This window comes from Streptomyces sp. NPDC031132, assembly GCF_055570595.1.
Map to the genome: position 1 here is coordinate 67717 of NZ_JBVIGX010000015.1, position 55728 is coordinate 123444.

Below are 55728 nucleotides of genomic sequence, written 5' to 3' on the forward strand. Positions count from 1 at the left end.
GCGGAAGGGGCGCCGCCGGTTTTCTTTCAAAACACTTTGGAGGCTTTTTTGGCTTGAAGTGGGAACACACACCCCTCGCGGGTCGCACCGGAACGGCCCGCCCCCGGCCGGTGGGCCGGCCGCAGCCGTGGAGCGGTACGGGATCCGCCCGTCCCCGCGCCGGCCGTGTGACGGCCGGCGGAAGGGTCCGCTCCGGATCCGCGGGTGCCCAGGGCGTTTCGGGGTAAACGCCGAGGTGACCCACCTCACGCCGGGTCGGGGTCCTCCAGCATGGAGGCGCGCAGGTGCGCGAGGAGGCGGGTCAGCAGGCGCGAGACCTGCATCTGCGAGATGCCGAGCGCGGCGCCCATCTGCGCCTGGGTCAGCTCCTCGCCGAAGCGCATCTGCAGCATGCGGCGCTCCCGGTCGGTGAGCTGTTCGAGCAGCGGCGCGAGGGTCTGGATGTCCTCGACGCGCTCCAGGGCCGGTTCCTCCTCGCCCATGACGTCGGCGAGGGTGTGACCGTCGGCCGAGCCGTCGCCGCGCTCCGCGTGCGCGGTGTGCGGGGCGTCCAGGGAGCCGCTGGTGTGGCCGTTGGCGGCGACGAGACCCTCTATGACCTCCTCCTCCGAGAGGCCGAGGTGGTCGGCGAGGTCCGCGACGGTGGGCGAGCGGTCGAGCGTGGTGGTCAGCTGCTCCTTCGCCTTGGCGATGTCGATGCGCAGCTCCTGGAGCCGGCGCGGGACGCGGACGGCCCAGGACGTGTCACGGAAGTGGCGCTTGATCTCACCTGTGATGTACGGCATGGCGAGGGTCGCGAACTCGTTCTCGCGGGCCGGGTCGAACCGGTCGATCGCCTTGATCAGGCCGATGGTGCCGACCTGGACGATGTCCTCGATGTCGCCTCCGTCACCCCGGCCGCGGAAGCGGCGGACGGCGTACTGGACGAGTGAGGCGTTCATCTCTATGAGCGCGTTGCGGACGTACTGGTGCTCCGGGGTGCCCTCGGACAGTTCGTGCAGCCGCCGGAAGAACACCCTCGAGAGCTCCCTCGCATCGGCGGGGGCAACCTCCCTTGGCTCCTCGATCCGCGGCAGGTCCGCGATCCGGGCGGCCTGAATGCCGCGGCGCGGACGGGGGACGACTGTGACGGTTTCGGAAGTGGAGGACGGGGCAGGGGCGGGCATGGGGTTCGCTCCTTGGGCTTGTCGGCTTGCGGCGCGGGACCTTGACTGCCGTAGATGGTGGTCTCTTTCAGCTTATACGTCAAGAATTGCCGGAAATGAAGCCGTCCGCTTACTCGCGCGCGCACGCGAGGCGCATCCGCGTGCGCGCGCGGCCGGCGGGTCGGATTCCAGGGCCCTGCGCCTCTGGGGCGGTCCGGTTTCAGGTGATGCGGAACCCGGTCACCGCACGGTCCCGGTGGAAGGTCAGCCGGTCCCAGGTGGGGAAGGCGAGGTCGGTGACGGCGAGCAGCCGGCCGGTGCCGTCGTGCAGGGTGCGGCGTACGGTCAGGCCGCAGCCCGCGGCGGCGGCCGGCGGGTGGCTGCTGCGGGTCATGGTGAGGGTCTCGGCGACGCGGCCCCGCTCGGCGGCCCGCTCGAGCCACCGGTGCAGCGGTTCGAGGTCCTCGTCGCGGGCGCCCGAGCGGTCGCGGTAGCGGGCCAGTTCGGGACTCTCGGCGATCACGCGCGGGCAGAGGTACGTGACGGCGTGCCGGAGCGCCTCCCCCGACGGGCCGCGCTCGCGGCGGTGGTGGACCAGGGTGCGCTCCCCACCGCTCATGCCGAGCAGCGCGGCGAGCGAGGGCGGCACGGTGACCAGGGTGAGCCAGCTCTGGGCGGGCGCGACAGCGGGCGATGCGGGCACGGGCACGACGGCAGGGGCGGCACTTGGTACGGCGGCCGGGGCGAGCACCGTGCGGCGTGGGGCCGCCGGGGCCTCAACGGTCGAACGGGTGCCGCGGCGTTCGGTGACGACGAGGCCGTCGTCGCGCAGGTGCTGGAGCGCTGCCCGGACGGTCTGTCGGTTCACCTGGTAGCGGGCGGCCAGGGTGCGTTCGGAGGGCAGTCTGCCGCCGGGGGTCGCGGCGCACTCGAGCTCGCGCCGCAGCGCTGCGGCGATCCGCTGATACTTGGGCATGGCGGCGGCCGGGCCGCCGCCCCGCGAAGGGGAGGGCATGGCTTCTCCTCTGACGGGTGGTCAAGGACTGCGCGGTCTGCCCGACCAACCTAGCATTGGTCTATACCTTTCGGTGAGAGGGACTCCGGGAACCCGGCCCACCTTGGCCGGATCCCGACGGCCCGACACCCCTGGGGCCTGTCTTTCGGATCATGCCGGGCTCGTGGGGCCGGCCTGATCCAAAAGACAGGCCCTAGCCGCGCAGCGGGTTCGGGAGCGGGATGTAGCGCGCGTCCGCGCCGTCGGCGCGGGTCCAGCGCAGCAGCAGGTTCGTCTTGGCCGGGAGGGACGGGGCCGAGAGCAGCTCCGCGATCTCGGGAAGGCCGCGTTCGGCGTCGTAGCGCAGGAACTCCTCGCGCACCGCCGGCCACACCGCGGCGGCCGCGCCCGGGTGCTGCTCGGCGAGGGCCCCCGCGACCTCGGTCAGGTGGTTGACCACCAGGCAGTAGACCAGCCGCTGCCACGCGGCTTCGCGCTCCACGTCCGCCAGCAGCTTCACCCCCTCCGCGTCCCGGAACAGGGCCTGCACCGGCACGCCCTGGGCGTCGACCGCGACGAGGGTGTTCTGCAGGTGCGCCTCCAGTACGACGCCGTGCCGGGCGAACAAGTCGAGCACGGGCGGCACGACATGGCGCAGATACGCCCGCCACCAGCCGGCCGGATCGCTCGTCGCGGCCAGCGGGCTGCCGGCGAATCCCTCGGCGAGCGCGGCGGACGCCAACGGCGTGGCCCCCGGTTCCACTTGCGCGTGCAGGCCGTCGCGCACCAGGACCGCGAGTTCCTCGAAGGCGAAGGACGCGGTCCGGTAGCCGCGGTCGGCGAGCCAGACCGCGTTCGATCCGGAGCTGCGCAGCTCGGCGAAACCGGCCTCGACCGCGGCGTCCGTACGCCGCAGTTTCAGCAGGTCGTGCCGCCACAGCCGGCGCACGTCGTTGGTGATCCGGACGTCGAGGCTGAACTTCACGAAGAGGTCCCGCTCCCCGTTCCCCCCGCCGGGTACGTACAACGTCCGGATCGAGGCGGTCGGCCAGGCCGGGAGCCGCCCCGGGCCGAGCCGCAGCAGCCGCCCGTCGGCGAAGGCCTCGCGTACCGCGGCCGAGCAGCCGACCAGGTCCAGCTGCCACGGATGCGCGGGCAGCAGCCGGTACCCGGCCGGCGGGCGCGGGCCGTCGAGCAGCCCGGCCAGCGAGTCGATCGCACCGGCCGCGGCCGGCCCGCCCTCCTCGGCCACCTGGTCCTCGCGCAGCCCCAGGAAGACCAGCGGGAACCGGGCGTACGCCTCCGGCGCGTACGGCAGCCAGCTCGCGGCGGGCGCGCCGCCCCGGGCCTTGGGGGCCGGGTGGTACGGGTGTCCCATGACGAGGGACTGCTCGGAGAGCACGTACGGGTCCTGCGGGAGCGCGGCCGCGGCGCGGGCGGCCAGCAGCGCGGCGACGGCCTCGCGGCTGTCGGCGATCTCGACCGGGAGCTCGTCGTTCGCCGCGCCCGTGTACCGGTGCAGCTCGTCGGCGGTCAGTTTGACCAGCTCGGTGTGGTTGAGCGGATGCCAGCCGTCCGCCGTGCGCAGTTCGGGGCGTACCGGCCGGCGCCCGCCCCGCACCCGCAGCAGCCGCCCGCTGCCGCGCAGCCGGTGTACGTGCCCGGAGCGGGCATGCTCCTTCGTGGCTGTGAACTCCTCGGCGGGATCGGCCGCTTCCCGCAGCAGGCAGTTCAGCAGGGGGGTGCCGGCGTACGCGTCGGCAGCGGTGTTGAGGTCCACGGATTCCATTCGGTCCATCCAATGCGCCGGGAGTTCGCGGGGCGTACCCCCGGCCGTGATCTTCAGTATCCGCGATGATGAAGTGATCATCACGTCACCCGTGAGAGGAACAGGGCCCTGGACCCCAGCATGAACCTTCCCGCCTCCCCTGCCGAAGAGGCCGTGTCCGCGGAACTGGCCGAGGTGCGCCCCGCGCTCGGTTCCGCCTACGACGCCGCGCTCGGCGGCGCCCGGGCCGCCGTACTGACCCGGCTGTGGCGGGCGCTGGCCTTCGAACCGCTGCCGTGGGTGGAACGCCGGGAACGCGGGCCCGGCGGGCTGACGCTCCTGCTGTCCGGGGGCAGACGGCTGGAGGGGCCGCTCCCGGACCCGTACGCGACCGACCCGTACGTGTCCGAGGTGCTGCTCGACGGCACCCCGTACCGGCAGGCAGGGCAGCTGGTGGCGGCGCTGCGGGTGCCGCACGCAGACCCCTTCGCCGCCGAGCTGGACGACAGCACGGCCTCGCTCGCGCTGTCCCGGGCCGGACAGCCGGCCGCGGAGGAAGGGGTCCCGCAGGCCGGCTGGGCGTGGGAGCAGCGGGTGGTCGACGGGCATCCGTACCACCCCAACTGCCGCTCCCGCCCCGGATTCACGGTGGCCGAGCAACTGGCGTACGCGCCGGAGCACCGGCCGGTGGTCGAGCTCGGGCTGGCCGCCGTACGGGCCGAGGAATGCCTGGTCACGGGCGCCTGGCCGGCCGAGCTGCGGGAGGGCGGCCGGCTCCTGCTGCCGGTGCACCCGTGGCAGGCGGAACACGTCCTGAAACAGACGGGCCGGGGGGCGGGGGCGCTGCGCCCCGGCTTCGCGGCGCATCCTCTGATGGCCCTGCGCACCCTCGCTCCCGTGGCGGGCGGTGCACACGTGAAGACGGCGCTGAGCACCCGGCTGACCTCCTCCGTACGGGACATCTCGGAGTACTCCATCGAGACGGCGGCCGCGGTGTCCGCGTTCGCGCAGGCCCTGTCGGAGCGGCTCGACGGGAGGCTGCACATCACCCGGACCCTGGGCGCGGCGACCGCGCACAGCCCGGACCTGGCCGCGGTGCTGCGCGAGCCGCCCGAGGTGTACGCGGACGCCGCGGCGGGCGAGTGGGTCGCGCCGGTGGCGGCCCTGGCCCTGTCGCCGTTCGCGCGCTCGGCGTCCTGGCGGGCCGAGTTCGCCCGGCTCGCGCTGTCGGTGTGCCTGCGGGTGCTGGACCTGGGGGTGGCGCTGGAGGCACACGGCCAGAACCTCCTCGTCGTCCTGTCCCCGGCCGGGGCCCCGCTGCGGCTGGTGTACCGCGATCTCGCCGACATCCGGATCAGCCCGGACCGGCTCGTCCGGCACGGGCTGCCGGTGCCTCCGCTGTCGGGCCGGCTGATCACCGACGACGTGACCCTGCTGCGGCGCAAACTGTTCGGTTCCCTGCTGACCGGGACCCTGGGGGCCACGACGGGCTCCACGGCGGCCTTCGGCGAGGCGCTGGCCGAGGCAGCCGGCCTCCCGGCCACCGCCGACACCGACGCCCTGCTGACCGCGCCGCTGCCGACCAAGGCCCTGACGCTGATGCGGCTGAGCCCCGGAATCCCGGGCGACCAGTGGGCGGAGCTGGACAATCCGCTGGCCGGCGCCGACCGGCGGGGGCGGCGGGGGCGGCGGGGGCGGCGGGGCTAGTGTCACAGGGCATGAAGGAGACCTCGGACCTGAACTCCGTGCGGGCGTCCTACGACGCCGTCGCCGTCGACTACGCCCGGCTCCTCGGCTCGGAGCTGGCCGGGAAGCCGCTGGACCGGGCCATGCTGGCGGCCTTCGCCGAGTGCGTGCGCGGCGAGGAGGGCGGCGGGGCCCGGGCGGTCGCGGACCTGGGCTGCGGTCCGGGGCGCGTGACGGCCCATCTGGACGGGCTCGGCGTACGGACGTTCGGCGTGGACCTCTCCCCGGCGATGGTGGCGGTGGCCCGGCGCACGTATCCGGGTCTGCGCTTCGAGGTGGGCTCGATGGCGGCGCTGGACGTCGCGGACGGGGTGCTCGGCGGGGTCCTGGCGTGGTACTCGACGGTGCACACCCCGCCGGGGGAACTGCCCTCGCTGTTCGCGGAGTTCGCCCGGGTGCTCGCGCCGGGCGGTCATCTGCTGATCGCGTTCAAGGCGGGTGACGAGAAGATCCGGCTGGAGCACGCGTACGGGCACCCCGTCGAGCTGGACGTGTACCGGACCCCGCCGGAGCTGATCGCCGGCCTGCTCGCCGGGGCGGGCCTGCAGGAGGTGGCCCGCCTGGTCCGGCAGCCCGCGGGCCAGGAGAAATCCCCCCAGGGCTTCCTCCTGGCCCGCAAGCAGGGCCGGGCCGCCTCTTCCGGATCTTGCCTGACCCGCGCCGACTAGGGCGCGTACCGAGTCGTGGTCATCGGGTGGTCCTGGTGAGGTCTTTGATCCAGATCATCGAGGCGTGCAGGTGGAGACTGGCGAGGTAGCTGTCGGGAGTCTTGTCGTACCGGGTGTCTCACCGGCCCGGTTGCGGCCTCCTGGTACGTCACGCTCTGGGACGGGTGCGGCGCGTGGAGCCGACGTGAGCCGACCGGTGCATGATGTCCGGGCGGGGACTCATGGGACATGGCCCGGCACCCGGCTCAGGTTCCGGGGAGGATACGGCGCGTTTCGTAGGCCCACATCGCGATCTCGACCCGGTTGCGGGCGCCGAGTTTGGCCATCAGGCTGGCCAGATGCGTCTTCACCGTGCTGAGGCTGATGTGCAGTGCATCGGCGATCTCGGTGTTGGTCAGCCCGCCGGCGACGGCGAGGAGCACCTGCTCCTCGCGGGCGGTGACGGGGGAGACCGGCTGGGCCACGGGCCGGCCGGCGGGCAGGTCCGCGAACGCCTGGAGCAGACGGACGGTGACGCTGGGCGCAATGAGCGCCTCACCACCGGACGCCGACCGTACGGCCTGGGCCAGAAGGTCCGGTCCCGTGTCCTTGAGGAGGAATCCGCGGGCGCCGGCACGCAGCGCGCCGTAGACGTACTCGTCGAGGTCGAACGTGGTGATGACGACCACGGCCAGCGGATCGGCGACGCCCGGGCCGGCGACCAGCCGGGTGGCCTCGAGCCCGTCGAGTACGGGCATGCGGATGTCGAACAGACAGACGTCGGGGCGCAGTTCGCGGGCCAGACGCACCGCCTCCCGCCCGTCGGCGGCCTCGCCGACCACCTCGATGCCGGGCTGGGCGTTCAGTATGATCCGCAACCCGGTGCGAATGATCGTCTGGTCGTCAGCGACGAGGACCCGAATGGACACCGCTCTCGCTCCTCGCTCTCGGCAGTTCGGCGTCGACATGCCAGCCCCGGTCGGTACCCGGGCCGGCTCGTAGTGTGCCGCCGAGCAGCGTCGCGCGCTCGCGCAATCCGGTAAGTCCGTATCCGTCGCGACCCCGGCCGGTGCGCCGGCCGTTGTCGCGCACGCTCACCCGCACCGTGTGCCGTTCCGCGGCGACCCGGACGACGACCTCGGTCGCGTCGACCGCATGGCGCAGCGCGTTGGTCACCGACTCCTGCACGATCCGGTAGACGGCCGCGTCCACGGCCGGGGGCAGCGCGTCCAGCTCGCCGTCGAGCCCCAGGTCGACCCTGAGGCGACCACCCGGGGTGCGCACCAGGCGCTCCAGATCCGCGACTCCGGCAGGGGGCGCCAGCTCGGCGCCGGCCCCGCGGTCGCGCAGTGCGGCGACCATGGCGCGCATTTCCTCCAGTGTGCGCGCCCCTTCCTCCTCGACCCCCTCCAGCGCCTCGACGGCGGCGGACGGGTCGGTGCCCGCGAGCACCCGGCCCGCCTGGGCGATGATCACCATGGCCGACACGTGGTGGGCCACCGTGTCGTGCAGTTCCCGGGCGAGCTGCTCGCGCTCGCGGGAGCGCACCTGCTCCAACTGCCGCTCGCGAGCGGTCACCCGGAACCGCACCGCAGCCCCGACCACGCCGGGCAGCAGCCCGAAGACGAAGCCCACGACCATTTCGACGACCGAGGTCTCGGCCGTGACGGCACACAGCGCGCACGCCGCGACGATCACCGCGCCGCCCAGCACGATCTCCCGTCCCGATCCCCACCGGGGCAGCGCGTACACCAGCACGAGCACGACCGCCGCGGTGGACAGGCCCACGGGCCCGCGCGGTGCGGCGACGAGCGAGGCCACCTGAAGCAGGATCACCGAGCCGAACGCCAGCGTGGCCATCGCCAGCGGGCGGGTCCGGCGCCACAGGGGCAGCAGGCACAGCCATACGGCGAACACCGTCGCCACCGGACGCCACACGACGTTCTCGCGCAGGGTGGCCTCCAGCACCACACCGGCAAGGCCCGCGGCGAGCAGCGCCCAATCCCGCCGCACCCGGGCGGGCGCGTCGGGCGGCCGGGGTTCGGTCCACAGGGTTCGCAAGTCGTTTCGGAGCACGGTTCCCAGCCTAGGGACCGCGGCGTGCCGCGCATCGGCCGAAAGGACGGGTCGTCACTCCGCCCCGGGGCCGACGAATCCGCGGCCCGCGGGCCGATGCCGCGGAGCGCCGTGGCGACGAACCTCGGCATCGTCGGCCGTACAAGGACGGCCGAGGACGTGGTTGGAGGACCCGATGCTCTCGAAAGCCCTGTTGCGCCTGGGCGCAGGCGCCGCCCGCCATCCCTGGCGGGTGATCGCGGCATGGCTGATCGCCGCCACGCTCGTCGTCCTCGCCGCCGTCGCCTTCGGCGGGCGGACCGCGGACTCGATGACCGCTCCGGGACTGGACTCCCGACGGGCCGCGGAACTGATCGAGCGGGCAGGCACCGGCCAGGAGGGGATGACCGCCCAAGTGGTCGTCACCCCCCTCGACGACGGTGCGACGTTCTTCGACCACGATGGCGCGCGCACCGCTCTCACGCGGCTGCAGACCGAGGTGAAGCGGCTGCCGCACGTGCTCGGCACGAGCGACCCGGCGGGGGCGCTCGACGCGGGCGGGGACACCGCCGTGCGCGGCGGCCTCGTCTCGGCCGACGGGCGGATCGCGGTCGTCCGGGTGCAGTACCCCGACCAGAGCCGGCTGTCGGCCGAAGACCTCGACGCCCTCGTCGATCTCGGCGACCGGCTGCGTGCCGAACTGCCCCTGCGCATCGAGATGGGCGGGAACCTCTTCTACGCGTTCTCCGACCCCGACGGCGGCGCGAGCGAGCTGATCGGCCTCCTCGCCGCGGCCGCGATCCTGTTCCTGGCGTTCGGTTCGCTCGTCGCCGCCGCGCTGCCGATCGGCATGGCCGTCTTCGGGCTGACCGTCGGGGTCGCCACGATGACGGTACTGGCGGGGGTGACGGACGTCCCGACCTTCGCACCGGTCCTGGGCAGCATGGTCGGGCTCGGAGTGGGCATCGACTACGCACTGTTCGTGCTCGCCAGGCACCGGGAGTACCTCGCGCGCGGGCTCGATCCCCGCGAGGCGGCGGGGCGAGCGGTGGCCACGGCGGGGAGGCCCGTGGTCTTCGCCGGCGGCACCGTCGTCGTGTCGATCCTCGGCCTGGCGGTCGCGAACGTGCCGTTCATGACGGTGGGCGGGGTTGCCGTCTCGATCGTCGTCCTGACGATGGTGCTCGCGTCGGTGACGCTGCTGCCGGCCTTCCTCGGCGCGGCGGGCCCCCGCCTGGCCCGGGCCGGCCGGATCGGCCGGGCTCTGCAGACCAGGAAGCCGGGCCGACTCGCACGGCGGCGCGACACGGTGGCGGGCGCCGCTCCCGCCGCCGGTTGGCGTCGCTGGATCGGGCACGTCAGCCGGCACCCGGTGCCGTACGCGGTCGGCGCGGCGGGGCTGCTGCTGACCGCGACGCTGCCCGTGCTCGGCCTGCGCGCCGGCCTGCCCGACGACGGCTCCCTGCCCCACAGCCGTACCGAGCGCCGGGCCTACGACCTCGTCGCCGAGGGGTTCGGCCCGGGCACCAACGGTCCCCTCGTCATCGCCGCGGACCCCACCGGTGATCCGGGAGTGCTCGACCGACTCGTCGGGGCGGTCGCGGCGGATCCGGGCATCGCATCCGTCGCGCCGACGCACATCGACGGGGCCACCGGCATCGCGACCCTCGTGGTGTTCCCGACCACCAGCCCTCAGGACAAGGCCACGGCCGACACCATCGCCCGGCTGCGCACCGACGTGCTGCCCACGGCGATCGGGCACGGTCCGGCCAGGGCCCACGTCGGCGGCGCCGCCGCGAGCCTGTCCGATGTGGGCCAACGCACCAGCCAACGCCTGCCGGTGCTCGTCGCCGCCGTGCTGGCGATGTCGTTCCTGCTGCTGATGCTGGTCTTCCGCTCGGTCCTCGTACCGCTCAAGGCGGTACTGCTGAATCTGCTGAGCATCGGCGCGGCCTACGGCATCATGGTCGCGGTCTTCCAGTGGGGCTGGGGAGGCGCGCTCATCGGGCTGGAAGCGACGGTTCCGATCGTGTCGTTCATCCCGATGTTCCTCTTCGCCATCCTGTTCGGCCTGTCGATGGACTACGAGGTGTTCCTCCTCTCCCGCGTACGCGAGGAGTACCTGCGCACCGGCGACAACGGCACGGCGATCGTCGAGGGCGTCTCGGGCACCGCCCGGATCATCACCTCGGCCGCCCTCATCATGGTGGCGGTCTTCCTGTCCTTCGCCGTCGCCGAGGACCCCTCCACCAAGATGTTCGGGCTCGGCCTGGCCACCGCGATCTTCATCGACGCCACGGTCGTACGCATGGTGCTGGTACCGGCGACCATGACACTCCTCGGCCGGGCCAACTGGTGGCTGCCGAAGTGGCTGGACCGGATGCTCCCCCGCGGCCCGGTGGGCACCGACGCGGAACCCACGGGTGAGGCCCCGCGTCCACGGCTGGTCGACCGTTGACCCAACTCCTGCCCGCCCTTGGCATCCGGCACCTCAGCGCGTCACCTAGGGGCTGTCCCGCAAGGATCTTTGAGTCGACGTCGACTGGTTCGGGTATCCGCCGGCACGACGCTGCCGAGTCCTCGCGACGGAGCTAAGCCCGGTTGACTGTTGACGGGACCCGTAACCTGGAGGTTTGCTGGCCCGATGCCCCGTCTTCGCATTGAGGAGGTGGACGGTGATGCCACGGTCCACGACTGGCAACACGTCCATAATCTCGTCATCCCCACGCACTATCTCTCTGCCGACGAGGTACGCGAGCGGTCCGGTCGCAACGTTCTGGAGGTCGCCTATCAGGGCGACACACTGATCGGCTGCACGACGGTGCGCCCACCCACGAGCGACACTCCGACGGCAACGGTCATCGCCCGTGTCCTTCCCGACCATCGTTGCCAGGGCTTCGGCTCGGAGCTGTATGAGCGTGGACTCGTGCAGGCGAGGGAGCTTGGCGCCGAGGTCATCGAGACGGTGGTGTTGGCCTCCAACAAGGACGGCCTCCGCTTCGCGGAACAGCACGGGTTCGTGGTGAGCGACGAGTATGTGCTGCCGGGTGAGACGATTCCTTGGTTCGATCTCCGACTGAAGGGATCGGTCACAGTGGAATGATCTTGCTGTGGCAGGTGTGATCTCGGTGTCGGAGTCGTCCTGGATAGCCCCGTTCACCGGGTTGAGTCCTCGCCAATTTCAATCAACTGGTGACGGTGCTGCGTCGCGCGGGCGTCGATAGCGCCCGCCGGGGCAGACCCTGGAGCCTGCCGCTGGCAGACAGGACACTGCTGGTCACGACGTACTGGCGCACAATCCGTGATCACGCCCTCGAACTGCCGCCGCAGTCGCTCGGGGTACGGGCCGTACCCGCCGATCGGCAGGTACGGCTCGATGAACTCCCCATCCGGATCCGGCAGTTGCACTCGCGTCACGTAAGACCGTCTATCGGACCGGACCGTGCCACGAAGGCACATCCCGCACATTGATCACGAACTCGATGCGCGCCCGAGCCCGGCCTGATCGGCAAGACACGCCCTAGGACCGGCTGCCCTCCAGCACCTCCAGCCGCTGCTGGGTCAGCCGCAGGAGCCGCGGTTCGAGGCTCGGCAGGGCGCGCAGCAGGCGGACGAGTTCGGGGCCGGCGTCGCGGGCCTCCGCCTGGTCCTTGAGCTGGGTCCAGCAGTACAGGGCTCCCGCCGCGGCCGCGAGGACCTCGGGGGCGTCCGGCGGCTGGTGCTCCAGGCGGGTGCGCCCGGCGTTGATCCACAGCTGGGTCGCCGACCGGTAGTTCCCGGCCATGCGGGCGAGGTCGGCGCGGATCTCCGCCCAGTGGGTGGCCTCGGGCGAGGTGTACCCGTGGGTCTGCAGGACGTGTTGCTCCCAGGCCTGGGCGAGCGTGGCCGCCTCCTGGTGCCGACCGCCGGCGGCGAGGGCGTGGATGTGCGGCCGGGGGTCCGCAAGCGGCTCCGGCTGCAGCTGCTGCTCCTGGGCGGCGGGCCCGCTGAGCTCGCGCGTCGCCGGCAGGACGAGCGTGCCGGGCGGCAGGGCGGCGGCTCCGACGGCGAAGGCGTGCAGCTGGAGGTTGGCGGGGCGGGTGGGGCTGCGGCGCAACTGGTCGATCCAGTGGTGGGTGTACGCGCTCACCCGGTCCACTCCGCCGGCGAAGGCGGGCGGGACGACCACGCCGTACACCTCGGCGGAGGGCGGCGCGGGCAGGCACCCGTACTCCTGGAGCACCGGCCAGGCGGACTTGTCGGCGACGAGGTCGAGCACCACCGTGGTCGGTCCCGCGGACCTGGCCCCGAGCTCCGTGCCCAGCCAGTCCCAAGGCAGGGCCGTGTAGCGGACGGTGGAAGCCGTGGTCCCCGCCAGCGCGAGGTGGAGACGGTGCCCGCGGCGGTCGAGGGTGAGCCGCCCCGACAGGTACACGAGCAAGGGCCCCGGCGTGGCGGCGGCGGTACGCAGCCGCATCAGCACGGTGTTCGGATCCCGGGCCCCGTCGAGGTACGTGGTGTCGGTCGGGATCTGGCTGTTCAGCAGCGCCGACGCGGGCAGCACCCCGAGCGCGGCCAGATTCGCACTGGGCGCGACCTGAACGGCCCGCCGCCGTACGGCGGCGTCGCCCGCTATGAGAAGAACATGCCCCCGCTGCTGCCTGCCGGCTCCGTCGATCTGCATGGGCAGACCGTACTCACCTCACGAGCCCCTCGCAGCCCGGGGTGTCGAAGCGTCCCCATACGGCCGCCGTGAGCTCGATCAATGTCCCCGCGAGCGGGGCCATTTCGCCCCGCTCAAAGCCCTCCGCGCCCACCACCCGCACCCACCCGAACACCGGCACCGGCTCGGCCCCCTTCCGCGCAAGCGGACCTGGGCCGTTCGGGGGGCAGCGTTGCCTTCCCTGGGCCCGCCTTCGCTCCGATCCGGCCGGGCGATGGCAGGAAGGAGGCATGAGCCTCCATCGCCGCCAGTTGCTGGGCAGCGCACCCGCAGCCGTGATGGCCGCCTTCGGCGTCGCGGCGGCACCTGGCCGCGGCCCCGACTGGGCGGCGCTCGCCCGCGGGATCGACGGGCGGGTGGTGTTGCCGGGTGACCGCGACTACCCCGAGGCCCGGCAGCTGTTCCAGCCCCGGTACGACACGGTCGCGCCGGGCGCGGTGGCCTATCCCGCGCACGCCGCCGACGTGGCCGTCTGCCTGGAGTTCGCCCGCCGCTCCGCCGTCCCCGTCGTACCGCGCGGCGGCGGCCACAGCTACGCCGGCTGGTCCACCTGCGCCGGCGGGCTCGTCGTCGACGTCGGCGCCCTGGCCGAGCTCACCGTCGACGGCGCGGAGGGCGTGCGGATCGGCGCCGGAGCCCGGCTCGGCGACGTCAACCGGACCCTCGCCGCGCAGCGCCTCGCCATCCCGACCGGGCTGTGCCCCACCGTCGGGATCGCGGGGCTCACCCTGGGCGGCGGGCTGGGCCTGGCCTCCCGCGCGTACGGGACCACCTCCGACGCCCTCACCGGCGCCACCGTGGTCACCCCCGACGGGCTCGTGCGCGAGGTCGACGCCACCCACGACCCGGGGCTGTTCTGGGCCCTGCGCGGCGGCGGAGGCGGCAACTTCGGCGTGGTCACCGAATTCCGCTTCCGCACGCACCCGGCCACCGACTGCGCGTACGCCGAACTCCACTGGGCCGAAGCCGATTCCGCTTCCGTGCTGCGCGGCTGGCAGCGCTGGCTGGCCGCCCTGCCCGATCCCTTCTGGAGCCAGGTCGAGTTCCTCGTCGAAGGGACTCCGGCCCCGGCCCCCGCCGTACGCGTCCTGTGCTTCGACGGGCGCGCCGAGCTCGACCGGGAGCTGACCCGGCTGTCCGACCTGGTCGGCAGGCCGCTCCGGGACAGCTGGACCACCGTACGCACGTACGAGGAGACGCTGCGGGCCATCTCGGGCTGCGAGGACCGGAGCGCCGCCCAGTGCCATCTGCCCGGCACGCTGCCCGGCCGGACCCCCGAGGGGCGGATCGGCCGGGACTCGTACGGCGGGCGCTCCGACTTCTGGGGCGGCGCCGGGCTGCCGGACGCGGGGGTCGCCGCGGTGCTGGCCGCCGTACGGCGGTACGGGCAGACCGTGCCGGCCGGCGGGCTCGGGGTCGTGCAGTTCAGCGGCGAATGCGGCGGCGCCGTGAACGGTCCGGCGGCGGCCGACACCGCGTTCGTGCACCGCGACAGCGCCTTCCTCACCCAGTACCTCGCCTACTGGCCCGTGTCCGCGACGCCCGCGCAGGTGGCCGGGCACCAGGGCTGGCTCGACGGGCTGTGGCAGGACCTGCGCCCCTGGGCGAGCGGCCGCGCGTACCAGAACTACATCGACCCGAAACTGCCCTCCTGGCGCGAGGCCTACTACGGGCCGAACCGCGCCCGCCTCGAAGAGGTCCGGCGCACCTACGACCCGGACCGGCTGTTCCGCTTCCCGCAGGCCGTCTAGGGGGTGCCGCGCCCTGATCCGGCCTGATCCGTACGACACCCCCCAGAGGAGCTCGACATGCGACGTACGTTGACCGTGGCGGCGGCGACGGCCGCCCTGCTGCTGCCCGCAGGGCCGCTGCCGGTGGCCGAGGCCGGGAGCGCCCGGCCGGCGCCCGGGAGGTGGTCCGCCCGCGAGGCGGAGAACTTCTGGACGGCCGACCGGATGGCGGCCGCGGCCCCCATGAGCCTCGCGTCGGCCGCTCCGGCCAGCGACCCGGGCACCGGGCAGGACTTCGACGGCATCCCGGTCGTGGGCCGGATGTTCGTGATGAAGGGCGGCGGCGCGTACTTCTGCACCGCGAGCGTGGTCGCCTCCCCCGGCCGCAACCTGGTGCTGAGCGCGGCCCACTGCCTGCTCGGCACCGACGCCCGCCAGGTGGCCTTCGTACCGCTGTACACGGCGGACAACCCGCAGCCGTACGGGATGTTCCCGGTGCAGCGCGCCGCCGACGGAAAGTCCAAGGTGTGGATCGACCCGCGCTACAAGAGCCTGGGCGCCGACAAGGGAGCCACCCTCGACGTGGCCTTCGCGCAGGTCGGACCGGATGCGGACGGGTTCCCGGTCGAGGACGTGGTCGGCGGGAACCGCCTGGTCACCGGCGCCGGTTACGAGCACGCGAAGGTGTCCCTGATCGGCTATCCGGCCTCGGCCGCGCGCCCACGGCTGTGCGTGAACCGTACGACCAAGTTCACCAGCAAGGACGCGGGGATCCCCGGATCCTTCCTGCGGATCAACTGCACCGGATACCCCGGAGGGACCAGCGGCGGCCCCTTCCTGAAGAACTACGACAAGGTGACCGAGACCGGGGACGTCGTCGGGGTCATCGGCGGCTGGAAGACCGGCGGGGACACCGCGGACACCTCCTACAGCTCGTACTTCGGCCCGGAGATCAAGAAGTTGTACGAGCAGGCGGTTGCCGGGGCAAAGGCGTCGTGACCACCCGCACCCAGCGGGTGCGCCGCGGGTTCCCCACCGTGCGCGGGGTCGCGGGGAGCCCGTCGGCGGTCAGCCGGTCGGCGGGCGGGAGCCCGAGCTGACGCCGCAGGTCGGCGAGGGCGGCGTGCACCGGCGCCAGGATGACCTCGGCGCGCGGATGGGCGTACGCCAGTGCGTGCGCGGTGGTCTCGATGGTCTCGGCGGCGTCCTCCGCGGCCGTACGGCTCCACCCGCCGGGCTCGGCGGAGCTCCAGGGGGCGACGGCGTCGTAGAGGTGGCAGGCGGCATCGGCCGCGGCGTCGGCCCGTTCACCGACGCCCGGCGCCGCGATGGTCGGCAGCAGCTCCATGCCGGGTCAACGACCGAAGCCCCCGCGGGGAACGACCGGCCGGACGGCGGATCCGACCGCCCCTCAGGCGGCGACGGTCTGCAGCCAGACGGGGAGCAGCAGCAGGGAGACCACGGAACTCTTGATCACCAGCGAGGCGGAGAGGTCCACGCCGACGTCGTAGCGCTGGGCGAACACGAACAGGTTCTGCGGGGTGGGCATCGCCGCGATCAGGACGAGGTACGTCAGCCACTCCCCCCGTACGCCGAACAGCAGCCCGCACACCGCCCAGGCCAGCAGCGGGAAGCCGATGCACTTGAAGGCGATGAGCGCCAGCTCCTCGCGGCCGGTGCCCCGGATGTCCAGCCCGAGGCCGCCGAGGTGGAGCCCGAGGGCGAACAGGGCGACCGGCGAGGCGCTGTCGCCGACGAAGGCGGCCCCGTCCAGGACCACCTCCGGGACGTGCACCGAGAGCAGGTTGAGCAGGATCCCGGCGTTGCAGGCCAGCACCAGCGGGGTCGAGAGCGAGGCGCCGACGGCCCGGACGAGCCGCTGCCCCGGACCGCCCGAGGCCGGGCCGGCACGGCCCAGCTCCATGATGGAGATGACGACGAGGGACAGCACGCAGACCTGGAACAGCAGGACGGGGAAGATCGGCGCGGCCGTCCCGAAGAGGGTGATGAACACCGGGACGGCGAAGTAGGCCGTGTTCACCTGGACTCCGGCCATCACGCGCAGCGCCACGTCGCGGGGATCCCGGACGCCGTGGGCGCCCGAGGCGAAGGCGATGGCGAGCACCGCGAGGGCGGCGGCCGCGGCGTAGGCGCCGATGGCCCGCCAGTTGAAGAGGGCGCCGAGGTCGCTGGCGTAGATGTTGCCGAAGAGGTAGCAGGGGACGGCGAAGAGGAAGGCGTAGTCGGCGAAGGCCTTGGATGCCTCGGCCGGGACGATCTTGCGGCGGGCGAGCAGGACGCCGCCGCCGAAGGCCAGCAGGACCGGCACGAGCTTCTCGAGTGCGGCTGCCGTGCCCATGCGTACCGGCTCCCCCTGTGATCGACCGCGAGCAGCCTACCCGTGCCCGCCCGGAGGGCTTCGGCCCCCCACGGGGTGCCCTAAAAGCGCCCGGCACGACTTCACGGACACCCCCTAGTCTGGTCCGATCATGAGCGATCGCGACGAAGCCCGCCCCCGTACGCCGGCCCCCGCGAAGGCGGCCCGGGCGCCGATGCGGTTCACGGTGGTGCTGCGCACGCCCGCCCGGGCGGCGGAACCCCTGTTCGCGCAGGCGCCGAAGGCCTGGCAGCGGATGCTGCCGTACATCGTCGTCGGCGTCTTCGTGGTGTCGCTGCTGCCGACGACCATTTCGGTGCTGACCGGCGACTACAAGGTGGGCGGCGGCTGGGCGGGGGCGCTGGGCGTGGCCCAGACGCTCCCGCTGCTGCTGGCGGTGACGCGGCCGCTGCCCGCGTGGGCCCTGATCCTGGTCGCGGACACGGTCGGGGCGGTGGTGCTGACGCACGCCGACAAGATGGCCGGGCACGCCTGGCCGTGGACCCCGATGTCCATCGTCGGCTACCTGGTGCTGATGATCTGCCTGGGGCTGCGCGAGTCGATCCGGACGCTGATCGGGGTGTGGCTGGTGACGGGCGCCGTCGGGGTGGTGCTCGGCTTCTTCCAGCCCGACGGGGTGACCACCACGGTCGCGCTGCTCTTCGTACTGAGCGGGAGCCTCCTCGCCGTGACGGGGGCGCTGCGCGGGATCGGCGACGCCCAGCAGCGGATCGCCGAGCAGGAGAGCATCAGCGAGGCGGAGCGGGCCCGGCGGACCCTGCTGGAGGAACGGGCGCGGATCGCCCGGGAGCTGCACGACGTGGTGGCCCACCACATGTCGGTGATCACCGTGCAGGCGGATTCCGCGCCGTACCGGCTGCCCGGCATGCCGGAGCCGGTGCAGGAGGAGTTCGCGGCGATCGCGGCCAGTGCGCGCGAGTCGCTGGGCGAGATGCGGCGGCTGCTGACGGTGCTGCGCAGCGACGGGAACGGGAACGGCGCGGCTCCCGGCGGCACGGGCGTACTGGCCCCGCAGCCGGGCATCGGCAGGATCCAGCAGCTGGTGGAGGCGACCGTACGGGCCGGGCAGCCGGTGGAGTTGTCGCTCGCGGCCGGAGCGGCGCAGGCGGCGCCGCCGGCCGTGGACCTGTCGGCGTACAGGATCGTGCAGGAGGCCCTGGCGAACGTGGTGCGGCACGCGCCGGGCGCCGAGACCCGGGTCTCGGTGACGCACGACGCCGAGGATGTGCTCGTGCTCGTCGTCAACGGGCCGGCGGCCCGGGACGCGGTGGTGGAGCTGGGCAGTTCGGGCACCGGGCACGGTCTGGTCGGCATGCAGGAGCGCGTACGGTTGACGGGCGGGACCCTGGACACCGGCCCACTGCCCGACGGCGGCTTTCGGGTCGCGGCCCGCCTGCCCCTGAACGACGCCAGCGAGGACGCCAGTTGACCATCCGTGTGATCATCGTCGACGACCAGGCCATGGTGCGGGCGGGGTTCGCCGCCCTGCTGTCGGCGCAGGCCGACATCGACGTGGTGGGCGAGGCCCCTGACGGGCGGCAGGGGGTGCAGGTCTCGCGCACCATGCATCCCGACGTGGTGCTGATGGACGTGCGCATGCCGGAGATGGACGGGCTGACGGCGGCCCGGGAACTGCTCAGCCCGCCGCCGGGGGTCGTCCACCGGCCGAAGGTGCTGATGCTGACCACCTTCGACATCGACGACTACGTGTACGAGGCGCTGCGCGCGGGCGCCTCCGGGTTCCTGCTGAAGGACGCGCCGCCGGCCGATCTGATCGCGGCGGTCCGGGTGGTCGCCTCGGGCGAGGCGCTGCTGGCGCCCTCGGTGACCCGGCGGCTGATCGCGGACTTCGTCCAGCAGCGGTCGGCCCCGCGCAAGGACCCGGCGCTGCGGCTGAACGGGCTGACCCCGCGGGAGACCGAGGTGCTGGAGCTCATCGCGCGCGGGCTGTCGAACCAGGAGATCGCCGGGCACCTGGTGCTGGCGGAGCAGACGGTGAAGACGCACATCGGGCGGGTGCTGGCCAAGCTGGACCTGCGGGACCGGGCGCAGGCCGTGATCTTCGCGTACGAGGCGGGGCTGGTGCGGCCGGGCGACTCCGACTGACGTCTGCCCCGGCCCGGCACGCGGCGGATCTCCTCCACCCCCTACCGGGGTATGACTTCCCACTTGGCTCCACGGTCCGACGTCCGCTCCGAGACCTTCTCCCTACCTTCCTCCTCGTCACGAGGAGAGGAGAAGGGGCATGCGCCGCTTCGGAAGGACCCTGGTCACGGCCGCACTGGCCGTGGCCGTGGTCGGGGGGACCGCGGGATGGGCCTCCGGCGACAGCCAGCACGCCGTCACCGGACCGCCGCCCGGTACCGCCGCCTGGCGGGCCGACACCGCGTCCGGCCGCTCGCTCCCCGACCCCGCGAGTGCCTCGCCGCACGACGTGGCCCGGTTCTTCGCCGGGCTGGACGAGGCCGGGCGCCGGGAGCTCGTACGGCGCCACCCGCTGGTGGTCGGCAACCTCGACGGAGCCCCGGTCACCCTCAGGTACGAGGCCAACCGGCTGGCCGTCCTCGCGACCGGCGAGGCGCGCTACGCCTCGCTCGCCTCGCCGGAGCGGCAGATCCTGGCGTTCGACCCGCGCGGGCGCGGCCAGGTCGTCGAGGTCCTCGGGGATCTGAAGCGGGCCGCGCACGTATCGGTGATCGTGCCGGGTTCGGACAGCGACGCCACCACGTACGACGCGAAGCGCGCGCCGAACACCGGGCCGGCCGGGATGGCCCGGTCGCTGCACGCCGCGGCGGGCGAGAACACCGCGGTGGTGGCCTGGACCGGCTACACCACCCCGGTCGGGGTCGGTCTCGACGCGGCCTCCGGGCGGCTCGCGAAGGCGGGCGCGGACCGGCTGGCCCGGTTCACGGCCGGGCTCGACGCGGTCGGCGCGCCCGACCCGGTGCTGTTCTGCCACAGCTACGGCTCGGTGGTGGGGGGCCTTGCCGCCCGGCACACGGACGCCACCGACATCGTCGTGTTCGGCTCCCCCGGCATGCGCGCCGAGAACGCGGCCGGCCTGCACACCGGGGCCCGCGTCTGGGCGGCCCGGGGGCCCTCCGACTGGATCGCCGACGTGCCGAACGTGGAGTTCGCCGGGATCGGCCACGGCGCCGATCCGGCCTCCGCCGCCTTCGGCGCCCGCAAGGTCCCCGCCGACGACGTACGGGGCCACACCGGCTATCTCGCACCCGGCACCCAGTCCCTGGCGGCCTTCGCCGCGATCGCGAAGGGAGAGGTCCGATGAACACCCTGGCCCTGCTCAAGGGGACGGCCGACCGCATCGAGCGGCAGACCCCCGCCCACCGCGACCGGGCCGTCGACGGGCTGCGCGCGCTCGCCCTGCTGGCCGTGCCGACCGGGCACTGGCTGCTCGGCGGGTTCACCCTCGACGCGGGGGGCGGTCTGCACAACGCCAGTCCGCTGTCCGCGTTCGGCGGGCTCGCGCCGGCGAGCTGGGTACTCCAGATGCTGGGCATCTTCTTCCTGGTCGGCGGCTACGCCTCGGTGCTCTCGTACCACCGCCGTCCGGGGTCGGCCGGGGCCTGGCTGAAGGGCCGGATCGCCCGGCTGGGGCGGCCGGTGCTCGGGGTCACGGCGGTGTGGGCGCTGGCCGCGCCGGTGCTGTACGCGGCGGGGGTGCCGGAGGCCACGCTGCGGACGGGGGCCACGCTGGTGATCCAGCCGTTGTGGTTCGTCGGGGTGTACGTGGTGGTCACCGCGCTGACCCCGTACTGCGTACGGGCGGCGCACCGGCTCGGCGGCTGGGCGGCGGCTCCACTGCTCGCCTCGGTCGCGGTGGTGGACTTCCTGCGGTACGGGCCGCTCGCCGGGTCCGTGCCCTCCTGGCTGGCGCTGGTGAACATCCTGCCGGGCTGGCTGTTCGCGTACCAGCTGGGCGTGTCCTGGGGTGAGCGGCGGATCGGGCGGCGCGGGGCCTGGCTGCTGCTGGCGGGCGGGACCGTGCTCTTCGCGGCGCTGCTGATGGTGTTCCACTACCCGGCGTCGATGGTCGGGATACCGGGCGGGGGACGGACCAACTCGCACCCGCCGTCGCTGCTGGTGCTGGCCCTGGCCGCGGCGCAGTCGGGGGCGGCGATGCTGCTGCGGGACCGGCTGGCGAGGCTGCTGGCCCGGCCGGCGCTGTGGGCCCCGGTGGTCGTGATCAACCTGTGCGCGATGACGATCCTGTGCTGGCACCAGACGGCCATGCTGGCGGCGGCCGTGCCCGCTTCGTTCGCGGGAGACCTGGCGGGTCTGACGACGGCGCCGGACAGCCTGGGGTGGATCGTGGCGCGGCTGGCGTGGATGCCGGTGTTCGCGGCGCTGCTGGTGGGCATCGCCCGGTACGCGCGCCGGTTCGAGGAGCCGTGGAAGCGGGCGACGGCGGTGCGGCGGACGCTCGCGGGAGTGCTGGCGGCCGGGTTCGCGGTGTTCGCACTGGGTCTGGCGTAGGCGCGTCTGCCGGGTGATTTAGCAGGGCCGCTGCCGTCCGTCAAGCCACGGGATGCAGGGGCATGACGCGATGCGATGGCCGGGCCTTACTGGACATGGGCTCACGTAGCGAAGTGGCCCACCCGCACCGGCCCACCCCACTCAAGGAGAATTCCCATGACGCACCCCTTTCGGATGCGACGTCTCTTCGTCTTCGCCGCCTCGACCGCCGCAGCTGCGGGCGCCGTACTGCTGCCCACCGGGGCCTTCGCCGCCACTCCGGCGACGGCGCACACCGTCGTGAGCGACGGTGAGATCGGCTCCACGGACGCACACCTTCCCAACGACGAGCCCCACGTCTCCACCCTTCTCCTGATCACTCCCAAGGACAGTGACGAGGGCAGGATCGTCGTCAAGCCCGACACCGCCCAGGACGGACAGGACCGGGGTGACGTGGCCAAGCCGGGCAAGGGCAAGGGCCACCCCGGCAAGAACGGCCACAACGACGACTCCAGAGTGACGATCCCCAAGGGGGAACACGTATGGGTCTGCATCACCGCACCCTGTGGCCCCCCGCCGCATGCCAAGACCATGGCCACGTAGACGACCCTGTGACCGTACGAAAGCGCCGCTCCCCGAAGGGAGCGCCGCTCTCGGCGTGGCTGGGAAGCAGGTCAGGCGATCGACGCCGCGACGATGGCGGCCACCGCCAGGTTGCAGCAGGCCGTGACCCAGACCGCCGGGTGCGGATCCGGGTCGACGACTATGGCGCCGAGCTTGCCGGGGGTCACCCAGTCCAGCACGAGGAAGGCCACGCCCATCAGGATCAGGCCGAGCAGGCCGAAGGCTGCGGTGGACAGCAGGCCCTTGCCGAAGTCGTCGTACGTGGTCCAGATCGAGGTGAAGACGATCCCGCCGACGCCGAGGAGCGCGGAGCTCAGCATGACGGCCGCATTCCGGTTGCGTTCCTCCCAGATCTGCTTGGGGAGCTTCCCGGGCGTCAGCACGTCCACCAGGACGATACCGAGGATCAGCAGCACCAGGCCGAGGGCACCGAAGGCGCTCGTGCGGCCAAGTCCGTTGATGATGTCGCTCATTGAGAAGCCGTTCTCCGCGGGGGTAGGAAGGTCCTGCCGTACCTGACGCGCACCTGCCGTCAGGGTGGCCGAAATCTATCGCACGGTCGTGCGGCGGACCATGGGGAGGTCAGGGAATGGTAAAGCTCAGAACGGCGGGGGCCGGTGAGGCGGAGGCGCTCACCGCGCTGGTCCTGCGTTCCAAAGCGCACTGGGGGTACGACGCGGAGTTCCTGGCCTCGTTCGCGCACGAACTGCGGATCCGGGCCGGGGAGGTGGCGGACCGCCGGATCGTGGTGGCCGAAGAAGCGTCCGGGGGGCGGGTGCTGGGGCTCGCCTCCCTGGAGGGCACGGCGCCGGTGGCCAGGCTGGGGCTGCTGTTCGTGGAGCCGGAAGCCATCGGGCGGGGCGTGGGACGGCGGCTGTACCGGGATGCGCTGCGCCGGGCCGCCGAACTGGGGTTCCGCAGACTGCTGATCGACGCCGATCCGCATGCGGCGGGGTTCTACCGGGCGATGGGCGCGCTGACTGCACCGTCGCCCGGCCGGCCGGGCGACGAGGACGTGCCCGCCGGCCTGGTGCGGTTCGAGGCGGCGCCCGCGCCGCTCGCCGACTGGGCACGGGCCTGGACCGGGGGCCGACCGGCCGTGCAGCTCGGCAATGTCGCCGAGTACAACGCCCAGTTCGCCGACGCCTCCCTGGACCGCGAACAGCGGGCGGCGCACCACTACGCCTGCCTGGCCGCGTTCTACAGCCCGTGGCCGCGGGCGCTGGTGCTGCCCGGGGCGGCCCCGCGGGGCTGGATCGAACGGGTCTGCCGCGTCCTGGAATGGGAGGAGGTGGAGGTGTACGACGGCCTGGTGGACGGGGGTTGCGGACTGTCGGATGCCGTACGGGCCCGCCCCGCGCTGGCCGGGCGGCTGACCGCGGCCGGGCTGCCGCTCGTACCGTGGGGCCGGACGGAGGCGTTCGCGCGGCTGACCGGGCAGCCGTGGCGGCCGCGCGAGCTGCGGTACGAGTCGAAGTCGGCGGCGCACGGGCTGTTCGCGCGGATCCTGGCGGGCGGCGGGCATCCCCGGATCGTCCTCCCCGCCCAGTGGCGGGCTGCCAACCGGCGGGCGGCGGCGCGGCTGCTGACCACCCGGGCCGAGGCGGGCGAGAGCACCGTTCTCAAATCGGAGCACGGTGTCGGCGGCTCGGGCACCACCGTGGTGACGCCCGACCGGGTCCGGGCGGCGGGCGGCGCCCGCGCGGTGCTGCGCGCCCTCCCGCGCGGGCCGCTGCTGGTGGAGGAGTACGTGGCCGGCCCGACGGAGCCCGGCGCACCGCGCGACCTGACCTACGACGGGTTCGTGGACGGGACGGGCCGGGTGCACGAGGTCGGCGGCGCGGTGATGGACGTGGCGGGCACCGGTTACCGCGGTGCCACGGTGGGCCCCGGGGTGGTGCCCGCGTGGGCGGAGAAGCCGCTGCTCGCCTTCGGCGAGGCGGTGGGCCGGGAGCTGGCGTCCGCCGGCTACCGGGGCTGGTTCGACGTGGACTTCGTCGCCGACGGTGCGGGGCGGCTGGCGCCGACGGAGACGAACCTGCGGCTCACCGGGCCGTCCGTCGCCTTCACGGTGGCGGCCCGGCTCGACGCACTGCGGGGCGCGGGCCATCTCGTACGGATCGTGGACCGGGTGGAGCTGGGGGCCAGGCTGCCCGGGGCCGCGCTGGAGGAGCTGTGCGAGACGCTGGAGCGGGGCTGCGCGGAGCTCGGGGCCGTCTTCCTCCCTGCCATCCCGACCGGTGCCTTCGACCCTGCACCCTGGCTGGGCGTGTTCGTGGCCGCGCACAGCCGTGAGGTGCTGGACGCGGCCGAAGCACTGGTACGGGCGCAGGCGCTCGCGGTGGGGGCGGCGTTCGCCGAGGATCAGCGGGTCGTGGTGGAGCCCTAGCGGGTGTCGTCGGCCTCGTCGAGGTCGAACGGCGAAGGCCGTTTCACGGTGACGTAGAGGGCGATGACGACGGCCGCGATCATCAGCGGGATGTTGAAGACGTAGACGAGCGCGGCCTGGACCGGCCAATCCTGCTTGGCCGCGAGCCGGTAGAAGTTGTCCTGCGGCCACCAGGCCATGAGCAGGTAGACCACCGCCAGGTGCGCGACCGCGGTGGCGCCGGGGCTCGCGCCCGGGTCGTGGAGCGTCATCATCCTGCGGCCGGCGAAGAGGAAGATCAGCCCGGTGGCGAACGCGGCTCCCTCGAACAGGTAGAGCACGAAGAAGAGCAACGCCCACGGGTAGGGCACGCCGCTCAGGTCGGTCGCGCCCGGCCAGAAGATCTTCGAGAGGACGAAGAAGACCATGCCGGTGCCGGCCAGGAACGGAACGCCGAAACCGACGATTCCGAACACGGTGAGGCTGCCGCTGCCGGCGGCGGTGTACTTTCCGGAGCCCCCCTCGCCCGGCTTCGCCGGGAGCACGGGCTTCGCCAGGGCCTCCCGGTTCTCCTGGCCCGCGCGGTTGCGGGGCAGGGTGCGCAGCCGGACCACGGCGCTCGGGGTCCGCGTCGGGAGCACCTTCCCGGTGAGGTGGGCACGGAGCTCACCGCTGTCCGGCAGGTCGGCGCCCGGGGGCCAGGAGTGCCCGTCGGCGGGCGGGGCCACGTAGGCGACCAGCCGGCTCGTACCGCCGCTGTCGAGGACCTTGGCCACGAGCGCTGAACCGATGGCCGGGTGGGTCCGGATGACGGATTCGACGGCGTGCGGGTGGAGCACCGCACCGGCCACGGTGACCTGGTCCCGGATGCGGCCGCGGAACTCCAGCAGCCCGTCCGGGCGGATTTCCGCGCGGTCGCCGGTGGGGATCGCGTCGCCGCCGTCGGGCGGGGTGAGCCGGATCTCCCCGTCGCGGAGGTCCAGGCGGCAGCCGGGGAAGGGGGTGCCGATCAGGGCGATCTGCTCGGGGTCGTCCAACGGGCGGGGCAGCTGCGGCAGTTCGAACCAGGCGCCGACGCCCGCGGTGTCGGTGGGTCCGTAGACGTTGAGCAGCCGGGCGCCGGGGCGGAGCGTGCGCTGCAAGGCGGCCTGCTCGTCGAGGAAGAGCCGGTCCCCGGAGACCGAGACCAGCCGCAGCGACCGCAGGGCCGGGTCGGGGTCGCGGCGCCGACGTGCCGCGCCGGCGGAGGAGCGGGATCCGGCGGCGCTCACGTCGTGCAGGAGCAGCCGGGCGGCGCCGGCCGGGTCGGTGTGCACCACACTGACCTGCTCGGTGTCGACGGCCCGGCGGATCGTCTCGGGCGTCCAGGGCCCGCGCTCCGGCACGACGAGGGCGCCGCCCGAGCACAGGGCCCGGGTCCAGCCGGCGGCGAAGGCGGTGACGTCCGGTCCGGCGGTGATCAGGTGGCGGTCCTCGGGGACCGGCCGGATGACCTCGGCCCAGCCCTCATGGGCGGCGAGCAGCCGGGCGTGGCCGACGGGCACGGCACGCGGCGCCGTCGCTCCCGTGAACAGGACGGCGGCTGCGGCCGTCGTGCCGGGCGCGGGCCGCTCGGGGGGTTCGGTGGGCCGCCCGGTGATCGCGGACGCCTCCGCGTCGAGGCGGATCACCCGCAGGCCGTTGCCGTCGTCGAGCCGGGCGTGGTCCGCGGCGTGGGTGAGCAGGACGTACGGCGTGGCGGCGGAGAGCTGCCGCTGCCCGGTGAGCGGGACCTCGACGTCGATGACCGTGTAGACCCCGCCGGCCTTGAGGACGGCGAGGAGGGCGACGACCAGTTCGGGCCGTCTGGCGGTCCCGAGGGCCACGACGGCGCCGGGCGGCAGCCCGCCGGCTATCAGATGGTGCGCCAACTGGTTGGCACGGGCGTCTAGTTGTCCGTAGGTGAGGCTGTCCGCGCCGGCGATGACGGCGTATGCCTGCGGTGCGTCCCGTGCCTGCTGCTCGAAGAGGTGCAGGACGGTGTCGGCGGTGGCCCGGCCGGAGCGGTCGGACCCTGGTTCCTGCGTCGATCCCTGCGTCATCCCCCGATGATGGCACCCGCCGCCGACAGTGGGCAGGAAGTGTGAACATCCCTCGTACGAGCGGGAGTTCGGTACCGATCAGGCCAAAAGGTTGACCTCAAGTTTGGTTGAGGTCCTAGCGTTCCCCTCATGGACATGGAAGTCACCGCCTGGACATCGCTGCACAGCGCGATGAACGCCCAGCAGGACCGGCGCCCGCTCTCCCGGGCGAGCCTGCGCCGCGTCGCCGTATTCGCCCGCCCGCACCGCCGCGGGCTCACCCTGTTCCTGCTGCTCAGCGTGGTGACCGCGCTGCTCGCGGTGGCCACCCCGGTCCTCGCGAGCCGGGTGGTCACCGCCATCGTGGACGGCCGGGACAGCGGTGCGGTCACCCGGCTCGCCCTGCTCATCGCGGTGATCGCGGTCGCGGAGGCGGGGCTCGGGCTGCTCACCCGCAAGTTGTCGGCCACGCTCGGGGAGGGGCTGATCCTGGACCTGCGGACGGCCGTCTTCGACCACGTGCAGCGGATGCCGGTGGCCTTCTTCACCCGGACCCGGACCGGGGCTCTGGTCAGCCGGCTCAACAACGACGTGATCGGCGCCCAGCGGGCGTTCAGCAACACCCTGTCCGGGGTGGTCGCCAACACGGTGACCCTGCTGCTGACGCTGGCCGTGATGCTGAGCATCTCCTGGCAGATCACCCTGCTCGCCCTCGTGCTGCTGCCGGTGTTCGTGCTGCCGGCGCGCCGGATGGGTACGCGGATGGCCGCCATGCAGCGGGAGGCGTCGGCGCTGAACGCGGCGATGGGCACGCAGATGACGGAGCGTTTCTCCGCGCCGGGCGCCACCCTCGTCAAACTGTTCGGGCGCCCCGCCGACGAGTCCGCGGAGTTCGCGGCGCGGGCGGCGCGCGTACGGGACATCGGGATCCGTACGGCGATGGCCCAGTCGGCGTTCATCACCGCGCTCACCCTGGTCTCGGCCCTGGCGCTCGCGCTCGTCTACGGGCTGGGCGGGTACTACGCCCTGCGCGGGACCCTGGATGCCGGGAACGTCGTTGCCCTCGCCCTGCTCCTGACCCGGCTGTACGCCCCGCTGACCTCGCTCGCCGGGGCCCGCGTCGAGGTGATGAGCGCCCTGGTGAGCTTCGAGCGGGTCTTCGAAATCCTCGACCTGAAGCCGCTGATCGCCCAGAAGCCGGACGCCCGCCGTGTGCCGGAGGGGCCGGTTGCCGTGGAGTTCGACCGGGTCTCCTTCGGCTACCCCTCCCCCGACAAGGTCTCGCTCGCCTCGTTGGAGGAGGTCGCGGTCCTCGACGCCCGGGGCGGTACGCAGGTCCTGCACGAGGTGTCGTTCCGCGCCGAGCCGGGGCAGATGATCGCCCTGGTCGGCTCGTCCGGCGCGGGCAAGTCGACCATCGCGCAGCTGCTGCCGCGGCTGTACGACGCCGATGCGGGCGCCGTCCGCCTGGGCGGGGTCGACGTACGGGACCTCAAGGCCGACTCCATCCGGGAGACGCTCGGCATGGTCACCCAGGACGGGCACCTGTTCCACGAGTCGGTGCGGTCCAACCTGCTGCTGGCCCGGCCGGATGCGGGCGAGGACGAGATCTGGGAGGCTCTGCGGCGCTCGCGGCTGGACGGGCTCGTCGCCTCGCTCCCGGACGGCCTGGACACGGTGGTCGGCGAGCGCGGCTACCGCCTCTCGGGAGGTGAGCGGCAGCGGCTGACCATCGCCCGGCTGCTGCTGGCCCGGCAGCGGGTGGTGATCCTGGACGAGGCCACGGCGCACCTGGACTCCACCTCGGAGGCGGCGGTGCAGGAGGCGCTGGGCGAGGCCCTGGCGGGCCGGACCGCGGTGGTCATCGCGCACCGCCTGTCGACCGTACAGGCGGCCGATCTGATCCTGGTCGTCGAGGACGGCCGGATCGTGGAGCGCGGGACGCACCCGGAGCTGCTGGCCGCGGGCGGGCGCTACGAGGAGCTGTACCGGACCCAGTTCGCCGCGGCGGATGCCGCCCCGGGCGGCGCCGTACCGGCAGCGGGAGCATGATGCCGGGAGGCCCTCATGCGGCGGGCCGCTGCCGACCACCGACCGTGGAGCACGTGGAGCACCGATGGACATCAAGCTGGAACTGGTCGCCGTGCCCGTCACCGACGTCGACCGGGCCAAGGCCTTCTACGAGCGGATCGGCTTCCACGCCGATCACGACGTCACCGTGAGCGAGGACATCCGCTTCGTGCAGCTGACCCCGCCGGGGTCGGCCTGCTCGATCGCCCTGGGCAAGGGGCTCACCCGGATGGCCCCGGGCTCGCTGGACAACATGCAGGTCGTCGTCGGCGACATCGAGGCGGCGTACGAGGACCTGCGCGGCCGCGGCATCGAGGTGACGGAGATCCAGGACATGCCGTGGGGCTCGTTCGTCTACTTCTCCGACCCCGACGGCAACGGTTGGGCGGTGCAGCAGACGACCCCGCGCAAGGCTGCGGCAGCCGAGGGCTAGGGGGCTCCGGCGGTGAGTTGACCTTCAAGCGGGATGAAAGTCGACAATCGCCGTCATGGACGACACCGGCGACACCCCGCCCGATCTGATGACCATCAGCGCGTTCGCCCGAAGGGTCGGACTCGCGCCCAGCGCCCTGCGCTTCTACGACGACTGCCGCGTGCTGCTGCCCGCCCACGTGGACCCGGCGACCGGCTACCGCCATTACACCGCCGCACAGGAGCCCCGGGCCGTGCTGCTGCGCGATCTGCGCGCCGCCGGGCTGGCGCTGGCCGACGTGGTCGCCGTGCTCGACGGGCCGGCCGAGGGGGCCCGGGAGGTACTCGAGCGGCACCGGGCTGCGGTCCGGGAGCGCGGGCGGGCCGCCGACGCGGCGATCGGGGCGGTGCTGGGCGGGCTGCCCGGCGGGCCGGCGGTCACCGAGTTCACGCTCGGCGGAGCCGAGTTGGCGAGCGCCGCCCGGCAGGTGGCCCCGGCCGCCGGGCGGGATCCCGGACATCCCGTCCTGGGCTGTGTGCTGGTGGAGTTCGAGGAGGACGAGGTCCGCTTCGTGGCCACCGACCGCCACCGCTTCGCCCTGCGTACGCTGCGGCCCTCGGCCCTGACCGGGCCGCCGGGCCGGTTCCTGATCGAGGCGGACGCCCTGGTCGCGCTGGGGGCGTGGGCGGCCCGGGCCGCCGAGGTGACGGTGACCGCCGGCCCCGAGGGGGCCCGGATCCCGCTGACGGTCCGGCATCCGGGCGGCTCCCGCGAGGTGGTCCCGGCCGACGGCGCGTTCCCCGCGTACCGGGAGATGCTGGCGGCCCTCGACGGTCCCGCCCACCGGGTGGTCGTGGACCGGGCCGCGCTGATCGCCGCCCTGGACACGTGCGGGTCCGATGTCCCGGCCGTCGCCGTGGAGCTGGGCCGCGACCTGCTGCGCGTGTCCCGGCCGGACAGCGGCGCCCGCGCCGCCCGGCTGGCCGCCGTACGCGAGGAGGCCGAGCCGGTGCGGATCGGCTTCGACCCGGCGGTGCTGTCGCCGGCGCTGGAGGCCGCCGTCGGGCCGGACGTCCTGCTGGAGATCTCCTCGGCGCCCGCCCGGCCGGTCCTGGTCCGCTCCGCCGACCAGGGCAGCTTCACGACGCTGGTCATGCCCGTCGCCCTGCCCGCCCCGGCGGGCGGACGGCCCCGGGCGAGGTGATCGCGCTCCGGGCCCGGGAGACCCCGGGCGTGGGGTGACCCACCGGTGGCGCACGGCATCCAGACTGGACGGGCAACTGGACGCATCCGGAAGGGAAGTGACGCCGTGGAGACTGTCGCACTGCTGGGGACCGGGATCATGGGCTCGGGGATGGCCCGGAACCTGCTGCGGGCCGGGCTCGGGCTGCGGGTGTGGAACCGGACCCGGGAGAAGGCCGAGCCGCTGGCCGCCGAAGGGGCAGTCGTCGCGGACAGCCCGGCCGAGGCGGTCGCCGGGGCCGGCGTGGTGCTGACCGTGCTGACGGACGGCGCGGCGGTGGCGCAGGCGATGGCCGCAGCCGTGCCGGGGCTGCGCGCCGGGCAGGTGTGGGCGCAGATGAGCACGGTCGGCGTGGTCGCGCTCGAGGAGCTGGCCGGCTTCGCCCGGGAGCACGGCCTGGTGTTCGTGGACGCCCCGGTGCAGGGGACCCGGCAGCCCGCGGAGGCCGGGACGCTGGTGGTACTGGCCTCCGGACCGGCCGATCCGCGGCTCGAGCCGGTGTTCGCCGCGGTGGGCGCCAAGACGCTCCGCGCCGGGGAGGAGGTGGGAGCGGCGACCCGCCTGAAGCTGACGACGGTCGGGTACGCGATCACCGTGACGGCGGCGGTCGGCGAGGCCCTCGCGCTGGCGGAGGGGCTGGGGGTGGAGCCGGGCCTCTTCGCGCAGGCGGTGACCGGCGGCCCGATGGACAACCCGTACCTCCAGGCGAAGATGAAGGCCGTCCTGGAACGGGAGTTCGCCCCGAGCTTCACGGTGCACGGCGCCGAGAAGGACACCGGTCTGATCGCGGAGGCGGCGGACCGGGCGGGCGTGGCCGTCGACCTGGCCCGGGCCGCCGCGGCCCGCCTCCACCGCGCGGCGGCCGCCGGCCACGCCGAACAGGACATGGCCGCCGCCTACTTCGCGGGCTTCGAGAAGGCGCCTTAGGAGGTGTCGTCAGGGAGAGGTGGGCGCCGGGGCGAGGACGTCGAGTTCCTCCAGGGCGCCCACCGCGATCTGCCGGGTCAGTGCCTCCGCGCGGGCCGCGTCGCCCTCCCGTACGGCTTCGGCGACCTGGACGTGCAGGGTGACGGCGGCCGGGTCGGGGTCGTGGAACATCACCGCGTGCTGCGTACGGCCGGTCAGGACCTCGGCGACGACATCGCCGAGCCGGGCGAACATCTCGTTGCCGGAGGCGTTCAGCACGATCCGGTGGAAAGCGACGTCGTGGTGCAGGTAGCCGTCGAGCTGGTGGCCGCGCGAGGTGCGGACCATGCCGAGGGCGGCCTCCGTGAGCGCGGCGCACTGGTCGGGGGTGGCCCGGGAGGCGGCGAGCCCGGCCGCGACCGGCTCGATCGCGGAGCGCAGCACGGTCAGGGAGCGCAGCTGGCGGGGACGGTCCGTGCCGGCGAGCCGCCAGCGGATGACGCGCGGGTCGTAGACGTTCCACTCCTCGGCCGGGCGCACGGTGACGCCGACCCGGCGGCGGGACTCGACCAGTTGCATGGACTCCAGCACGCGGACGACCTCGCGGACCACGGTGCGCGAGGCGTCGAAGCGTTCGGCGATCTCGTCGGTGCGCAGGACGCTGCCGGGCGGGTGCTCGCCCGCCGTGATCGCCAGGCCGAGGGTGTCCAGCACGTGGGAGTGGAGTCCCTGGCCTTCAGTGGTCATGGCGTAAGCGTACGGTCACGCCTCGGTGCACCAAAGATGTGACGTTTACCGCGAGACTCTTGAATAAGTACTACTTAATGGGCTTCAGTGAGGGCGCACGAACCGATGTCGACGAAGACAGCGAGGTACGACGTGAGCGGCACCCAGCGCGTGCTGGTGGTGATGGGCGTGGCCGGCACGGGCAAGACGACCGTGGGCAGGATGCTCGCGGACGCGCTCGGCCTCCCGTACGTGGAGGGCGACGCCTTCCACCCGGCGGCCAACGTCGCCAAGATGTCCGCCGGGATTCCGCTGGACGACGCCGACCGGTGGCCCTGGCTGGACGCCATCGGCGAGTGGATCCGCGCCCGGCCCGCGGGGCGGGGCGCGGTGCTGGCCTCGTCGGCGCTCAAGCGCGCGTACCGCGACCGGCTGCGCAGCGCCGCGCCCGACGCGGTGTTCGTGCACCTCGCCGGAGAACGCTCGCTGATCGAGCAGCGGATGGCTGCCCGCACGGGCCATTTCATGCCGGCTGCACTGCTCGATTCGCAGTTCGCCACGCTGGAGCCGCTCCAGCAGGACGAAGTCGGCGTCGTCGTCGAAGTGTCCGGATCACCCGAGGAGATCACCGAACGGGCCCTGGCCGCGCTGTCCTCGCTGCCCGGCACGTGCCCGCCCGACGCTCCCTCCCGAGAAAACTGAGGAACCCCACCGTGACAGGTCTCAGCGTCGAGATACTCGCGGCGGCCGCGCCCGCCCCGATCACCTCGGCCGGCAACGCCCAGTTGGGCGTGGCCGTGCTCGCGGGAATCGCCGTCATCGTCCTGCTGATCACCCGCCTCAAACTGCACGCCTTCCTGGCGTTGACGATCGGCTCGCTCGCCCTCGGGGTGTTCGCGGGCGCCCCGCTGGACAAGACCATCGCCAGCTTCACCGCCGGACTCGGCGCCACGGTCGCGGGGGTCGGCGTACTGATCGCGCTCGGCGCGATCCTGGGCAGGCTGCTCGCGGACTCGGGCGGCGCGGACGAGATCGTCGACACCATCCTCGCCAAGGCCAAGGGCCGGGCGATGCCGTGGGCCATGGTCCTGATCGCCTCGGTGATCGGGCTGCCGCTCTTCTTCGAGGTCGGCATCGTGCTGCTGATCCCGGTGGTGCTGCTGGTGGCCAAGCGCGGCAACTACTCGCTGATGCGGATCGGCATCCCGGCGCTGGCCGGCCTGTCCGTGATGCACGGGCTGATCCCGCCGCACCCCGGCCCGCTCGTCGCCGTCGACGCGCTGCACGCGAACCTCGGGGTCACGCTCGCCCTCGGCGTGCTGGTGGCGATCCCGACGGTGATCATCGCCGGGCCGCTGTTCTCGAAGTACGCGGCCCGCTGGGTGGACATCCCGGCGCCCGAGCACATGATCCCGCAGCGGCCGTCGGCGGAGCTCGAGCACCGCCCCCGGTTCGGCGCGACGGTGTTCACCGTGCTGCTGCCGGTGGCGCTGATGCTGATCAAGGCGCTGGTGGACATCGTTGTCGACGATCCCGAGAACGGACTGCAGCGGGTCACGGACGTCGCAGGGTCTCCGCTGATCGCGCTGCTCGCGGCGGTGCTGGTGGGCATGTTCACCCTCGGCCGGGCGGCCGGGTTCACGAAGGATCGGCTTTCGACGACGGTGGAGAAGTCGCTGGCGCCGATCGCGGGCATCCTGCTCATCGTGGGCGCGGGCGGGGGCTTCAAGCAGACGCTGATCGACGCGGGCGTCGGCCGGATGATCCTGGAGCTGTCGAAGGAGTGGTCGATACCGGCCCTGCTGCTGGCCTGGCTGATCGCGGTGGCCATCCGCCTGGCCACGGGCTCGGCGACGGTCGCCACGATCTCGGCGGCGGGGCTGGTGGCTCCGCTGGCCGCGGGCATGTCGACCACCCAGACGGCACTGCTGGTGCTGGCGATCGGGTCGGGCTCGCTGTTCTTCAGCCACGTCAACGACGCCGGGTTCTGGCTGGTCAAGGAGTACTTCGGGATGACCGTCGGCCAGACGATCAAGACCTGGTCGGTGATGGAGACCATCATCTCGGTGGTCGGCCTGGGCTTCGTCCTGCTGCTGTCACTCGTCCTGTAGCTGCGCGGCGGCCACGGCGAGGCCGTTCGCGGCGGTGGCGCAGCGATCGGCCAGGGCGGCGACCTCGGCGCGGAACGCGTCGCCCTGCGGGCCCTGCCAGTCCAGTGCTTCGGCTGCCGCGCGCAGCCGGAGCGCGTGGCCGCGCAGGGCGGCGGAGTGGCTGCGCAGGCCGTCGGCCGGATCCGGCGGCCCGGACCGCAGGCGGGTGGCGGGGCTCACCGGTTGCGCCAGGGCTGGACGAGGAGGATGCCGCCGGTTCCGATGAGGCCGATGGTGTGGACGCAGCCTTGGTGCGGACCGGCCGGGCCGGGGGCGGGGCGTCGGCCCTGACCGCGGTCTCGGTCGCGGTCTCGGTCCCGGTCGCGGTCCCGGTCGAGGAACGCCCGTACGGCGGCACCGAGTCCGAGCAGCGGTTCGGCGGGCACGGCGCGGCCGGTCGCCACCTGCCAGCCGGCGTGGTCGTTGAAGGGGTTCACGTCGGTCAGGGCGTTCCAGGCGAACAGGTCGGCGAAGGACGGCGACAGCAGCGCGAACGCCCGCTCCGCGCCCCGGTCCCGCACGAGCCGGCGGAACACGCGGACGGCCGCCGCCTGCCGGTCCTCGTCCACGGCGCGCAGGATCGCCGCGCAGTCGGGGTCGTCCAGCAGATCGGGGCGGCCCGCGCTCGTCACCCGGATCCGCGCCTTGAGACCGCAGACGGCGAGGCTGACGGCGAGGCTCTCGCGGCCGGTGAGGATCCCGGCGAACCAGCCGGCCCGCGCGACACCCCGGCCGCGCGGGGCCCAGCCGAGGCCCGCCGGATCGGTGAGCGTACGCAGCAGGGTGCGCCAGCCGAGCCGCGAGCGGGCACGGGCACGGGCCCGGCGGCGGCCCAGGGCGGCGGCCGGGAGACGGGGGCCGAGGGCCAGTTCGGAGGCATGCCGGGCGGCTTCGCCGACGGCGTCGGCGGCCTCGGCGAGCTCGCGGCACAGGGCGTCGAGCAGCTCGGCGTCCGGGTCGGTGGGCGCGGAGGTCGCGGCGTCGGACATGGAATCCTCGCGGGATGTCGGTGGGCGGGGTGGCGTCAGCGGCGGGTGAGGGTGAGCCGGATGCCGCGCGGGTCCAGCGCCACGGGCAGCGGTCCGGGCGGGTCGAGCACCGGCCGGGTGCCCGTGATGCGGCGCCGGCGCAGGACCTCCGCGCACAGCGCGGTGGTGATCAGCAGGCCCAGCCCGTCGCCCGGGCAGCGGCCCGGGCCGTGGCCGAACGGGGCCATCCGGATGTCCTCGTCCGCGCCGGGGGTCTTCCAGCGGCCCGGTACGAAGACGTGCGCGGCGGGCACGTGTTCCGGGTCGCGCTGGTGGAAGTGGGCGGGCAGCAGGACGGAGGTGCCGGCCGGGTGGCGCACGCCCCGCCACTCGGTCTCGGTGCGGGTGACCCGGATCAGGTCGGGCACCGCCGGGTACAGGCGCAGGCACTCCCGTACGCAGGCGCGCAGCCGGGGCAGCTCCCCCGGGGCCGCTGGTCCGGCGGCTTCGGCGGCCGCCGCGTCGTGCTCCGCGGGATGGGCGGCGAGCAGGAGCAGGGTGCGCAGGAGGGTGGCGGGGATGCAGTCCATGGCCCGCAGGGCCCGCTCCTCCCGGTCGGCGTACGCGCCGGCCCGGCCGAGCCGGGCGTGCCCGTCGGCCGCCCCGGCGCGCTCCCGGCCGCGTCGGCGCAGCCGGCCGAGGAGTCCGGTGAGTTGCTCGTCCCCCGCGGCCGCGGCGTCGCCGAGGACGATGCGCCGGGCGACGCGGGCCACGGTGTGCCGGGCTCGGGCCAGGTCGAGGGTGGCGGCGGCGGTCAGGTGCCGGGCCTCCTCGGCGATGATGCCGCGGACGGCTCCGCAGGGGCGGATCTCGCCGGCGCCGGGCGACAGCGCGGCGGCTTCGGCTTCAGCGCAAGCTTGGGCTTGGGCTTGGGGGTGGGCGTGGGCTTCGGCTTCGTAGAACTGCCGCAGTTCCTGCCGGTCCAGCAGGACGAGTACGGCCCCGGACAGCCCGCGGACGAGGACGGGCGCCCCGCCGTGGCGGGCCCGCAGGGCGCGCAGCGTGTCCGCGGAGAAGGCCGGGCGGGCGCCGCCCGAGCCGCGGACGAAGAGCGGGAGGGCGCGCCCGGCGACGAAGCGGACGGACCCGGCGCGCCCGGCCTGCGCCCGCTGTCCGCGGGAAACGGCCGGCTGGGTCGTACGGGGACCGGTCACGGCTGCACCACCTCCCCGGGATCGGGCCGCCGGAGGCCACGCGGAGCGGCCTTTCCGGGCGGCGGGGTCCTCCGGCGGGCGCCGACGCCGTACGCGCAGCACGTCGAGGGCGGCCTCGTGAAGCGTGCGCATTCGTGTACCTCCGCGCGCAGCCGGAAACCAACGGTCGGTGACATCGAGCTCACCGTACGTCGGCCTCGCGGCGACCGCGCCCCGAGCACTACCCGACCGGGTCCGGCCCCACGAGCAGCGCGGCGACGTCGAGCCCGGTGGAGAGGTACGAGGTGAAGGAGTCGTTGCTCAGCGCCCGGACCGACCGCCGCCGCCGCACGAGCGCCACGGCCTCGCCGACCGCCGGCCCCCGTTCGACGAGCACCTGCGCAACGACGAGCCCCGACCCGTTGTACCCGGAAGGGCAGCGCACGAGGATGCTGAGCCCACTCTCGAGCGCCGCCCCACACGAACGGGCGAGCCCCTGCACCTCGCGCAGCTCCGCGGCGGTCAGCGGGCCGTCGGGCATCTGCGCGACGAGGTGTTCCACCTGCGGGTCGGGGCCGTGCCCGGACAGCGCGTGGAGGCTGATCACCAGGTCGAACGCGGAGCCGACCACGACGGGACGAAACTCCCCGGCGGGATCGGTCCAGTAGTGCCCGCCCATCCGGAGGCCGGGCACGATCTCGTCCCAGGGGGACTGCGGGCCGGGCCGGTCGCGGCCTTCTGTCGCGTTCTCCGCACTCCGCCCCACTCCCCCTGCCAGGTCAATGCGCCCTCAAGAATGGGGAGTTGGCGCGAACACCGCGTCGCGGAAGGTCTGGCGGAGGGGGCCCGGGGGGTGGGTGGGGAGGAGGGCCGCCCACCGGTGGTGGCGGAGGGAGACCCAGACCGTCGGGGCTTCGCCGTACGACCAGGTGCCGTGCGGGGCCGGGTGCCAGAGGAGGCCGCGGGCGGGGGTCAGCTCGCCCGTACGGATGCGGAGGGATTCGGTGGTCCAGGCGCGGGTGACCGGGTGGTCCGCCGGCGAGACGAGGTGGCCCAGGAAACGGCCGAGGTCGGCCAGGGGCGCGCGCAGGGTGCCGTCGGCGAAGAGGGTGCCGGTCATGCCGAGGGGCTGCCAGATGCGGGTGGCGGCGAGCTCGGCGAGGGGGCCGCCGGTGAGGTGCTCGGCGAGACGGGTGAGGGCGGCGTGCGCCGCGGGGCCCGTGGAATGGCTGAGCAGGTGGTGTGCGGTGATGCCGGATTCGGCTTCGACCCCGTACGCCGCGAGGGGGGTGTGCAGCCGCAGCTCCTGCTCGGCGACGAGGCTGCCGATCACGGGCCACAGGGCGAGCACGGGAACCAGCCCGCCGACGTCGAGGGCTTCGCCCTCGCCCACCGTGCCGCCGTGAGCCCCTGCCGGCCCCCCGAAGGCCCACACCGCATCAGGATCCGCCTCCCGCACCACGCTCCGAACCCGCTCGGCCACGTCGACCGCATCGTCAGGGCCGGCCAGGTCCGCCGCCCCGGCCGCATCGGCCACCCCGCCCACGTCGGGCGCATGGCCCACGCCGCCCCCCTCGGCCGCACGGCCCACGCCGGCCCGCCCGGCACGGCCGGCTGTCTTGGCCGCGTCGGCCACGTCGGCTCCCCCGGCTGTGTCGGTCGGCTCGGCCGCATCGGCATGGTCGCTCTGGAGCGTCATGGTTCCCCACGCTAGCCACCCGCCGACCGCCCTCGCGAGCGCGTCGCCACGAAGTCGGCGCGGATTCGTCCCGGGGCCACCCGAATGCCAGCCGCACGCCGCCTGCCACGTGCCGCCCGCTGGCCGGGGGCCGGGGGCCCGGGGCCCGGGGCCCGGCGGACGAAAACCGGGTGCTGTTCGGCAGGGCGACTGGCAGGGTCTGGCCGTGACCTTGATCCTGCCGCCCCGTATCACCGACTCCGCCGCCCGGCTCCGGGACGCCGCCCACGCGCGCGGGCTGGACACCGTACGGCTGGAGACCTTCGCCGTGCCCGACGGGCTGCGGGCACGGCATCTGCACGCCGGTCCGGCCTTCGCCGATGTCGTGGCCCCGCGGCTCGGGATCGGGCTGCTGGAGGCTCCGGCCGACTGGCTGGCGCGGCTGCCGCAGGAGTTCACCGGGCGGGAGGTCCGCCTGGTCCCGATCCGCGAGGCCTACGCTCTGCGCCGGCCCGTCTTCGTGAAGTCGCCGAACGACAAGTCGATCCCGGCCCTGGTCTACGCCGACGGCTCCCGCCTCCCCGGCCCGGACGCCGTGGACCCGGAGACCGAGGTGCTGGTCAGCGATGTCGCGCGCTTCACGGCCGAGTACCGGACGTACCTCCTCGACGGCGCCGTGCACACCGCGAGCCGCTACGCCGAGGACGGCCGCCTGAGCCTCGGCCCGGCGGCTCCCGAGGCGGTGGCCTTCGCCGAGCGGCTGCCGTTCGCCACCCTCCCGTCCGCGATCGTCGTCGACGTCGGCGTCGCGGACGGCCGCTGGTCCGTGATCGAGGCCAACGCCGCCTGGGCCAGCGGCATGTACACGTGCGATCCGCAGCGCGTCCTCGACGTCGTCCTGCGCGCCGCGGCCCCGCTGCACACCGTCGCGGACCGCGACCGGCCCTTCCTGCGGTGACACGGGAAGGGGCGGGGCGCCCACGGCGCCCCGCCCCCCCTGTTGCCCGCCGGCCCGCCGGGGCCGGGCCCTGCCCGCTAGGGCTGGCTCTTGTCGGGGCGGTCCGTCACCCGCAGGGAGTTCAGCAACGGCTTGCCGTAGCCCCCGTGCGCGACGAAGCGGACGTTGAGCACCCCGTCCGTGACCGTGACGGTGTACGTCCGGGTCAGGGCCGTGTACGTGCCCGCCTCCAGCGAGATGTCCAGCGACGGCAGGACCTGCGTGCCCTCGGCCAGGACGTCGAAGACGCGCTTGTTCGGCTTCGTCGAGGACAGCTCCGCGAAGCCGAGCTCCACGGTGTACGTGCCGTTCGGGACGTTGTCGAAGCGGTATTCGTACATGCCCTCACGAGCGTTGCGGAACAGCCGCTGCTCGGCCGTGCCGGCGATCGTGCGGCCGGTGGCGTGCACCGAGGAGTTGCCCTGGTAGCCGTACGAGCCGGCCGTGTACTTGCGGTCCGGGGACCAGCTGTCCCCCAGGGTGTCCGTGGCCGTGTAGTCGGATCCCGCGTCCAGGGCGACCTGGTAGCGCGGCACCACGACCTTGACCGGCACCGTGAGCACCGGCGCCCGCCCACTGGCCGAGGTGATCTTCAGGTCCGCCGTCAGCACCGTCCCGGCGGCCAGGCCCTGGGTGTCCACGGCCAGGGTGACCGCGGCCTTGCCCCCGGTCGGCAGGTTCCCCGTCCCCGGGGTGGCCGTCAGCCAGGCCGCGTCCTCGGTCACCGTGAAGTCCGTGCCGAGGCCCGGGTTGGTGAGGTCGAGGGTGCGGGTCCGCTTCTGGTCCGCGGGGAGGACGACCTCCACCGCGGGCTTGGCGGCGGTGACCCGGCCCGTGCGCAGCGACTGCGTCACCGTCGTGACGTCGGCCGCCTTGACGTCCACGGTCGCCGCCGCGGATTCGTACGCGGGGGCGGTGAGGGACACCGCCCGGGCGCCGGACGGGCTCTGGACGACGTATCCGCCGTCCGCCGCCGTGGTCGCCGACACCGCCGTGTCGCCGGTGCCGACGGTCACCGTGGCTCCCGCGACGCCGTTGCCGTCGTTCGCGTCGAGCACCCGGCCGGCGACCACGCCGCTCTTGGTGGTCCTGAAGGCGATGGCGAGCCCGTCGGTGACGGCCGCCTGGTTGAAGGAGTACTTGAAGGCGTCCGTACCCGCTGCGTTCTCCACGCCGACCGTGGCCGTGGAGCCGCCCTTGATGCCGGTGCCGCCCGTCCCCTTGTACGTGTACGCGACGGTGCCGTCCTCGCCGATCGCCGCCGAGAAGGAGAACTTGTCGGTCTGCGCCGACCAGTGGGACACCTCGCGCCACTCGATCACGTACGTCCGGTGCGGGCCGGTTCCGGTGACGGCGGTGAAGACGCCCGAGCCGCTGCCGGCCGCGCCGACGACCAGGTCGTCCCAGAACGGGTACAGCGCCGCGTTGGGCGTGGCCGTGCTCGGGATGTCCCCGTTGATGTCACCGGTGTTGTTGCCGCCGAAGCTGACCGTGCCGTTCGTCCCGATCCAGGCCTGGCCGTACGTCTTGCCGTACAGCGGGACGGGGAAGGGGAGGTCGACGCGCTCGGTGGTGTTGTCGCCGGTCAGCGCGAGCTGCCGGTCCCCCGCCGCGTACGGGCGGCTGCCCGCGGTGGAGCAGGCGTAGCCGTAGCCGTCGGTGCGCTCGGGCAGGGTGACCGCCACCGTGGTGTCGCCGGCGACGGTGGCCTGGGCGCTGCCTCCGGTGACGCACCGGGAGGCGTGCGTCGCCCGTACCTCGTACGTGCCGTGCGGCAGGGTGACCTCGAAGCGGCCCTGCGCGTCGGCGGTCGCGGTCACCGGGGTGTCCGTGACGGTGACGGTGGCGCCCGCGGCGGGTCCGGCGGCCGAGGTGACGGTACCGGTGAGCTTGCCGGAGGGGGCCTGGGTGAGGGTGAAGTCGCCGGTGGCGGTGGCGTTCTCGGTCACCGTCGCCGTGGCGGTCTCCTGGCCGTAGCCGAACTTGGCGGCCGTCAGCGTGTAGGCGCCGACCGACAGGGAGCGGAAGGTGTAGGTGCCGTCGGCCGCGGTGGTCGTCGTACGGCCGATCGGTCCGGTCGCGGTGACCTTGACGCCCGCGACCGGCTCGCCGCCGGAGCGGACGGTGCCGGAGACGGCTCCGATGGCGCCGCGCGGGGCGCCCGAGACCGCGGCGAGCGCGTCGAGCTTGCCCTCGCCGAAGACGTTGTTGTCGGCGGCGTTGCCGCCGCACTGGCCGTTGTCCGTGTCCTGGGCGGTGCCGTTCAGCAGCTGCTCGGTCTGCGCGACGTCGCCTTCGAGGGCGGGTGCGGCGGACCAGAGCAGGGCCACGGTGGCCGCGGTGTGCGGTGAGGCCATGGAGGTGCCGGAGAAGGCCTCGTACCCGCCGCCGGGGACGGAGGAGCGGACGTTCACGCCGGGGGCCGCGATGTCCGGCTTGATGATGCCGCCGGGTCCCGCGCCGCGCGAGGAGAACGGGGCGATCACGCCGTTGATGTCGAAGGCGCCGGAGCTGTAGGAGCTCGCGTAGTCGCCGGGCGATCCGCTGGTGGCGCAGCCGGGGCCGGAGTTCCCGTTGGAGAAGGCGGGGAAGATGCCGGCGGCGCGCCAGGCGTCGACGATCTGCTGGTACCAGTCGTCGTGCGTCGCGCTGCCCCAGGAGTTGTTGACGATGTGCGGGGCGAGGTCGGGGCGCGGATTCTGGCCGTTCAGGTCGGTCGGGGCGACGATCCACTGGCCGGCGGCGAGGAGGGAGGCCTCGGAGCAGGAGTTGGTCTCGCAGCCCTTCGCGGCGATCCATTTGGCGCCGGGGGCCACGCCGATCTTGTTGGCGCCGCCGTCGTCGCCGACCATCGTGCCCATGGTGTGGGTGCCGTGGTCGTTGTTGTCGCAGGGGGCCGCGGTGGGGCAGACGCCGGCCGGGTCGAACCAGTTGTAGTTGTGGTCGTACGAGCCGTCGGCGCTCTTGCCGCGGTACTGGCCGTTCACGGCCGGGTGCGTGTAGTCGACGCCGCTGTCGATGTTGGCGACGACGATGCCCTCGCCGCGCACCCCGAGCTGGTCCCAGACCTGCGGGGCCTTGATGCTGTCGATGTTCCACTCGACGGCGTCGGCGCCGGCCTTCTCCCGCTTGCCCTCGGCGGGCTTGGGGAGGGTGACCTTGTCGTCGGCGTCGATCCGGGAGACCTCGGGGCGCTGCGCGAGGGTTCCGGCGAGTTTCTGGCTGCCGACGACGCGGACGGCGTTCACGATCCAGTACGAGGTGTACTCGGCCTTGGCGCCGTCCAGGGCCTTGATCACCTCGGCCTGGCTGCGCGCGGCGTGTTGCTGCTTGGCGTGCAGAACCGTTTCTGCTTTGGCCGCCCGGGTCTGCTGTCCGCCCGCCGCCGAGAGGTCGGCGGCGCTGTCCAGGTAAACCCAGAAGGCGGCCTTGCCGGAGTCGTCGAGCTGGGCGCGGAGCTTCGACTCGATCTTGCGCTCGGCAGCTCCGGGGGTGGGCCCGGGTTCGGGCGCGGCCGCTGCCACGCCCGCGCCGACGGGTAACAGCAGGGCTGCGGTGAGAGCGGCCAGCGCCGTGCGTAAGGATCGTCGTCTGTTGCGTTGGGCCACGTGTGGTCCTCCTCGGACGCCGTGTGCAGGTTGTGCGGGAAGGGCGTGCGCGACGTGCGCGGTCATGGTGAAGGAGGGGTCATGCACATTACAAGAGGGCCTAATGAGCCGTATGCTGCGCGCCTGGGTGGCCCTTCCGGGCCGGGCGGGCCAGCCTGAAGGCATGACCGATCCAGCGCCGGGAGCGGCAGAGGACCTTCCGGCCGGACCCGGTGTCGCGCTCGCGTCCGCCCGGGGCCGGTGGATCGTGCTGGCCACGGTGCTGGGGTCGACCATGGCCCTGCTCGATTCGACCGTCGTCAACGTCGCCCTCCCCCGGATCGGCGAGGACCTCGGCGCCGATCTGGCCGTGCTCCAGTGGACCGTCAACGCCTACCTGGTCACCCTGGCCGGGCTGATCCTGGTCGGCGGGGCGCTCGGCGACCGGTTCGGGCGGCGTCGGATCTTCGTCCTCGGCGTGGTGTGGTTCGCGGTCGGCTCGCTGCTGTGCGGGATCGCGCCGAACGCCGGGGTCCTGATCGCCGCGCGGGCCCTCCAGGGCATCGGCGGCGCACTGCTGACCCCCGGTTCGCTCGCGCTGATCCAGGGCTCGATCGCCGCCGAGGACCGGGCCCGCGCCGTCGGGCTGTGGTCGGGTTTCGGCGGGGTGGGCGCAGCCGTGGGGCCGTTCCTCGGCGGCTGGCTGGTGGACGGGCCCGGCTGGCGCTGGGTGTTCCTGCTGAACGTGCCGGTGGCCGCGCTGTGCGTGCCCGTCGCCCTGCGGCACGTACCGGAATCCCGGGACCCGCAGGCGCACGGGCGGTTCGACGTGCTCGGCGCCGTCCTCGGCGCCGCGGCCCTGGCCCTGCTGACGTACGCGCTGATCGAGGCCCGGTCGGGCTCCCCGCTGGTCATCGCCTCGGGGGTCGGCGGCGTGCTGCTGTCCGCAGCGTTCGTGTACGTCGAGCGGCACCGGGCCGATCCGATGGTGCCGTTCGACATCTTCGCCTCCCGGCTGTTCACCGCCGTCAACCTGGTCACCCTGTGCGTGTACGCCGCCTTCGCCGGGTTCTTCTTCCTCGTCGTGCTCCAGCTCCAGGTCGTGTCCGGCTACTCGGCGCTGGCCGCCGGCGCCGCGCTGCTCCCGACGACCGCGCTGATGCTGCTGCTGTCGGCCCGGTCGGGAGCGCTCGGGGAGCGCATCGGGCCACGGATCCCGCTCACGGTGGGACCGCTGCTGTGCGCGGCCGGAATGCTGCTGATGCTGCGGGTGGGGCCGGAGGCCTCGTACGTACAGGACGTGCTGCCGGCGCTGCTCGTGATGGGCATGGGCATGGTGACCCTGGTGGCACCGCTGACGGCGACCGTCCTGTCCTCGGTGGACCCCGGCCGGGCGGGCCTCGCCAGCGGCATCAACAACGCGGCCGCGCGGGCGGCCGGGCTGCTGGCGGTGGCGGCGCTGCCGCTGCTGGCGGGGATGGGCCCGGACGCGTACCGGATTCCGTCCGAGTTCGACGCCGCCTTCGGGCGGGCCATGCTGTGGTGCGCGGGGGTCCTGGTGCTCGGCGCCGGCGTGGCCTGGGCGACCGTACGCACCCCCGCGCCGGGGGCGGCGTGCCACCCGCAGTGCCACACGTTCTGCGCGACGACCTCTCCGCCGCTCGAACCGCCGAGGACGGCAGAGCCGTGACCGGCCCGCCATGTGCTGGAACGCCACGGCCGATCTGACGGCGGGCACGGTGATCACCGCCGTCGGGATCGTGTGCGTGGCGCGCGTACGGCGGGCCCGCGATCTGCCCGTCGCCGCGCTGCCCTTGCTGCTGGGCGTCCACCAGCTGGTGGAGGCCGCGGTGTGGCACGCGGGCGGCGGCTGCGGCCCGGCCACCACGGCCTGGGTGGTGATCGCCCTGCCGGTACTGCCGGTGTGGGTGCCGCTCGGGGTGCTGCTCGCGGCCGCTCCGGCGGACCGCCGGCTCCTGTGGGGGCCGGCCGTCGCCGGTCTCGCCACCGCCGCGGTGCTCTCGTACTGCCTCGCGACCCGGCCGGTGACCGCCGAGGTCCGGGGGCACACCCTCGGCTACGGCGTGAATGTTCCGTGGATGCCGCTCGTCCTCGCGGGCTACCTGTTCGCCACCCTGGGCGCCCTGCTGCTCTCGGGCGAGCGGCGGCTGCGGCTCCTCGGCGCGGTGCTCGGCGCCGGGGCATTGGCCTGCTCAGCGCTGTGGCGGCTGGAATTCGCCTCCACCTGGTGCGCCTTCGCGGCGGTCGCGTCCCTGCTCGTACTGGGGTGGGTACGGCGTCCCCGGCCCGGCGCCTCTGTGACATGACAGGCCGAAAGTTACCTAGACGTATGTAGTGACTTCCCATGCGACCGGCAGTAGAACTCGTTCCCATTCCGCCGAGAGTGAGGAACGTCACATGAGTGACAAAGCCCTGCACAAATCCGGCTCCAAGGGAATCTCGCGTCGTGGATTCATGGCAAGAACAAGTTCTATTCTCGGGGCAGCCGCCCTTGCCGGTCAGATCACCCCGGCCCACGCGCGGACCGTCGCCTCAGTGGCGGCGGCCGCCGGCTCCGTCGACAACGGCGCGCACGTACCGGCCCTGGTGATCGGCACCGGCTACGGAGGGTCCGTCGCCGCCCTGCGACTCGCCCAGGCCGGGGTCGACGTCCACATGATCGAGATGGGCATGGCCTGGGACACCCCGGGTTCGGACGGCAAGATCTTCTGCAACACGACCAGTCCGGACCAGCGCTCCTACTGGCTGCGGACCAAGACCAAGCAGCCCCTGAGCAACTTCCTCGGCTTCCCGATCGACAGGGACATCCCCCGCTACACCGGGATCCTGGACGCCGAGGAGATGGGCGGCATCATCGTCTACCAGGGCCGCGGCGTCGGCGGCGGCTCCCTGGTCAACGGCGGTATGGCGGTCACCCCGAAGCGCGCGAACTTCGCCGCGATCCTCCCGTCGGTGAACGCCGACGAGATGTACACCACCTACTACCCGCGGGCCAACGCCGGCCTCGGGGTCGGACTGGTCGACCAGGCCTGGTTCGACACCGTCGACTGCTACCAGTTCGCCCGCGTCGGCCGCAAGCACGCCCAGCGCTCCGGCTTCCCGTTCGTCTTCGTCCCGGACGTGTACGACTGGGACTACATGAAGCAGGAAGCCGCCGGGACCGCCCCCAAGTCCGCGGTCGCCGGGGAGATCCTGTACGGCAACAACTACGGCAAGAAGTCGCTGCAGAAGACCTATCTCGCCCAGGCCAGAGCCACCGGCAAGGTCACCATCTCCCCGCTGCACAAGGTCACTTCCGTCTCCCCGGCGTCGGGCGGCGGCTACACCGTCGTCATCGACCAGATCAACACCGTTGGCGCCACAACCGCCACCAAGACCGTGGTCGCCGACAAGGTGTTCTTCGCGGCCGGCAGCGTCGGCACCAGCAAGCTTCTCGTCAGGCTCAGGGCCACCGGAGCGCTGCCCGCCCTGAACGGCGAGATCGGCAAGGGCTGGGGCGACAACGGCAACGTCATGTGCGGGCGGGCCAACCACCTGTGGGACCCGACCGGCAAGGTCCAGGCGTCCATCCCCTGCGGCGGCATCGACAACTGGGACGCGGGCGGGGCGTTCGCGGAGGTGGCACCGCTGCCGACCGGGATCGAGACGTACGCCTCGTTCTACCTGTCGATCACCAAGAACCCGCACCGCGCCGAGTTCACGTACAACGCGGCCTCGGGCAACGTCGAGCTGAACTGGCAGACGGCGTGGAAGCAGCCGTCCATCGACATGGCCAAGAGCATCTTCGACAAGATCAACTCCAAGGAGGGGACGATCTACCGGACGGACCTGTTCGGCACCAACAAGATCTGGGGCGACCACCTCACCTACCACCCGCTCGGCGGCGCGGTCCTGGACAAGGCCACCGACAACTACGGCCGGCTGCACGGCTACACCGGCCTGTACGTGATCGACGGCGCGCTGATCCCCGGCAACACCAGCGTCAACCCGTTCGTCACCATCACGGCGCTCGCCGAGCGCAACATCGAGAAGATCATCGCCACCGACCTGTAGCGATCCGCCCACAGACCCGGGGCCGTCGGAGGTGCCGACCGGCCCCGGACCCGTTGCCCCGCAACCGGCGTCAGTGCCCCGGCAGTACGCAGACATTGTCGAGGCCGAGCACGTGGTTGAGCCGGCCGAAGGCCAGCCACGACCCGATGCTCATCGTCAGCTCGACGATCTCGAGCTGGCTGTAGTGCGCGGTCATCCGCTCCCAGAACTCCTCGTCGAGGTTGTGGTGGTCGAGCGTGTACCGCTCCGCGTACTCCGCGGCCAGCCGGGTCCGTTCGTCGAACCGGTCCGTGGTGCGCCACTCGGTGACGGCGTCGGAGAACTCCTCCTCGACCTTCTCCCCGTCCCGTTCGGTCCGCCAGTCGAGGCAGAACACGCACCCGTTGATCTGCGCGACGCGCAACCGGGCGGCCTCGAACTCGCGCAGTCCCAGGGTGGTGTGGGCGTACACGGAGAGGGAGAAGTTCGCGGCGGCCATCCCGATCCCGGGGACCATGTCGCCCCACACGTACTCGATCGGGTGCTGGCCCTCGGGTATGTCGATCCTCATGGCTTTTTCCTTCCGAGCTTGCCGATGGCGGGGCGCAGGGGGACGTCGAGGGCGTCGTAGAGGCCCGGTTCGGCCTCCACCAGCCAGTCGATGGCGCCGACCAGACGGCCGACGGCGGTGGCGTTGCCGCCCGCCGAGCGGTTCTCGCCCTCGTCGGTGGCCTCGACGGTGACCTCGATGTGCGGGCGGCCCTCGATGATCACGCGGTGGACGCCGTCGCCGCCGTCGGGCGGCGTGGGCCAGTCGGGGGCGCAGGAGGCGTGGATGCGGGTGACGTGCTCGATGACGATGCGGGGTTCGCCGTCGACGATGCCCTGTACCTCGAAGCGGATGGCGCCCTGGGTGCCGGCCGCGAACTCGCCCATGGTGCGGGTGGTCACGGTGGTGTCGAGGGCGCGGCGGTCCACGGTCTCGCGGATCTCGTCGAGTTCGACGTCCAGGGCCCGGGCCATCATGCGGATCTGGCCGCCCCACACCATGGTCGGGACGGACGGCATCAGCATCATCGGCTCGAAGTCCATGGGCTGGCCCATGCCGACGAGGTGGCGGACGGAGTCCGGCTGGTCGTAGGTGGAGTAGTCGAATATCTCCTGGCAGCGGATGGCGTCGATCGTGCTGCCGAGTCCGCTGAGCAGGAGCGGGAGCACGTCGTTGCCCCAGCCGGGGTCGACGCCGGAGGCGAAGAGCGAGCCGCCGCCCTCCGCGACGGCGGCCGCCACCGGATCGCGGAACTCGGGAGGGGCGTTGCGGTGGTCGTAGAGCGGGTAGAGGGCGGGGCTGACGACGACCGCGCCGGCCCGGACGGCCCGGGTGATGTCGGCGAGGGCGTCGTCGGGGCGGGTGTCACCGGAGGCCGCGTAGACGACGGCCTGCGGCGCGGCGGCGAGGACTGCCTCGATGTCGTCGGTGGCCAGGACCCCGGTGTCGTGGTCGAGTTCGCCGAGCCGGCCCGCGTCGCGGCCGATTTTGTCGGGATGGTGGACGATGACGGCGGCCAGTTTCAGCGCCGGATGGGCCTCTACGGCACGGATGGCCAAACGGCCGACGTTGCCGGTACCCCAGACAACCGTGGAAATCATGCGCGGAGGGTAGCGACAGGACCTGCACGTTTCCAGAGTCGCGGACCCCGGCCTTCGGTTACTGGTTCTGGCCGCCCAGGACGAAGAGGAGGTAGACGAAGAAGGCGAAGAGGTGGCCGACGAACAAGTAGGCGATCAGCCGAATCACCAGACCGCGCGGGAACTTGGACTGGATGTTCATGGTGGGGGCTCCTGGGCTAGTTGTGGTGCGGGGCGCCCGAGGCACCGCCGCCGCCGAGGCACAGCCCGGCGAGGCTGCTCTGCAGCAGGGTGTGGACGAACAGCAGGTCGGCCCCGGCCGCGGTGGCTGCGCCGATCCGGTGCGGGGTCAGCGAGTCGAAGTGCGCGCTGTCCCCCGGCTCCAGCAGGTACTCGGCGTCCGCCAGGTGCAGCCGCAGCCGCCCCTTGAGGACGTACAGCCATTCCTCGCCGGGATGGACGCGGACCAGCTCGCCCTGGCTGCGGCCGTGCGGGACGTGCACGCGCAGCGCCTGCATCCCGCGGCCGGAGCCGCCTGCCTGCCAGTACGTCCACCCGTCGGCCTCGCGGGCGCCCGGACCGCCCGCCCGTACGATGGGATCGGCGACGGCGGGGGTCTCGCCGAGCAGCTCCGAGACCGTCGTACCGTAGGTGCGGGCGAGCCCGAGCAGCAGCGGCAGCGAGGGCTGGCGCCGCCCGGTCTCCAGCCGGGACAGGTGCGCCGGCGAGAGCCGGGCCCGCGCGGCGGCGGCCTCCAGGGTGAGCCCGGCGCGGCGCCGCAGCTCACGCAGCTGCGGAGCCACGGAGGGCAGCTCGTCGGTAACGGCGCCGGCGTCGGGGCCGACCGGTTCGTCGGGACGCTCGGGACCTTCGGGGCCGGAGGCGGCAGGACCGGATGTCATGCCCCGATTGAGCCAGAATCCTGCCTGCCTGGCAATTTCCCTTGCCTCTGAGGCAAAACGCGGCCCGGGCTCGTCCCCCTCAACCCCCGCCGAGCACCGTCTCCACCGTGTCCGCCTCCTGCGCCCTCTTGTCCGGGCGGTGCCGCAGCACCCGCGCGAAGCGCAGGGCGACCCCGGCCGGGTAGCGCGGGGAGCGCTGGAGGCCGTCGTACGCGATCTCCACGACCAGCTCGGGCCGCACCCGCACGGTGAAGCCGTCGTCGTCCACCGCCAGCTCGCGCAGCCGGTCGGTCTGCCAGCGCAGCATCTCGTCGGTGAGCCCCTTGAAGGTCTTGCCGAGCATGGCGTACGTCCCGTCGGCGGCCCGGGCCCCGAGGTGCAGGTTCGACAGCAGTCCGGTGCGCCGGCCGTGCCCCCATTCGACGGCGAGCACCACGAGGTCGAGGGTGTGCACCGGTTTCACCTTGAGCCAGTGTCTGCCGCGCCGCCCGGCCGCGTAGGTGGATTCGAGGCCCTTGACCATGACCCCCTCGTGGCCGCGGCGCAGGGACTCCGCCCAGAACTCCTCGGCGGCGGCCTCCTGATCCTGCGGGTCCTCGACGACGAGCCGGCGGACCCGTGAGACCTCCGGTACGAGGGCGGCGAGGACCGCGTACCGCTCGCGCACCGGGAGGTCGAGGAGCACGTCGTCCCCCGCCGCCAGGACGTCGAAGAAGTACGGGACGACGGGCAGCGTCCGCCGCGCGGTCTCGACGTCGATCCGCGATCCCACCCGGCTCGCGACCTCCTGGAAGGGCACCGGCCGCCCGTCCGGCGTCTGCCCGATCACCTCGCCGTCCAGGATGAACCGCTCCCCCGGCAGCGCCCGCGCGAGCTGCGCCACCTCCGGCAGCCGGCCGGTGATCTCGTCCAGGGAGCGCGTGTACACCCGCACGTCGTCCCCGTCGCGGTGCACCTGCACCCGGATCCCGTCGAGCTTCTCCTCCACCGCGCAGGGCCCGAGCGCGGCCAGGGCCTCGGCCACCGACTTGGCGGTGTTCGCCAGCATCGGCTGTACGGGCTGCCCGACGCGGAGGGCGACCTCGCGCAGGGCCGCCGCGCCGCCGGCCAGCGCCGCCGCGGCCACCCGGGGCAGTGAGCCGTCGAGCATCACGGCCCGGCGCAGTTCGGCGGCCGGCACCCCGGCGGCCGCGGCGACCCCTTCCAGCGCGACCGCGTCGAGGGCGCCCTGGCGGACCTCGCCGGAGAGCAGGCTGCGCAGGAACCGCTGTTCGGGCCCGGTGGCCGCGCCGAGCAGGGCGTCGAGGATCCGGCGCCGCTCGGCCTGCGAGCCCGCGCCCGCCACAGCGGCGAGCTCCGTCACCGCCGCGTCGACGGCGGTGACGGTCAGGGTCGGCTCGGCGGCGGGTTCGACCTCCCGGCCGAGCGCGCGCCAGCCGATCCCGGGCCGGCCCTGCGGGAGCCGCCCGGCGAGGTACGAGATGACCAGGCCGGCCTCCTCGGGGGGCGCGGCGGCGAAGAGCTCCGCGAGCAGGGCGGTCTTCCGGGACCGGGCGGAGGTCTCGGCGACCTCCCGGGACACGCGCGCGACCTCGGCGAGCAGCATGCCGTCATCCTCCCGCCGCTCGGCGTACGGCGCAGGTCGGGTCCGGGTACCGCAGGTGCGGTATGCCGGGCCGCCCGTGTACTCCTCGAGGAGGTGGGCGGTTCCGCCTGGGGGCGCTCAGGGCCGGGCCACCCGGCGTCTAGGGTTCCCGTATGAAGCTCCGATTGCCGAAGCTCCGGCCGCCCCGGCGCCGCCGAAGCCGCCTGCTCGCGGGCGCCGCCGCGCTCGCCGTCGTCGCGGGGGCCGGCACGTGGACCGCCGCCGCGTCCGGCGGGGCGCCCCCCGTGCACCGCCAGGACCGGACGGTGGAGATGCCCGGCGCCGGGATCGACACCTCGTACTTCACGGCGGGCGGCGGCGGCGAGCGGCCCGCCGTGCTCCTCGGGCACGGTTTCGGCGGCAGCAAGGACGACGTCCGCGCCCAGGCCGAGCAGCTGGCCCGGGACGGGTACGCCGTCCTGACCTGGTCGGCGCGCGGCTTCGGCCGCTCCGGCGGGCAGATCGGGCTCAACGACCCCGAGCACGAGGTCAAGGACGTGTCGCGGCTCGTCGACTGGCTCGCGCAGCAGCCCGAGGTGCGGCTCGACGGGGACGGCGACCCGCGCGTCGGTGTCGCCGGGGTCTCCTACGGCGGGGCGATCTCGCTGCTCGCCGCCGGATACGACCGGCGGATCGACGCGATCGCCCCGCAGATCACGTACTGGAACCTCGCGGACTCCCTCTTCCCGCAGGGCGTGTTCAAGAAGCTGTGGGCGGGGCTGTTCTTCACCACCGGTTCGGCCGACGGGATGCAGCCCGGGGCGCAGTCGGTGGGCAGTCCCGGCGCGGCGGGTGCCCCCGCTTCCGGCGCCGCGGACACGGCCACCGCCTGCGGGCGGTTCCAGCCGGAGCTGTGCGCCATGTACGAGCGGGTCGCGGTGGCCGGGAAGCCCGACGCCGAGGCCCGCGCCCTGCTGGAGCGGCGCAGCCCGTCGGCGGTCGGCGACCGGATCAAGGTGCCGACCCTGATCGTGCAGGGCCAGGAGGACTCCCTCTTCCCGCTGGACCAGGCCGATGCCATGGCGAAGGCGATCGCGGCGAACGGTGCGCCCGTCTCCGTGGACTGGGCGGCCGGCGGGCACGACGGCGGCATGCGCGAGTCCGGCCGGGTCGAGGCCCGGGTGGCAGCCTGGTTCGACCGTTATCTGAAGGACGACCGGGGTGCGGACACCGGGCCGGCCTTCCGCGTCTCGCGTTCCGGCGGCATCGACTCCACCGACGGGGCGGTCCAGTTGCGCGGCGCGAGCGGCGAGCGCTACCCGGGGCTGACGTCCGGTCCCCGGGAGTTCGCCCTGGGCGGCCGGGAGCAGAGCTTCGCCAACCCGGCGGGCGGCGCTCCGCCCGCACTGTCCTCCCTGCCGGGGATCGGCGGTCAGCTCGCCGCGTTCGGAGCCGGGCTCTCGCTGGACTTCCCCGGGCAGAACGCCCGGTTCGAGTCGGAGCCGCTGACCGGGGAGGTACGGATCACCGGGACGCCGACCGTGACGCTGAACGTGAGGTCGACGGCTGCTGACGGTTCGGCCGTCCTGTTCGGCAAGCTGTACGACGTCGGGCCCGACGGGCGCCAGGCGGTGCTGCCGAGCCAGCTGGTCGCCCCGGTGCGCGTGGAGAACGCGCAGCAGGGGGCGACGGTGCAGCTGCGGCTCCCCGCCGTCGACCACGCCGTGGAGGCCGGTCACCGGCTGCGGCTCGTCGTCGCCGCCACCGACCTCGGCTACGCGTCCCCGGCCGCGCCGGCCACCTACACGGTCTCGGCGCAGGGCGCCCTGGCCGTTCCGGCGGCCGACGGGGTGCGCACGGCCTCGGCGGGGCTGCCCGCCTGGACCTGGGGGCTGCCGCTGGGGGCCGCGCTGCTGGCCGCGGCGCTGCTGGGGATCCGGAGGACCGGCCGGGAGGGTGCGGGGGCGCGGGCCGGGGTACCGCAGCCCGACCCCGCGCTGGCCGACGTACCGCTTGAAATCACGGGTCTGACGAAGCGATATGCGAAGGCACAGGACAGGTACGCGGTGCGGGACCTGTCGTTCCGGGTGGAGAAGGGCCAGGTCCTGGGCCTGCTCGGGCCCAACGGCGCCGGCAAGACCACCACGCTGCGGATGCTCATGGGGCTGATCTCGCCGGACGCCGGGGAGATCCGGGTGTTCGGGCACGCGGTACGGGCCGGGGCTCCGGTGCTGTCGCGGGTCGGGGCGTTCGTGGAAGGGGCCGGTTTCCTGCCGCACCTGTCGGGGCGCGCCAACCTGGAGCTGTACTGGCAGGCCACCGGCCGTCCCGCCGGGGACGCGCACATGGCGGAGGCCTTGGAGATCGCCGGCCTCGGCGATGCGCTGGAGCGTGCGGTGCGCACGTACTCGCAGGGCATGCGGCAGCGGCTCGCGATCGCGCAGGCCATGCTCGGGATGCCGGACCTGCTGATCCTCGACGAGCCGACGAACGGCCTGGACCCGCCGCAGATCCGGGAGATGCGGGACGTGATGATCCGGTACGCGGCGGGCGGGCGGACGGTCATCGTCTCCAGCCACCTGCTGTCGGAGGTCGAGCAGTCGTGCACCCACCTGGTGGTCATGGACCGCGGACGGCTCGTTCAGGCGGGCGAGGTCGCGGAGATCACGGGCGGCGGGGACGTGCTGCTGGTGACGCTGGCCGAGCCCGTTGACGAAGGGGTCGTGGGCAAGGTGGCCGCGCTGGAAGGTGTCGGTTCCGTGGCGGCGGCCGACGACGGGCTGCTGGTGCGGCTGGAAGGAGCGACGGCCGCCGGGCTGATCGCCGAGCTGGTACGGCTGGAGGTGCCGGTGTCCGCAGTGGGGCCGCACCGCCGGCTCGAGGACGCGTTCCTCACCCTGATCGGAGGTGCGGCATGAGCGCCGTGACGCGGACCGTGACAGAGGTGGCCCCCGGCTACCGGGCGAGCCGTACGCTGCCGCTGCGCGTGGAGGCGCTGCGCCAGTGGCGCAGGCGGCGGACGCTGGTGATGGCCGGGGTTCTGGCCGCGCTCCCGTTCGTCATGATCATCGCGTTCGCGGTGGGCGGCGGACAGGACGGCGGCCGCGGCGGCGCGGACGGCCGGATCACGCTCATCGACACGGCGACGGCCTCGGGCGCGAACTTCGCGGCCACCTGTCTGTTCGTGTCGGCCGGCTTCCTGCTGGTGGTGCCGGTGGCGCTGTTCTGCGGGGACACGGTGGCGTCGGAGGCGAGCTGGTCCTCGTTGCGCTACCTGCTGGCCTCGCCGGTGCCGAGGGCCCGGCTGCTGTGGAGCAAGCTGGTGGTGGCGCTGGGCTTCAGCCTGGCGGCGATGGTGCTGCTGCCGCTGGTGGCACTGGCGGCGGGCACGGCCGCGTACGGGTGGGGACCGCTGAAGCTGCCCACGGGCGGCTCGTTGCCGGCCGCGGACACCGTGCCGCGCCTCGCCCTGGTGGTGGCGTTCGTCTTCGTGTCGCAGCTGGTCACGGCCGGGCTGGCGTTCTGGCTGTCGACGCGGACGGACGCGCCGCTGGGCGCGGTGGGCGGGGCGGTCGGCCTGACGATCGTGGGCAACGTGCTGGACGCGGTGACGGCGCTCGGATCGTGGCGGGAGTTCCTGCCCGCGCACTGGCAGTTCGCGTGGGCGGACGCGCTGCAGCCGCAGCTGGAGTGGGGCGGGATGGTCAAGGGGACGGCGGTGTCGGTGGCGTACGCGCTGGTGCTGTTCGCGTTGGCGTTCCGCGGGTTCGCCCGCAAGGACATCGTGTCCTGACCGCCACACGCGCCGGGCGGACCGTCGGCTTCGGCCAGGTCCCCGCCCGGCGCGTGGGCCGTCCGTGGCAACGGGGTGTGTGCCCGCGTGTGCCTGCCGTCCGGTCGCCCCCGGCGCGCTGAACAATCGCGGTCGTCATGACGTACGGACGCGTCTGCGCGCCACCGAGGGGTACCACCGATGCACACGACAGGACTTCCGGCCCGCAGGGCCCTGCTGACCGGTGGCCTCGCGGCCGTCGTCGCGCTCTCGGGATGCTCCTCCCCGACGGCGCCGCGGGTGACGACCGCCGCCCCGCCGCCGCGGCCGGCCACCCCGCAGGCCGCGTTCGCGCGCCTGATGGAGGGCAACAAGCGCTGGGTGAGCGGAAACCTCGATCACCCCGACCGCGATCCCGAGCGGCGCGAACTGGTCGCCGAGGCGCAGGACCCCTTCGGGGTGGTCCTCTCGTGCATCGACTCCCGGGTGGCGCCCGAGCTGATCTTCGACACCGGCCTCGGCGACCTGTACGTACTGCGCACGGGCGGGCAGGCGGTCGGCCCGGTCGTGACCGGTTCCGTCGAGTACGGGCCCATGACGGGCGGCACTCCGCTGGTCGTCGTGCTCGGGCACCAGCGCTGCGGCGCGGTCGAGGCCGCGTACAAGGCGCTGAAGGGCGGCACGCCGCTGCCCGGCAATCTGCAGGCCATCGCCAAGGCCATGGTGCCGGCGTACGAACTGACGGCGAGGAACCCCGGCGCCGACCCCGTCGACACCATGACCCACCACCAGATCAAGGTGACCGCGGACGATCTGCGGGCCAACGCCGACCTGGGGCCCCTCGTGAAGAAGGGCGCCCTGGCCGTCGTCGGCGCGTACTACTCGCTGGACACCGGCAAGGTGGAGGTCCTGACGGGTGCGCCCGCCTGAGCCGCCCCGCCGGAGCGCTGCGGTGCGCCGCGGCTCACGCCCCCGCGATCGCGTCGATCTCCTCCAGCAGTTCGGGCTCCAGCGGACGGTCGGCGACGGCCGCGTTGGCCCGTACCTGCTCGGGGGAGGTGGCGCCCGCGATGACGGAGGAGCAGCCCGGCTGGGCGGAGAGCCAGCCGATGGCGAGCTCGAGGACGCTGCGGCCGTACTTGTC

48 protein-coding genes and 1 pseudogene (1 of these 49 only partly in view) are annotated in these 55728 nt (G+C 73.6%); 26 read left to right on the forward strand and 23 right to left on the reverse strand.

Annotated features, from left to right (window positions below):
• Positions 1 to 245: 245 nt before the first annotated feature.
• From ACZ49B_RS22980 to ACZ49B_RS22990, 3 genes are all read right to left on the reverse strand, one after another.
• On the reverse strand, positions 246 to 1166 hold the full coding sequence (locus tag ACZ49B_RS22980) for a SigB/SigF/SigG family RNA polymerase sigma factor (protein ID WP_468308835.1): 921 nt from the start codon (positions 1164 to 1166) through the stop codon (positions 246 to 248).
• Between the two features lie 199 nt (positions 1167 to 1365).
• Positions 1366 to 2160 carry a GntR family transcriptional regulator gene (locus ACZ49B_RS22985; RefSeq protein ID WP_468308838.1) on the reverse strand — a complete coding sequence of 265 codons (795 nt, stop codon included), beginning with the start codon at positions 2158 to 2160 and terminating at the stop codon, positions 1366 to 1368.
• A 193-nt stretch (positions 2161 to 2353) separates the two neighbouring features.
• Entirely contained in the window at positions 2354 to 3937 is a 1584-nt protein-coding gene (locus ACZ49B_RS22990; protein ID WP_468308841.1) for an IucA/IucC family protein, read from the reverse strand.
• A 111-nt stretch (positions 3938 to 4048) separates the two neighbouring features.
• Here ACZ49B_RS22990 and ACZ49B_RS22995 point away from each other — a divergent pair, with 111 nt between their 5' ends.
• Both ACZ49B_RS22995 and ACZ49B_RS23000 read left to right on the forward strand, forming a co-directional pair.
• Positions 4049 to 5614, forward strand: a complete 1566-nt coding sequence (locus tag ACZ49B_RS22995) for an IucA/IucC family protein (protein WP_468308844.1) — start codon at positions 4049 to 4051, stop codon at positions 5612 to 5614.
• 11 nt (positions 5615 to 5625) lie between these two features.
• The gene (locus ACZ49B_RS23000) at positions 5626 to 6321 is read left to right on the forward strand and encodes a class I SAM-dependent DNA methyltransferase (protein WP_468308845.1); all 696 of its coding nucleotides are present in this window, start codon (positions 5626 to 5628) and stop codon (positions 6319 to 6321) included.
• A 245-nt stretch (positions 6322 to 6566) separates the two neighbouring features.
• On the opposite strand, the gene ACZ49B_RS23005 is transcribed toward ACZ49B_RS23000, so the two are convergent.
• On the reverse strand, positions 6567 to 7229 hold the full coding sequence (locus tag ACZ49B_RS23005; protein ID WP_468308847.1) for a response regulator: 663 nt from the start codon (positions 7227 to 7229) through the stop codon (positions 6567 to 6569).
• Positions 7204 to 8376, reverse strand: a complete 1173-nt coding sequence (locus ACZ49B_RS23010) for a sensor histidine kinase (RefSeq protein WP_468308850.1) — start codon at positions 8374 to 8376, stop codon at positions 7204 to 7206. Before ACZ49B_RS23010 ends, ACZ49B_RS23005 begins: the two co-directional genes overlap by 26 nt.
• A 175-nt stretch (positions 8377 to 8551) precedes the next feature.
• Here ACZ49B_RS23010 and ACZ49B_RS23015 point away from each other — a divergent pair, with 175 nt between their 5' ends.
• The 3 genes and pseudogenes from ACZ49B_RS23015 to ACZ49B_RS23025 all read left to right on the forward strand — a co-directional run.
• On the forward strand, positions 8552 to 10813 hold the full coding sequence (locus ACZ49B_RS23015; RefSeq protein ID WP_468308853.1) for an MMPL family transporter: 2262 nt from the start codon (positions 8552 to 8554) through the stop codon (positions 10811 to 10813).
• 186 nt (positions 10814 to 10999) lie between these two features.
• Positions 11000 to 11458: a GNAT family N-acetyltransferase gene (locus tag ACZ49B_RS23020; protein ID WP_468308855.1), complete on the forward strand. Its 459-nt coding sequence runs from the start codon at positions 11000 to 11002 to the stop codon at positions 11456 to 11458.
• A 7-nt stretch (positions 11459 to 11465) separates the two neighbouring features.
• A pseudogene (locus ACZ49B_RS23025) lies at positions 11466 to 11652 on the forward strand (IS5/IS1182 family transposase); the annotation flags it as partial.
• Positions 11653 to 11875: 223 nt separating this feature from the next.
• Here the strand turns inward: ACZ49B_RS23025 and ACZ49B_RS23030 are convergent.
• Positions 11876 to 13018: a hypothetical protein gene (locus ACZ49B_RS23030; RefSeq protein WP_468308857.1), complete on the reverse strand. Its 1143-nt coding sequence runs from the start codon at positions 13016 to 13018 to the stop codon at positions 11876 to 11878.
• Between the two features lie 269 nt (positions 13019 to 13287).
• Between ACZ49B_RS23030 and ACZ49B_RS23035 the strand changes: the two genes are divergently transcribed.
• Together ACZ49B_RS23035 and ACZ49B_RS23040 are read left to right on the forward strand one after the other, a co-directional pair.
• On the forward strand, positions 13288 to 14808 hold the full coding sequence (locus ACZ49B_RS23035) for an FAD-binding oxidoreductase (protein WP_468308859.1): 1521 nt from the start codon (positions 13288 to 13290) through the stop codon (positions 14806 to 14808).
• Positions 14809 to 14865: 57 nt separating this feature from the next.
• A complete protein-coding gene (locus tag ACZ49B_RS23040) occupies positions 14866 to 15786 on the forward strand; it encodes a S1 family peptidase (RefSeq protein ID WP_468308862.1) in 921 nt (306 codons plus the stop codon).
• Here ACZ49B_RS23040 and ACZ49B_RS23045 read toward each other — a convergent pair.
• Together ACZ49B_RS23045 and ACZ49B_RS23050 are read right to left on the reverse strand one after the other, a co-directional pair.
• The gene (locus ACZ49B_RS23045; protein ID WP_468308865.1) at positions 15740 to 16135 is read right to left on the reverse strand and encodes a hypothetical protein; all 396 of its coding nucleotides are present in this window, start codon (positions 16133 to 16135) and stop codon (positions 15740 to 15742) included. The two genes, ACZ49B_RS23040 and ACZ49B_RS23045, sit on opposite strands and share 47 nt — an antisense overlap.
• Positions 16136 to 16198: 63 nt before the next feature.
• Positions 16199 to 17146, reverse strand: coding sequence for an AEC family transporter (locus ACZ49B_RS23050; protein WP_468308868.1), 948 nt, complete (start codon positions 17144 to 17146; stop codon positions 16199 to 16201).
• Between the two features lie 130 nt (positions 17147 to 17276).
• On the opposite strand from ACZ49B_RS23050, the gene ACZ49B_RS23055 reads away from it, so the two are divergent.
• From ACZ49B_RS23055 to ACZ49B_RS23075, 5 genes are all read left to right on the forward strand, one after another.
• Positions 17277 to 18614, forward strand: coding sequence for a sensor histidine kinase (locus ACZ49B_RS23055; RefSeq protein ID WP_468308869.1), 1338 nt, complete (start codon positions 17277 to 17279; stop codon positions 18612 to 18614).
• On the forward strand, positions 18611 to 19291 hold the full coding sequence (locus tag ACZ49B_RS23060) for a response regulator (protein WP_468308872.1): 681 nt from the start codon (positions 18611 to 18613) through the stop codon (positions 19289 to 19291). Before ACZ49B_RS23055 ends, ACZ49B_RS23060 begins: the two co-directional genes overlap by 4 nt.
• Positions 19292 to 19430: 139 nt before the next feature.
• Positions 19431 to 20474 (forward strand): alpha/beta hydrolase, encoded by a 1044-nt coding sequence (locus ACZ49B_RS23065; protein WP_468308875.1) that lies wholly within the window; start codon positions 19431 to 19433, stop codon positions 20472 to 20474.
• Entirely contained in the window at positions 20471 to 21682 is a 1212-nt protein-coding gene (locus ACZ49B_RS23070) for an acyltransferase family protein (RefSeq protein ID WP_468308877.1), read from the forward strand. The genes ACZ49B_RS23065 and ACZ49B_RS23070 overlap by 4 nt, the downstream gene beginning before the upstream one ends.
• A gap of 156 nt (positions 21683 to 21838) precedes the next feature.
• Positions 21839 to 22264, forward strand: coding sequence for a hypothetical protein (locus ACZ49B_RS23075; RefSeq protein ID WP_468308880.1), 426 nt, complete (start codon positions 21839 to 21841; stop codon positions 22262 to 22264).
• Positions 22265 to 22335: 71 nt separating this feature from the next.
• Here ACZ49B_RS23075 and ACZ49B_RS23080 read toward each other — a convergent pair whose 3' ends face one another.
• On the reverse strand, positions 22336 to 22758 hold the full coding sequence (locus tag ACZ49B_RS23080) for a DUF350 domain-containing protein (protein ID WP_468308882.1): 423 nt from the start codon (positions 22756 to 22758) through the stop codon (positions 22336 to 22338).
• A gap of 116 nt (positions 22759 to 22874) precedes the next feature.
• Between ACZ49B_RS23080 and ACZ49B_RS23085 the strand changes: the two genes are divergently transcribed.
• Positions 22875 to 24674, forward strand: a complete 1800-nt coding sequence (locus ACZ49B_RS23085; RefSeq protein ID WP_468308885.1) for a GNAT family N-acetyltransferase — start codon at positions 22875 to 22877, stop codon at positions 24672 to 24674.
• Here the strand turns inward: ACZ49B_RS23085 and ACZ49B_RS23090 are convergent.
• Positions 24671 to 26734: an AMP-binding protein gene (locus ACZ49B_RS23090; RefSeq protein WP_468308887.1), complete on the reverse strand. Its 2064-nt coding sequence runs from the start codon at positions 26732 to 26734 to the stop codon at positions 24671 to 24673. The genes ACZ49B_RS23085 and ACZ49B_RS23090 overlap by 4 nt on opposite strands.
• A 129-nt stretch (positions 26735 to 26863) precedes the next feature.
• Here ACZ49B_RS23090 and ACZ49B_RS23095 point away from each other — a divergent pair, with 129 nt between their 5' ends.
• The 4 genes from ACZ49B_RS23095 (at position 26864) to ACZ49B_RS23110 (ending at position 31365) form a co-directional block, all read left to right on the forward strand.
• A complete protein-coding gene (locus ACZ49B_RS23095) occupies positions 26864 to 28765 on the forward strand; it encodes an ABC transporter ATP-binding protein (RefSeq protein ID WP_468308890.1) in 1902 nt (633 codons plus the stop codon).
• A gap of 64 nt (positions 28766 to 28829) precedes the next feature.
• Positions 28830 to 29216: a VOC family protein gene (locus ACZ49B_RS23100; RefSeq protein WP_468308892.1), complete on the forward strand. Its 387-nt coding sequence runs from the start codon at positions 28830 to 28832 to the stop codon at positions 29214 to 29216.
• Between the two features lie 55 nt (positions 29217 to 29271).
• On the forward strand, positions 29272 to 30399 hold the full coding sequence (locus ACZ49B_RS23105; protein ID WP_468308895.1) for a DNA polymerase III subunit beta family protein: 1128 nt from the start codon (positions 29272 to 29274) through the stop codon (positions 30397 to 30399).
• Positions 30400 to 30504: 105 nt separating this feature from the next.
• The gene (locus ACZ49B_RS23110) at positions 30505 to 31365 is read left to right on the forward strand and encodes an NAD(P)-dependent oxidoreductase (protein WP_468308898.1); all 861 of its coding nucleotides are present in this window, start codon (positions 30505 to 30507) and stop codon (positions 31363 to 31365) included.
• Between the two features lie 9 nt (positions 31366 to 31374).
• Here ACZ49B_RS23110 and ACZ49B_RS23115 read toward each other — a convergent pair whose 3' ends face one another.
• A complete protein-coding gene (locus tag ACZ49B_RS23115) occupies positions 31375 to 32091 on the reverse strand; it encodes a FadR/GntR family transcriptional regulator (RefSeq protein ID WP_468308901.1) in 717 nt (238 codons plus the stop codon).
• Positions 32092 to 32196: 105 nt separating this feature from the next.
• Between ACZ49B_RS23115 and ACZ49B_RS23120 the strand changes: the two genes are divergently transcribed.
• Positions 32197 to 32772, forward strand: coding sequence for a gluconokinase (locus ACZ49B_RS23120; protein ID WP_468308903.1), 576 nt, complete (start codon positions 32197 to 32199; stop codon positions 32770 to 32772).
• 11 nt (positions 32773 to 32783) lie between these two features.
• Positions 32784 to 34181: a GntT/GntP/DsdX family permease gene (locus tag ACZ49B_RS23125; RefSeq protein ID WP_468308905.1), complete on the forward strand. Its 1398-nt coding sequence runs from the start codon at positions 32784 to 32786 to the stop codon at positions 34179 to 34181.
• On the opposite strand, the gene ACZ49B_RS23130 is transcribed toward ACZ49B_RS23125, so the two are convergent.
• The 5 genes from ACZ49B_RS23130 to ACZ49B_RS23150 form a co-directional block, all read right to left on the reverse strand.
• Positions 34167 to 34400 carry a hypothetical protein gene (locus ACZ49B_RS23130; protein ID WP_468308908.1) on the reverse strand — a complete coding sequence of 78 codons (234 nt, stop codon included), beginning with the start codon at positions 34398 to 34400 and terminating at the stop codon, positions 34167 to 34169. The genes ACZ49B_RS23125 and ACZ49B_RS23130 overlap by 15 nt on opposite strands.
• Positions 34397 to 35209, reverse strand: coding sequence for a hypothetical protein (locus tag ACZ49B_RS23135; protein ID WP_468308910.1), 813 nt, complete (start codon positions 35207 to 35209; stop codon positions 34397 to 34399). Before ACZ49B_RS23135 ends, ACZ49B_RS23130 begins: the two co-directional genes overlap by 4 nt.
• 35 nt (positions 35210 to 35244) lie before the next feature.
• Complete coding sequence (locus ACZ49B_RS23140; protein WP_468308913.1) at positions 35245 to 36402, reverse strand: cytochrome P450; 1158 nt, start codon at positions 36400 to 36402, stop codon at positions 35245 to 35247.
• Between the two features lie 220 nt (positions 36403 to 36622).
• Complete coding sequence (locus ACZ49B_RS23145; RefSeq protein ID WP_468308916.1) at positions 36623 to 37147, reverse strand: protein-tyrosine phosphatase family protein; 525 nt, start codon at positions 37145 to 37147, stop codon at positions 36623 to 36625.
• A 24-nt stretch (positions 37148 to 37171) separates the two neighbouring features.
• The gene (locus ACZ49B_RS23150; RefSeq protein WP_468308918.1) at positions 37172 to 38080 is read right to left on the reverse strand and encodes a serine hydrolase domain-containing protein; all 909 of its coding nucleotides are present in this window, start codon (positions 38078 to 38080) and stop codon (positions 37172 to 37174) included.
• A gap of 205 nt (positions 38081 to 38285) precedes the next feature.
• On the opposite strand from ACZ49B_RS23150, the gene ACZ49B_RS23155 reads away from it, so the two are divergent.
• Positions 38286 to 39017: an ATP-grasp domain-containing protein gene (locus ACZ49B_RS23155; protein WP_468308920.1), complete on the forward strand. Its 732-nt coding sequence runs from the start codon at positions 38286 to 38288 to the stop codon at positions 39015 to 39017.
• A 77-nt stretch (positions 39018 to 39094) separates the two neighbouring features.
• On the opposite strand, the gene ACZ49B_RS23160 is transcribed toward ACZ49B_RS23155, so the two are convergent.
• Entirely contained in the window at positions 39095 to 42664 is a 3570-nt protein-coding gene (locus ACZ49B_RS23160) for a S8 family serine peptidase (RefSeq protein ID WP_468308923.1), read from the reverse strand.
• 163 nt (positions 42665 to 42827) lie between these two features.
• Between ACZ49B_RS23160 and ACZ49B_RS23165 the strand changes: the two genes are divergently transcribed.
• The 3 genes from ACZ49B_RS23165 (at position 42828) to ACZ49B_RS23175 (ending at position 46717) form a co-directional block, all read left to right on the forward strand.
• Entirely contained in the window at positions 42828 to 44333 is a 1506-nt protein-coding gene (locus ACZ49B_RS23165) for an MFS transporter (protein ID WP_468308926.1), read from the forward strand.
• 10 nt (positions 44334 to 44343) lie between these two features.
• Positions 44344 to 44970: a DUF6629 family protein gene (locus ACZ49B_RS23170; protein WP_468308929.1), complete on the forward strand. Its 627-nt coding sequence runs from the start codon at positions 44344 to 44346 to the stop codon at positions 44968 to 44970.
• A 91-nt stretch (positions 44971 to 45061) separates the two neighbouring features.
• Entirely contained in the window at positions 45062 to 46717 is a 1656-nt protein-coding gene (locus tag ACZ49B_RS23175; RefSeq protein WP_468308931.1) for a GMC oxidoreductase, read from the forward strand.
• 70 nt (positions 46718 to 46787) lie between these two features.
• On the opposite strand, the gene ACZ49B_RS23180 is transcribed toward ACZ49B_RS23175, so the two are convergent.
• The 5 genes from ACZ49B_RS23180 to ACZ49B_RS23200 all read right to left on the reverse strand — a co-directional run bounded on the left by ACZ49B_RS23180 (position 46788) and on the right by ACZ49B_RS23200 (position 50833).
• On the reverse strand, positions 46788 to 47267 hold the full coding sequence (locus ACZ49B_RS23180) for a carboxymuconolactone decarboxylase family protein (RefSeq protein ID WP_468308933.1): 480 nt from the start codon (positions 47265 to 47267) through the stop codon (positions 46788 to 46790).
• A complete protein-coding gene (locus ACZ49B_RS23185; protein ID WP_468308936.1) occupies positions 47264 to 48346 on the reverse strand; it encodes an NAD(P)H-dependent amine dehydrogenase family protein in 1083 nt (360 codons plus the stop codon). The genes ACZ49B_RS23180 and ACZ49B_RS23185 overlap by 4 nt, the downstream gene beginning before the upstream one ends.
• A gap of 58 nt (positions 48347 to 48404) precedes the next feature.
• Positions 48405 to 48527 carry a DUF6126 family protein gene (locus ACZ49B_RS23190; protein ID WP_037635127.1) on the reverse strand — a complete coding sequence of 41 codons (123 nt, stop codon included), beginning with the start codon at positions 48525 to 48527 and terminating at the stop codon, positions 48405 to 48407.
• Between the two features lie 16 nt (positions 48528 to 48543).
• Positions 48544 to 49227 carry a helix-turn-helix domain-containing protein gene (locus ACZ49B_RS23195; protein WP_468308939.1) on the reverse strand — a complete coding sequence of 228 codons (684 nt, stop codon included), beginning with the start codon at positions 49225 to 49227 and terminating at the stop codon, positions 48544 to 48546.
• 79 nt (positions 49228 to 49306) lie between these two features.
• Positions 49307 to 50833: an ATP-dependent DNA ligase gene (locus ACZ49B_RS23200; protein ID WP_468308942.1), complete on the reverse strand. Its 1527-nt coding sequence runs from the start codon at positions 50831 to 50833 to the stop codon at positions 49307 to 49309.
• 152 nt (positions 50834 to 50985) lie between these two features.
• Between ACZ49B_RS23200 and ACZ49B_RS23205 the strand changes: the two genes are divergently transcribed.
• From ACZ49B_RS23205 to ACZ49B_RS23215, 3 genes are all read left to right on the forward strand, one after another.
• Positions 50986 to 53730: an alpha/beta fold hydrolase gene (locus ACZ49B_RS23205; protein ID WP_468308945.1), complete on the forward strand. Its 2745-nt coding sequence runs from the start codon at positions 50986 to 50988 to the stop codon at positions 53728 to 53730.
• Complete coding sequence (locus ACZ49B_RS23210; protein WP_468308948.1) at positions 53727 to 54605, forward strand: ABC transporter permease; 879 nt, start codon at positions 53727 to 53729, stop codon at positions 54603 to 54605. Before ACZ49B_RS23205 ends, ACZ49B_RS23210 begins: the two co-directional genes overlap by 4 nt.
• Positions 54606 to 54785: 180 nt before the next feature.
• Positions 54786 to 55514, forward strand: coding sequence for a carbonic anhydrase (locus ACZ49B_RS23215; RefSeq protein ID WP_468308950.1), 729 nt, complete (start codon positions 54786 to 54788; stop codon positions 55512 to 55514).
• Between the two features lie 34 nt (positions 55515 to 55548).
• On the opposite strand, the gene ACZ49B_RS23220 is transcribed toward ACZ49B_RS23215, so the two are convergent.
• On the reverse strand, positions 55549 to 55728 hold the end of the coding sequence (locus ACZ49B_RS23220; RefSeq protein WP_468308953.1) for an aldo/keto reductase. Its footprint extends 762 nt past the window's final position; the window shows 180 of its 942 coding nt (coding positions 763–942); the start codon falls outside the window, past its right edge; its stop codon occupies positions 55549 to 55551.

Excerpts from the sequence above, each read along its gene's own strand:
- ACZ49B_RS23070 (WP_468308877.1), top strand. The coding sequence starts at position 20,471 with ATGAACACCCTGGCCCTGCTCAAGGGGACGGCCGACCGCATCGAGCGG.
- ACZ49B_RS23020 (WP_468308855.1), top strand. The coding sequence starts at position 11,000 with ATGCCCCGTCTTCGCATTGAGGAGGTGGACGGTGATGCCACGGTCCAC.
- ACZ49B_RS23190 (WP_037635127.1), bottom strand. The coding sequence starts at position 48,527 with ATGAACATCCAGTCCAAGTTCCCGCGCGGTCTGGTGATTCGGCTGATC.
- ACZ49B_RS23000 (WP_468308845.1), top strand. The coding sequence starts at position 5,626 with ATGAAGGAGACCTCGGACCTGAACTCCGTGCGGGCGTCCTACGACGCC.
- ACZ49B_RS23115 (WP_468308901.1), bottom strand. The coding sequence starts at position 32,091 with ATGACCACTGAAGGCCAGGGACTCCACTCCCACGTGCTGGACACCCTC.
- ACZ49B_RS23215 (WP_468308950.1), top strand. The coding sequence starts at position 54,786 with ATGCACACGACAGGACTTCCGGCCCGCAGGGCCCTGCTGACCGGTGGC.
- ACZ49B_RS23085 (WP_468308885.1), top strand. The coding sequence starts at position 22,875 with ATGGTAAAGCTCAGAACGGCGGGGGCCGGTGAGGCGGAGGCGCTCACC.
- ACZ49B_RS23195 (WP_468308939.1), bottom strand. The coding sequence starts at position 49,227 with ATGACATCCGGTCCTGCCGCCTCCGGCCCCGAAGGTCCCGAGCGTCCC.
- ACZ49B_RS23065 (WP_468308875.1), top strand. The coding sequence starts at position 19,431 with ATGCGCCGCTTCGGAAGGACCCTGGTCACGGCCGCACTGGCCGTGGCC.
- ACZ49B_RS22990 (WP_468308841.1), bottom strand. The coding sequence starts at position 3,937 with ATGGACCGAATGGAATCCGTGGACCTCAACACCGCTGCCGACGCGTAC.
- ACZ49B_RS23205 (WP_468308945.1), top strand. The coding sequence starts at position 50,986 with ATGAAGCTCCGATTGCCGAAGCTCCGGCCGCCCCGGCGCCGCCGAAGC.
- ACZ49B_RS23120 (WP_468308903.1), top strand. The coding sequence starts at position 32,197 with ATGTCGACGAAGACAGCGAGGTACGACGTGAGCGGCACCCAGCGCGTG.
- ACZ49B_RS22995 (WP_468308844.1), top strand. The coding sequence starts at position 4,049 with ATGAACCTTCCCGCCTCCCCTGCCGAAGAGGCCGTGTCCGCGGAACTG.
- ACZ49B_RS23170 (WP_468308929.1), top strand. The coding sequence starts at position 44,344 with ATGTGCTGGAACGCCACGGCCGATCTGACGGCGGGCACGGTGATCACC.
- ACZ49B_RS23040 (WP_468308862.1), top strand. The coding sequence starts at position 14,866 with ATGCGACGTACGTTGACCGTGGCGGCGGCGACGGCCGCCCTGCTGCTG.
- ACZ49B_RS23045 (WP_468308865.1), bottom strand. The coding sequence starts at position 16,135 with ATGGAGCTGCTGCCGACCATCGCGGCGCCGGGCGTCGGTGAACGGGCC.
- ACZ49B_RS23185 (WP_468308936.1), bottom strand. The coding sequence starts at position 48,346 with ATGATTTCCACGGTTGTCTGGGGTACCGGCAACGTCGGCCGTTTGGCC.
- ACZ49B_RS22980 (WP_468308835.1), bottom strand. The coding sequence starts at position 1,166 with ATGCCCGCCCCTGCCCCGTCCTCCACTTCCGAAACCGTCACAGTCGTC.
- ACZ49B_RS23175 (WP_468308931.1), top strand. The coding sequence starts at position 45,062 with ATGAGTGACAAAGCCCTGCACAAATCCGGCTCCAAGGGAATCTCGCGT.
- ACZ49B_RS23090 (WP_468308887.1), bottom strand. The coding sequence starts at position 26,734 with ATGACGCAGGGATCGACGCAGGAACCAGGGTCCGACCGCTCCGGCCGG.
- ACZ49B_RS23210 (WP_468308948.1), top strand. The coding sequence starts at position 53,727 with ATGAGCGCCGTGACGCGGACCGTGACAGAGGTGGCCCCCGGCTACCGG.
- ACZ49B_RS23150 (WP_468308918.1), bottom strand. The coding sequence starts at position 38,080 with ATGACGCTCCAGAGCGACCATGCCGATGCGGCCGAGCCGACCGACACA.
- ACZ49B_RS23200 (WP_468308942.1), bottom strand. The coding sequence starts at position 50,833 with ATGCTGCTCGCCGAGGTCGCGCGCGTGTCCCGGGAGGTCGCCGAGACC.
- ACZ49B_RS23095 (WP_468308890.1), top strand. The coding sequence starts at position 26,864 with ATGGACATGGAAGTCACCGCCTGGACATCGCTGCACAGCGCGATGAAC.
- ACZ49B_RS23135 (WP_468308910.1), bottom strand. The coding sequence starts at position 35,209 with ATGTCCGACGCCGCGACCTCCGCGCCCACCGACCCGGACGCCGAGCTG.
- ACZ49B_RS23050 (WP_468308868.1), bottom strand. The coding sequence starts at position 17,146 with ATGGGCACGGCAGCCGCACTCGAGAAGCTCGTGCCGGTCCTGCTGGCC.
- ACZ49B_RS23100 (WP_468308892.1), top strand. The coding sequence starts at position 28,830 with ATGGACATCAAGCTGGAACTGGTCGCCGTGCCCGTCACCGACGTCGAC.
- ACZ49B_RS23105 (WP_468308895.1), top strand. The coding sequence starts at position 29,272 with ATGGACGACACCGGCGACACCCCGCCCGATCTGATGACCATCAGCGCG.
- ACZ49B_RS23035 (WP_468308859.1), top strand. The coding sequence starts at position 13,288 with ATGAGCCTCCATCGCCGCCAGTTGCTGGGCAGCGCACCCGCAGCCGTG.
- ACZ49B_RS22985 (WP_468308838.1), bottom strand. The coding sequence starts at position 2,160 with ATGCCCTCCCCTTCGCGGGGCGGCGGCCCGGCCGCCGCCATGCCCAAG.
- ACZ49B_RS23165 (WP_468308926.1), top strand. The coding sequence starts at position 42,828 with ATGACCGATCCAGCGCCGGGAGCGGCAGAGGACCTTCCGGCCGGACCC.
- ACZ49B_RS23055 (WP_468308869.1), top strand. The coding sequence starts at position 17,277 with ATGAGCGATCGCGACGAAGCCCGCCCCCGTACGCCGGCCCCCGCGAAG.
- ACZ49B_RS23075 (WP_468308880.1), top strand. The coding sequence starts at position 21,839 with ATGACGCACCCCTTTCGGATGCGACGTCTCTTCGTCTTCGCCGCCTCG.
- ACZ49B_RS23080 (WP_468308882.1), bottom strand. The coding sequence starts at position 22,758 with ATGAGCGACATCATCAACGGACTTGGCCGCACGAGCGCCTTCGGTGCC.
- ACZ49B_RS23015 (WP_468308853.1), top strand. The coding sequence starts at position 8,552 with ATGCTCTCGAAAGCCCTGTTGCGCCTGGGCGCAGGCGCCGCCCGCCAT.
- ACZ49B_RS23030 (WP_468308857.1), bottom strand. The coding sequence starts at position 13,018 with ATGCAGATCGACGGAGCCGGCAGGCAGCAGCGGGGGCATGTTCTTCTC.
- ACZ49B_RS23180 (WP_468308933.1), bottom strand. The coding sequence starts at position 47,267 with ATGAGGATCGACATACCCGAGGGCCAGCACCCGATCGAGTACGTGTGG.